Origin of the sequence: Marinifilum sp. RC60d5 (assembly GCF_052400665.1) — a bacterium.
Lineage (GTDB): Bacteria > Bacteroidota > Bacteroidia > Bacteroidales > Marinifilaceae > JBQTGK01.
In genome coordinates, this window is sequence record NZ_JBQTGK010000001.1 from 921,648 (window position 1) to 979,318 (window position 57,671).

The following is a 57,671-nucleotide window of genomic DNA, read 5'->3' on the forward strand; positions in this document are numbered from 1 at the left end:
ATTCCTTCTTAGCTCAGTTGGTTAGAGCATCTGACTGTTAATCAGAGGGTCCTAGGTTCAAGTCCTAGAGAGGGAGCAGAAAGCCATCCATTTTTTTTGGATGGCTTTTTTATTTTTAAGCTATCCTATTCAAAATTTCTTATTTTTGTTGGCAATCTAAATCTGTCAATGTGAAAAAGCTTCAATACCTATTTGTTTTTACGCTAATTCTATCTTTTCAAATAAAAACCTTTAGTCAGAAACAAAATGACTCTATTCCATATTTTAAGAACTCTAGAAATATCCTAAATCCAGGATTAGGAAAAGAAGTATTCTCGAGCAAAAATTTAATTATTTTTGGTGGCCTACTCGGCAGCGCCTTTTTAATTGATGAATGGACTAGTGACAGAATACAGGCAAACCAAAATTCTTCTGTTGATAAATACACGAATTTCTTTAACGAATTTGGGGAGAAAAAAATTATTGCACCATCTATTGTGGCTACATGGGCCATTGGAACTATTATAAAAGATAAACGACTTTCTACAACAGCCCTTAACTCAGGAAAAGCACTCTTAACAGGTGCAATTTTAACCGAAGGAATAAAAATGCTGGCAGGACGATCACGTCCCGATCAAAATTATGGCAACATGCATTTCGATGCATTTGGCGGAACAACAAATAATACCAAATCCTTTCCTTCGGGACATACTTTTGTAGCATGGTCTGTATTCACACCCTTTGCCGAAGAATATAGCAAATGGATTTATGTAATTCCCGTATCGGTAAGTTTAGCAAGAATGTACCGAAACCGCCACTGGCTATCCGATGTTGTTTTAGGCGGAGGAATTGGCTATTTTGCAGGTCTTTATTTTCAGAAACGAAAAAATCAACGCGTTCTTTTTAATGGGAACGGCATTGTTATAAAATTTTAATTAGTAAGCAAATAACACAACAAAAAACCTCTAAACATGAGCATTGCAAGTGTCTTTAAAAAATTCCCAAAAACATTTTGGGTAGCAAACACAATAGAACTTTTTGAGCGATGGGCCTGGTATGGCTTCTTTATGCTATTCGCCAATTACCTTACTGGATCATCAGATGTTGGCGGACTTGAATTTACTCAGGCACAAAAAGGTATGCTAATGGGAATTGGAACAGGTATACTCTATTTTCTTCCCGTCATCACTGGATCAATAGCAGATAGATACGGCTACAAGAAAGTCCTCTTCATTGCTTTCATTATCTACACTTCGGCATTTATTCTGCTTCCTATGTTTGATACATTCACAGGAGTTTTTATTATGTATTTGTATTTGGCATTAGGAGCTGCTCTTTTTAAACCAATTATATCGGCAACCATTGCTAAAACCACTACCGATGAAACTGCTTCAATTGGCTTCGGAATTTTTTATATGATGGTAAACATCGGTGCCTTCTTTGGTCCAATGGTAACTCTTCTTTTTAAGAACTCGTCCTACGATTTGGTTTTCTATATTTCTGCTGGTATAGTGTCTCTTAACTTTATATTGCTTCTTTTTTATAAAGAACCCGATCGCAAACCTAACAACGACTCGCTGGGTACCTCTATATCCAATGTATTTAAAAATATTGCATTAGTAGTTGTCGACTTTAAGTTTATGCTTTTCTTACTAATAATTGCCGGTTTCTGGACCATGTACAATCAGCTTTTTTTCACCCTTCCGGTATTCATAGCCCAATGGGTTGACACATCAGTTGTCTATAACTTCTTCCATTCTTACCTGCCATTCTTTAGCGAAAATTACAGTACTCACAATGGACAAATGGAGGCTGAGTTCATAACAAATTTTGATGCTTTGTTTATTATCATTTTCCAAATTATTGTTTCCACAATTGTAATGAAATGGAAACCACTACAAACTATGATGACAGGATTTCTGGTTTGTGCAATTGGAATGTCTTTAACCCTATTTACACAGAATGTACTTTTTACATTTGCCGCAATTTACATTTTTGCAATTGGTGAAATGGCAGGATCTCCTAAAATTACAGAATATATTGGCCGAATTGCTCCTGCTGATAAAAAAGCCCTTTATATGGGATATTCATTTATTCCTGTATTTCTTGGTAATGTATTTGCTGGAATAATATCGGGTAATGTTTATCAGGAAATGTCGGACAAAACCGTGTTCGTAAAACAGGAAGTTGCTAAACGCGGGCTTGAAATATCGGAAAGTCTTTCTCAAAATGAATACTTTACCCAAGCTGCAAAAGCTATGGATATGAATCCAATGGAATTAACAAACTATCTTTGGACCTCCTACAATCCATCGAAAATATGGTATGTAATTTTAGCTATTGGATTATTTGCTGTTGTTGCTCTGTATTTTTACGACAAATTACTTTTAAACAAAAAAGCTTAAATTATTATATATTAATATTTCTTAATCCCGCAATAGCGGGATTTTTTTTACTTTTTCATCAAAATGTCACTCAAAACCAAGGTTGTCTGCAGGATATTTCATAATTTGCCATCATTATCCTATACTTCGAAACTTACTATTCTGTAATTTATTCGCAGTATACTCAACCACACAACCATTTATGCTACTCAACCAACTAATTAGAAACACGTTAAGGCATATTATATGATTAAACTTTTACACTCAAAATCTCTATTAATTCTTTACGCACTGTTAAGCTTAAGCAGTCTAGCTTTTGCTCAAACAAGTACCGAAGAATATTACCAATCTGCTACAGGAAAAACCGGTAATGAGTTAAAAACAGCTCTTCATAATATTATTAAGGGAAATACTGTTCTTCCGTATACATCAAGTGAATACGATGTTTGGGATGCTTTAAAGGAAACAGATGAAGATCCGAATGATGAAACCAAAATTATCCTTATTTATACAGGACGAAGTGAAGACAAATCGCATCAGGATAATGGAAGTGGAGATAATGACTCCTGGAATCGGGAGCATATTTGGGCCAAATCTCATGGAGATTTTGGTACCGATCCTGGTGCTGGTACCGATATTCATCACTTGCGTGCATGCGATCGTAGCGTAAATAGCTCTCGTAGCAATTTATTTTTTGATAATGGCGGAGAAGCTCACAGTGAAGCCACAGAATGTAATTACGATAGTGATTCCTGGGAACCTCGTGACGCTGTAAAAGGTGATATTGCCCGTATGATTTTCTACATGGCAGTTCGTTATGAAGGTGAAGGTGATGAACCAGAACTAGAAATGACAGATGATATGAGCTACAGTAAAGACAACTACACTGAACCTTTCTTTGGTAAATTATCAACACTTAAAGAGTGGAACCTAGAAGATCCTGTTGATGATGCAGAATTGACCCGTAACGAAAAAGTATATGAAATTCAGGGAAACCGAAATCCTTTTATCAATCATCCGGAATGGATTGAGGAAATTTGGACAACAGTAGTTGATGTCGATAGTCCTGAAATTACAGCAGTTTCTCCTGCAAACGGCGAAGAAAATGTTTCATCCACAACCGACCTTACAATTACGTTTAACGAAGATATAGATGCTGGAACAGGAAATATTACCATCTATAAATATGATGATGAAACCCTTGTTGAAAGCATTTCAACTAATAGTAATCAAATTACATACACTAGTCATATTGTTGATATTGAGTTAAATTCGGAACTTGAAAATGGGGTTAAATATTATGTGTTAATAGATAATGCTGCCATTATTGATGCCTCATCTAATACTTTTGAAGGAATATCGAACAAAGACACTTGGACATTTACAACGTATATCGATTCTGAAAGTCCGGCAATTGCCAATTTATCGCCCGAAAATGGAGAAACCAATATCTCGTTAAGTGCAAATTTAGTTATTACATTTAACGAAAATATTCAAGCAGGGACTGGTAATATAATTATTAAAAATTTCGAGACTGACGAAGTTTTTGAAAATATCAGTGCATCTGATGATCAATTAACATTCTCGAATAAAAAAGTAACTATTGATCCTTTAAATGACTTTGCAGAAGGAACAAGATATTACGTTGTAATAGATAATGGAACAATTACTGACGCTTCCTCTAATACTTTTGAAGGAATATCTGATAAATCAAGCTGGAACTTTACAACGATATATACAGCGCCAAATTTAATTTCTATTAGCCCCGAAGACAATAGTAATAATATCTCAATTGAAACGGATTTAGAATTAACTTTCGACAAAGAGATAGAAGCTGGAAATGGAAATTTAACTATTTACAATATCTATGATGATGAAATTGAAAGTATCGCTGCATCAGAAGCTTTTTATAATGGAGAAAAAGTAAGTTTCGATATTGCTGAAAGTCTTGAAGGAAGTAGCGAGTATTATATTCTAATTGATAATGATGCCTTTGTTAGTACCAATGGAATTGAATTTGCAGGAATATCATCAGATACCGATTGGAATTTTACAACTGAGGTAATTACAGGAATTGATGATTTATATGCCGATGGAGTACCTTCTTTCTACCCTAATCCGGCAACAACCGAAATAAAATTAACCAATATGGATAAGGTTGTTTCAATTCATATTACGAACCTTACAGGGCGTAATATTATGGAAGTAAAATCTCCAGATACAAGAATATCATTAAACAATCTTGCCAAAGGAATGTATTTTATCACTTTTGTTTCTTCTGATGGAAGCAGAATCACCAAAAAACTACTAAAAAGATAAGATTTAAAGCACTATAGCTATAAAGACTGTTTCAACTTCGAAACAGTCTTTTTTATTGCTCTAATTCGAGTTTTAAATGCAATATATTAAGTTGTTTATGATCAACACTAATTACTAGCTAAAACAAGATATTATCAATAATGCTGAAGGGTATAAAACTGTTAACTGATATATTTAGTTATCCTGAGAAAATAAAAAAGCTAATGCAGAATAATACAGATCTGGTAAATACTATTCCAGTTCACAAAGCACATAAAAATTATAAACAACACATGTATACTTCTACGATACATACCAAAAATGACTTAGCTTTTAAATAATACGACAAAAATCAAGAATAAGAATATTCTTACTCAGTATTTAAAAGAATAAAAAAACCCCGAATCATAATGATCCGGGGTTAAATATATAAAGTATTTTATTACTTCAATGTAGGACCTTCTACATACTCAAATGTAGGATTTGGCGCAGACTTAGTACATTTAAATTCAATAGAATATGTGGTGTTTGAACCATCATAAGTATTGAAGGTAATAATGTAATGTACATCAACTCCTTGTACTTGAGCTACAGCTTCTGGATATTTATTTGGCAAATAAGCTGTTTTTATACCTTCTTTAACTGCATCTTGCCATGTAGCAAAACTACTATCAGATTTTCCACTTCTAATATCGAAGTTAGTATACTTAGCTCCTGCTCCATAATAATATTCAGAATCATCATAATCCGAAGTTTTACCGTGTGTAGCAACAGAATAATCTACAATAATTTGATAATCGTCAGATGTCATCGTATGTGAAACTGTTGGATCAAATTTCCATCCCTCTGTACCATAGAATACGAACTGATCCATTTTAACTGGCATTGAGTTCCAAGCACCTTCAGAATAAGTATACTCAGCAGCAATAGTTTTTGTACCTCCTGAATAATATCTATAAGCCATTACCATAACATCACCTTCTTGTGCGTAAGGGTAATTCATGCTTAAGAAAGTTGGTAGATAATCTTCTGCAGGAACAGAGCTTGAGAAGTTACCATATTTACCAGGACCGCTACCCATTTCTGTGTAATCATCTCTTTGTAAATAATAAACATCTGATTTTGCCCAAGCACTTCCGTCATACTCGTAGTATTCTTCTACTTTTTCACCTTCTGCACCTTGACCTAAGCCTGTAATATCAACCTGAGCAATCTCCCAAGTAGGAGCATTTGCGGCAGAACATTTATAAACAAAGGCAATATGTACTTTTTTACCTTCAAAAGCAGATAAATCAATGTCTCCAGACTCAACAAAACTCCAGCTATCACCTTCTGGTGCATTCTCAATTGTTAACTCTGTCCAATCTGCAGCATCTAAATCATTTGCTGCATCATACTTATCGCTTATATAAACAAAAGTTTCCTGAGTATCATCTGCAAAATTTAGCGCCTGATTAATATTTAAAACAGGCTCAGTAACTTCTGATAAATCTATCTCAGGAGTAATCATCCAATCTTCATTTTCGATTGCTGCACCATCTTTAAATGCAGACATTTTTGCATAAGCTTGTCCATTATAACTAGAAGCATACCAATTCTGATCATCACCAGTAACTGAGATAGTGGTGAATTGACTTAAATCTTCTTCGAAGTTTCCAGAGAAAAGTGTTTTCTCTGAATACTCATTAGGATTAGGATCAGTATCTCTGTAATCGTAACGAACCAAACTAACATCACCATCAACAGCATCTGGATATTTACCTGCTAAAATTGATGGTAAAGATTCATTAGCTGGGTAACTTGGAGAAAAATATTGAGCCGAAGCAATCAACTCATTTACCATTGCGTACTCATCTTCACCTAACTTAAAATAAGGAGCTCCAGTATAAGCTGTTAAATAATCTAAATCTCTTGTATCGTAATTGTAATTAACCTTAACAGAAGATGTTTGATCTAAAGTTTGATAAAGAGAATTTAAATAAGCAGGCATGTATGCAGAAGCAGGTCTTTCATCGCTAAAGCTTACTAAAGATGCAATTTGTTTCGCCAAAATAGTATCTGCCTCATTTTGTGCAGTCTTCAATGCTAAATTGCTAATCGCTGAATAATCATCAGCTGTTAAAGTCATTTCAAGCTGAGTTGCATCAAATGTTACTTTATCTAAAGCATCCAGCTCATCATAAGTATCTTCCATTGGATCACAACCTGCAAAAACAATCGCAAGCAATGAAAGCATATATATAAATTTTTTCATCTTAATTAATTTAATGGTGATAATAATGATTAAAACTTAACTTTTAAACCTGTTGACCAAGTTGTTCCATAACCATACCAAACAAGTGCAGAATTTGCATTGTGCTGATTTCCATCATCAGCTTTAGATACGTACTCAACATTGAACAAGTTGTTTACTTTACCATTAAGAGATGCATCAAGGTTGCCGATCTTAAACTTATAATTTAAGCTCATATCTATTAGGTTAACATCAGGCATTTCCCAAGAGTCTACTCTATCTTCAACACCATTTGTTCTGTTAGTAGGATCAAAATCAGCATAATGCTTACCATTGTATAAGTAATCTATACCCACTCTTAATTTAGGAAGTACTTCGTAGTTAATTTCAACAGCACCTGTCAACTGAGCTGAGTTACCAACGTGTACATCAGAAATATATGCATTAAATTCATCAATCAATACATTATTATCATCGTATAAATTAAAGTTTACATCATCTTGATAAGTCCAATCACCGATAGAAATCATACCTCTAACACTAAATTTCTTACTAGGCTTATAATTTGCTTCAATTTCAACACCTTTATGCAACTGATTCAAACCTGAAATGTTAGCAGTTTGTCCCTGCAGACTCATCACTAAACCTTTATCAATCCAATTAGTATAGTATGCTGTTACTTTAGCATCAAAGTTTTTAGTGGTGAAACCATATCCAAGTTCAGCAGTAATAATCTTCTCATATTTCACATCCTCGTTTACCTCATTTGTATAATTCAGGAATACATTTGAAAAATAAGGAGTACGCTCAACGTAACCACCATTTACAAATACATTGTGAATAGAGTTAATCTTGTAGTTGAAACCAGCTTTCACATTCCATGGAAAGAAATCTTCCCAGTCAGATTCCTGGTTTCCTGGAGCATATTGGAAATAATCAATACGCTTGTATGCTTTACGTGATATAGCCGCAGATAAAAATGCACTATAATCATCAGATACATACTCTCCCTGTCCGAATAATCCTGTATATAACACTTTACCATCGTTGTGATAAGAATACTTATCATCTTTTTTCAACTTGGCATTTGCATCTCTATTGTCATTTGAATCATCAAGGAAAAAATTACCTCCTAATAAATCATCAACTTCTTTATAATGTTCTCCTTTATAATAACGACCATCAAAACCTGCAGTAAGTTTTAAATTATCGATATTTTTAGTCATTGTTGACAATATTCCGGCCCAAGTATGATTATTTACTGAGTTACCAATTATAGCTTGTGACCCTTCAGCAACATAAGTTGCATTTCGAGCAGCAGCTCCATCAAAATCCAATAAACCGTCTCCAGTTCTCATTGTCTCATCATAATCAGCTCCAGAATACCTGTCTACACCTAACCAATTTTTTTCATTGCCATCAATACGACGGCCTCCACCTGTACCAATAGAAGCATAAACAGAAGTAGTTAAATTAGTCTGATCATCAATATTCCAATAGTGATTCAACTGAGCCTGAGGCTTGTGATAATAGTTATATCCATAAGCTCCACCATACTCTTTTCCATCACGGATACCATAATCTGAGTTATATTTGAACTCATCTCTATTTTCTCTGTATTGTTGAATCGTGTGCTTATTTCCACGTTGATTGTGCCATTGTGGAGCACCTGTAATCATGAAAGCAAGAGAATGTTTCTCATTAATTTTCTTAGAAATATTTGCATAATAAGCCCAGGCATCAAATTCCGTTCCTTTTGCCCACATGCTACCATAAGTATGAGATCCTAATAAAGTAACTGCCCAACCATTATCCATTAAACCTGTTGAAACAGAAAACAATTGTTTTTTACGACCATCGTTCGCCACACTTGTTTTTACAACTCCTCCTTTTTTAGCATCTGAAGATTTCAAAAGTACGTTAATAGTACCCCCAACAGAAGAAAGACCTAATTTAGATGCACCTAAACCACGCTGAACCTGCATAGTACGAGTAACATCAGAAAGTCCTGCCCAGTTCGACCAGTAAACTTTACCTGATTCCATATCGTTAACAGGAATACCATTGATCAATACTCCAACGTTATTAGAATCGAAACCACGAACATAAACAGTAGCATCTCCAAATCCTCCACCTTCTTTCGAAGTATAGATTGATGGAGTAGATTTTAGAATCTCAGGAAATTCCTGAGTTCCCAATTTATTTTCTATTATATCTGTTGATACAGTAGAAACAGAAACTGGAGTTTGGCGATCAGTAACGATCGAAGCCATAACACTTACTTCATTCAAACCAACAGCATCAGACTCTAATTTAATAGTTCCTAAATCCTGTGCTCCTGAAAGAGCGATTTCTTTGTCAAGAAATCCAACAAAACTTACTATAACTTTCGATGCACCATCTGGTAATTGAAACGCAAATGAACCATCAAAACCTGAAACTGTACCTGCAGTTGTGCCTGGTACAACAATTGAAGCTCCTGGTAAACTTTCACCAGAATCTCCGTCTACGACCACACCTTTTACAGTGGTTTGAGCAATCGCTGCAATAGACAGCGTCATAATTGCTGCCATTGACAGAATACTTCTCATCAATTTTTTCATAAAACGAATTGTTAGGTTAGTAATTATGCGGCAACGTCGCCACAGAATCATCTCACTTTTCCTACGAGAAAAAGGACTACAAAAATGGTTTGTTTAAAACTTATTCCCAAATAATCCATTGTGAATTATTCGCTGTTCATCATTTAATTTTTCTTGTTCATCGAAAAAATATTTTTCCTTACTGAAAAACAGGACAAGTTCTCCGACTTTAGGATATAAAAATGATGTATTTTAAGTTAACTGCATTCAAAATTCAGGAGCGGGAAGTTACTGTTTTTTATTTAAAATACATAATCAAAAACCACCCAAACATATAGTTACAAAGCATTCCTGTTTCATTATTCTACATATATAACCAAACAAAACTTAGCAAATATAAGTAATCACTTATTTCCAGAATTTTTCAACAGTTTACTTATTATTAATCTAAATTATCAATTGTAATTTTTAAAACACGACAAAACTAAAACAATTGTCAATATAAGCTGTTAAGTTAACTTTAAATGAACGCTAAATAATAGGGATCAAATGAATCGTGTAAATTATTCCTTCCAAAAAGATAATTTCCGAAAAATAAACCGTACTTTTGCAGCCGCAATTTTAGCAGCGCAATCGATTCTGTTACAATAAATTCATCTGCATATGATTTTATACATTAATCAGATGGAACTCTCGATGAATTTTAACATACTTATTTAAACAAATAAGCATACCAAAGTTCATATTCGTTTCATATTTCAGAAAACGAAGATTGCCTTTGATGAAACAAGATCGTATTCTATAAGTTTGCGAACTTTAATTAAAGTTGACTTATTTAAAAGGGGTGAAGCCCGAAAAATGTAAATACAAGATGAAGAAATTAAGAAACATTGCCATTATCGCTCACGTTGACCACGGAAAAACAACTTTGGTTGATAAAATGATAATGCACAGTAACATTTTTAGAAAAAATGAAAATCCAGGAGATTTAATTCTGGATAACAACGACCTGGAAAGAGAGCGTGGAATTACCATCTTGTCAAAAAACGTATCTCTTGAATACAATGATGTTAAAATTAACATTATTGACACACCAGGTCACTCCGACTTTGGAGGTGAAGTTGAGCGTGTATTAAACATGGCTGATGGAGTATTACTTTTAGTAGATGCTTTTGAAGGTACAATGCCACAAACACGATTCGTTTTATCTAAAGCTCTTGCATTAGGTCTTAAGCCTGTTGTAGTTGTTAACAAAGTTGACAAACCAAACTGTCGTCCGGAAGAAGTTCAGGAACAGGTTTTTGAGTTAATGTTCAATCTTGAAGCTACCGAAGAGCAATTAGATTTCCCAACCATTTATGGATCGGCAAAAGAAGGCTGGATGTCCAAAGACTGGAAAACTCCAACTAAAGATATCACTGCAATTCTTGATGCTATTATTGAATACATTCCAGAACCAAAAGTATTGGAAGGCACTCCTCAGATGTTAATTACATCTTTAGATTTCTCTAATTACGTTGGTCGTATTGCTGTGGGTAGAGTTCATCGTGGCGAGCTAAAAGAAGGTATGGATGTTAGTCTTGCAAAACGCGATGGCAGTATTAAAAAATCGCGTATTAAAGAGCTACACGTATTTACCGGACTAGGCAAAGAAAAAGTTACAAGTGTTAAATCAGGCGAACTTTGTGCTTTAGTTGGTATCGATGGTTTCGATATTGGAGATTCTATTTGTGATCTTGAAAATCCAGAACCATTAGATCCTATTGCTATTGACGAGCCTACCATGAGTATGCTTTTTACCATTAACAACTCTCCTTTCTACGGACAAGATGGTAAATATGTGACTTCTCGTCACTTAATTGATCGTTTAGAACTTGAACTTGAGAAAAACCTTGCTCTTCGTGTTGTTCCTACCGATTCGGCAGATTCATACAACGTATTTGGTCGTGGTGTTCTTCACTTGTCTGTTTTAATCGAGACAATGAGAAGAGAAGGATATGAACTTCAGGTTGGTCAGCCACAGGTTATCATTAAAGAGATTGCTGGCGAAAAATGCGAACCTATTGAGATTTTATATATCGATCTTCCAGAAGATGTATCAGGAAAAGCAATTGAATTAATCACTCAACGTAAGGGTGAAATGCTTACAATGGAACGTAAAGCAGATCGTATCCACCTTGAGTTTCACATTCCTTCACGAGGAATTATTGGTTTGAGAAATCAGATTCTTACTGCTACAGCAGGTGAAGCTGTTATGTCTCACCGTTTCCACGAATACTTACCTTACAAAGGTGAAATTTCGGGTCGTATTAATGGTTCATTAATTGCAATGGAAACAGGAACTACTTTTGCTTATGCACTAAACAAACTTCAAGATAGAGGTCGTTTTTTCGTAGCTCCACAAACCGAAATTTACAAAGGACAAGTTGTTGGTGAGAATACTCGTGCCGGCGATTTGGACATTAACGTAACCAAAACCAAAAAACTTACTAACATGCGTACTTCAGGTACCGATGATAAAGTGAGATTGGCTCCTCCAGTAATCTTCTCTTTAGAAGAGGCTTTGGAATATATCCAGGGAGATGAATATGTTGAGGTAACACCTAATAATATTCGTTTACGTAAAATCTTACTTTCGGAAATTGATAGAAAAAGAGCTTCAAAATCATAAGCTTTACAAACAAACTTGGGCAAATAAATAATTTTTCTCGAGCTTAAGAATATAAAAGAGCGATTGCATGATGCAGTCGCTCTTTATTTTTATCGAAAATTCTATACAAGCTTTCCCTAGCCTATAGAAACTATTACAAAATTTTTATACACTTAGCTGGACATATCCTGGCAGCTTTTTCATTCATTTCAATCTCATCGGCAAATATCTCTACAACAAATTCTTGTTTTATAAGCTTAGACCCAAGCAAATCACACTTTCCATCTTCCTCATTCATTTTCCAGAACTCGGGAGCCATTTCAATACAATAACTACAGCCAATACATTTCTCTCTTCTGTGAAAAATTTTCTTCATTTTTTATTGAAATTCATGATTTTACTTCAATTAGTTTCTAATCCTCGAATATAACAGAAAAATATTAATTTTTTTATAATACTACTAATCAGTATTTTAGAATGTATTTTATTATTTTTACAGTACTATGTATTGCATATTACCTGTTTTTATATGTATATTTGTATAACAAGCTTGTATGTTACGGCTAGTATTATAATTTTTGAGACCATGAAAAATTCCATTTCAAACAAACTTTTAAGAACCATGTTCTTACTAAGTATCATTACAACATTAACATTTGAAAGCCATGCTCAATTCACAAATATCAATAATAAAACGAGCCAGCTATTAGCTCCCATTGTAGATTTTACACTACAAAAATTCTCTATTCCAGAAAGCTCTCTACATAAGCCGGAAGCAGAAAAAGGATATCTCGACAGAGGAATTTTAATTTTTGAAGAAAACCTTAAAGTCTGCAAAGACATTTTAACCAGTCCGGAAAATGTAAGCACTAAGAAAACACCAAATATTATAATTGATATAAAAGCAAAGTGTACAATTAGTTCGGAGCCTATAAAAACAAAAAGAGATACAAATAAAACAACAAGCGAAAAGAAAAAGCATAAAGCTTTTCTTAATCATCCAGGAAATGTAAAATCAAGAATTTAAACAGCATAAATATTCCAACAATGAAAATAGAAAACACGAAAGCCCAAATGCGAAAAGGAGTGCTGGAATATTGTATTCTTTCCATTCTATCACAAAGCGATGCCTATGCATCCGATATTATTAAAGAATTAAAAGCAGCCAAAATGATAGTTGTGGAAGGAACACTCTACCCACTACTTACCAGACTTAAAAATGCAGGACTACTCAGCTATCGTTGGGAAGAATCAACACAGGGACCTCCACGAAAATACTACACCAGCACCGAAGTAGGTAACGATTTTCTGAAAGAACTGGACCACTCGTGGCAAGAATTGGTGGATGCAGTAACAACCATTAAAAAGTAAGACTCAAAACCTGATACAAATGAAAAAGACATTAACGATAAATATAAGCGGAAGTATTTTCCACATCGATGAAGATGCTTTTGAAAAATTACAGGGATATCTGCGAACCCTTAATGCTCATTATGGGGCTGGCGAAGAAGGACGAGAAATCATATCAGATATTGAATCCAGAATTGCTGAAATTTTTCATGAAAAACTTGGCTCAAAAGATCAGGTCGTAAACCTTGATATGGTTGAGAAAGTTGTTGATATAATGGGTAAACCCGAAGAAATATTCGCTGCAGATACCGAAACCGACGATCAGGAAGATCATACAAATTCGGAAAAAAGCCCTGCCGGCAAAAGAAAAAGAAGACTATTTCGAGATCCTGACCACAGAATATTAGGTGGTGTTTCGAGCGGACTTGCTGCATATTTTGGAATCGATGTAGTATTTATCAGACTACTTTTTGTTCTCTTCTTTATTTTCGGATATGGATTTCCTTTACTTTTATACATCATACTTTGGATTGTAGTGCCTAAAGCCATTACTACCACTCAAAAGTTGGAAATGAGAGGCAAGAAAGTAAATATTTCCAATATCGAAGAATCAATTAAGGATGAATACAAAGATGTAAAAGAGAACTTCGATAAAATGAGAGAAAAAAATGGACCACAAGTAAAAGATGGTTTCGATCGGGCAATTGATTTTCTGGGCTCAGCACTCCGGTTAGTTCTTAAAGTGATAATTATTCTACTGGGAGTCGGATTCATATTTGCAGGCTTTATATCACTAATCAGTTTTATTGGCTCAATGATATTTGCACATAGCTATTTTGGCCCTTTTGCTAATTTTAATTTTCCCGGAGCAATGTTTCCACGACTATTTCTCGATGGTACAAGCATTACCCTATTTACAATTGGCCTGATTATAGTAATTGCAATTCCGTTAATGCTATTAATTTTTGCAGGTATAAAGCTCATTTTTAAGTTTAAAACAAACAATAAAGTAATTGGCTTTTCGGCACTCGCTGTTTGGTTAACAGGTATTATATTATTAATATCCCTAAGCTTTTCGCAGATAAAAGGATACATGCATAGCAGCACTCATAATACAGAAAGCTACGACTTAAAAACAACTACTTGCGACACTCTTTACCTAAAAACAATCAATAATATTGACGATGATTGGTACGAAGGACATTTAGATTTTGATCAGATAAAAGTGTACATGAACGACGAGAAAGAATTGATAGTAGGAGAACCAACACTCGACATTGAAAAAAGCTACTCCGACAATTTTGAAATTAAAATTAGAAAAAAAGCTCGCGGAAGTTCAAGAGAAATAGCAAGTGAAAACGCAAGAGAAATAGATTACAAATGGGCTCAAACAGACTCACTGGTCACTTTTAATCAGTTTTTTACATTAACTAACGAAAGTAAATGGAGAAACCAAAAAATCCAGATTACCATAAAGGTTCCAGAGGGAAAAGTAGTTTATCTTGACGATACAATGGGAAAAATAATTCACGATATTGATAATGTATCAAACACCTGGGATTTTGACATGTTAGACCAAATGTGGATTATGAAAAAAGAAGGCTTAAGCCGAGTTGAATAAATTAACAGATCTATTCATATTTTGCAGCAATACCATTTTTATTTGAACATTAAACTGCTGTGAACTAATTTAATTTTAAAATAAAAAAGATGAGAAAAATTGTAATTCTATTGATAGCTATTGCATTACCAATACTAATGCAAGCCCAAACAAAAGGTGAAAAACTACATGCCAAATATTCTAATATCGATAATTTTAACAGCTTTAGTTTTTCAGGCTCGTTTTTAAAAAATCTCGATTTTGATATTGACGAAGATGAATTGGAAAAGAATGTAACAGGAGACTGTAAAAATGTAAAGTTTTTAACCTACAAACACGACAATGGAGTCGAAACAAAATTCAAGAAAATAGTAATCTCCCAGCTCTCTAAAGGCAACTCTTACAAAGAAGTATTAACCGAAGATCGAGACGAAGATTCCGATGAAGTTCATTTTTACGCAAAAGGAAAAGGTAAAAAGTTTAATGAATTTCACGTTCTTCATCATAACGAGTTCAGAACCTCTCTAGTTTCTTTCTTTGGCGATTTTCATGTAGATGAACTAAGAACATTATCGCACATTAGCATAGACAACAATAATGAGTAACTAAAACCAAAACCATGAAACGCTTATTTCGATCGAAGAATAAAAAAATAGCCGGTGTATGCGGAGGTATATCTCACTACATCAATCCCGAATTAGATCCGGTAATTGTTCGTGCAGGATATCTGGTTTTAACATTATTCAACCCACTAATGCTATTGGTATATTTTATACTAGCTTTAGTAATTCCAGATTCTAATTACGAACCAATATAATAGATAGTTAGAATGTAAAATTTGAATGCAAACCTCTTTCTAATTTGGTAGACTGAGTTTTGTCTTTTTCATCTTTTATTTACCAAAGCATTCAATTACACTAAGGTTTCGTCTTTATTAATGCGAAACCTTTTTTATATTGCTCTTATGGCAGGAATACCTTCTTTGCATAATTCTAACTTCTCCAAAACTCACAATCAATATATCAGATGGTGTATTTTATTAAATAAATCATTCTCGTTTACCTTACATTTTATATTTTTAAGAACTTTTAACCTGAATCAAATCTGAATAATTATACTTTTGCACGCTCCACAAAGAAAATAAAGCATGAAAATAAAACTTACACCCATCCTACTATTTTTAATGATTGCGGCTCAAGTATCTTTTGCGCAAAAATCACCTTTTCAAAATTTCAAGGAATTTAATCCTAAAGATAGTAGCAAATTATTCTTTCGGTTCGATAACTTAAACTTTGTTAAAAACAACGAATACAACGGAGACTACCTGAAAGGAACAACCTGGATTGGATACATGGTAACACCTAAATTAGTCTACTCCCCTACCAGCAACTTTAGAATCGAAGCCGGAGCCAGACTCCAAAAATATTCTGGACGAGAAAATTTTACTGAATCAGAACCTATCTTCTCGGCTATTTACGCAGCATCAAAAAAAGTAAGCTTTATAATGGGTAGCCTAAATCAAGATAAAAACCACAATTTATCAGAGCCATTGTTTGATCCAGAACGCTACTTTATCGAAACTGGTGAAAATGGCTTTCAATTGCTTTACAAATCAAATAAATTAAAATTCGATACCTGGATTAACTGGGAAAAATTTATTCTTGACAATGATCCTTTTCAGGAAAGATTCACTTTTGGACTTACCGGAGACTGGAAGCTTAATTCTGAATCGTCTAAAAACAATATATCTGTTCCGTTTGAAATAATGTTTGCGCACCGAGGTGGCGAAATAGATACCTCAGAAGGATCGGTGCAAACCATAGGCAATTTTGCATCGGGATTAAAATTCGAGCGCACACTAAAAAATTCAAAAATAAAATCGTGGTATTTTAAAGCAATGGGATACTATTTTTCCGATAACTCTTCAGAAAAAGAATTCGTCTACGATAAAGGCCATGCTTTTTACCCTCAAATTGGTATTAGTACAAAAAAATCACAACTAAGCATAGGATATTGGAATGCTTATAAATTTGCTTCATCAAGAGGCTCAGAATTGTTTACCACCCGTGTTATACCAGAAGAAAATTTTTCTGAAACGAGAAAACAACTAGCTACCCTTAACTATTACTACGAACACAAAGTTGCCAAAGGAATTCATTTGGGCGGTAAATTCGATTTATACTATGATTTAAAAAATTCGAAAGAAAACTATGCTGCCGCAATTTACCTAAGAATAAACGGAGATTTCTTTTTAAAGAATATAAAGTGGAACTAAACTACTACTTTATTATATATCTGTATTTTTTATTTTTCCAGATATCACCAGCATAATCAATATTAATACGAGAATGACGTGTAAAACCAAAATTTAAGCCGTCGTCCTCCAACCAGATTCTATCCGACACACTAAGGTCTTCGCCATAGAAACTTTTATCTAAGTGCAATACCTTCCCCACTCGACCCGGACCTGAAATATCCTGTAATCCGCGAATAAGAATCGCTTGAGGATGATCTTTTAATCCTGTCACAATATTTAACAACCAATACATTCCATAAATAAGATACATATAAATCTTACCACCCTGATCGTACATTATTTCGGTTCTGGCGGTTCTTCCTTTTGCAGCATGACAAGCCAAATCTTCCTCTCCAATATACATTTCAATTTCGCTAATGCGATATTTCTTAATTGTCCCATCCTCATATTTACGAACAATTAATTTTCCAAGTAGCTCTTCGGCTACAATTTGTACATCCCGCAAATAAAATTCACTTGCAATCTTTACATTCATTCCAGCTTTTATAATAAAAATAAATAACTACTCTAAATTACAATTTTGAAGGCATCCAAAAACCATTATATCCTTAATAACTGCATATCAAACCATCAGAAATAATTTTATCCTAAAAAATCAACAAAAAATAAAGGTCAAGATAAATTTATTTCATACTTTTGCAGGGAAATTGTGCCGATAGGCTTTCTAGCGAAGTAATTCCACCCCAATCTATTGATTTGACTACCCTTAGCAAGTATCAGTTCAATATTGGGTAATCTATCAATTTTGATTTTTTAAAGAGGCTTAACCGCTCCACATTATCCCGATTATCCACAATAGGTTAAGTTATTCGTCAATAAATCAAGGAAAAAATTGGTGTATTTAGGAGATTCTTGTACTTTTGCAAGCCAAATTGGAATAATTGTATTAAAGTATTAATTATTAAAAGTTTTACAAGTGGATACATTAAGTTACAAAACAGTTTCTGCTAACGCTGCAACCGCTAATAAAGAGTGGGTTGTTATCGATGCAGAAAATCAGGTGTTGGGTAGACTTAGCTCTAAAGTAGCAAAACTACTTAGAGGTAAATACAAGCCTAACTACACTCCTCATGTTGATTGTGGAGACAACGTGATCATTATCAATGCTGAGAAAATTCGTTTAACAGGTAACAAGTTAACCGATCGTCAGTATTTCTCTTACACTGGACACCCAGGTGGACAAAAAATTAAATCTCCAGCGGATCTTTTAGCTAAGCACCCAGAGAGATTAATTGAAAAAGCTGTTAAAGGTATGCTTCCAAAGAATCGTTTAGGAAGAACTCTTTATACTAACCTACATGTTTACGTAGGTGGTGAGCACAAGCACGAAGCTCAACAGCCAAAGAAATTAGATTTAAACACTATTAAATAACAGGTATGGAAGTAATTAATGCTATCGGACGTAGAAAGGCAGCAGTTGCTCGTGTATACGTTAGCGAAGGTAAAGGTCAGATTACCATCAATAAAAAAGAGCTTAAAGAGTACTTTACTACCGGAACTCTTCAGTACATCGTTACTCAGCCATTAAACCTTTTAGAGGTTGCTGATAAATACGATATCAAGGTAAATCTTGATGGTGGTGGAGTAACAGGTCAGGCAGAAGCTCTTCGCTTGGCTATCTCCAGAGCTTTGGTAAAAATTGATGCTGAATCAAAATCTGCTTTAAGAACTGCAGGTTTCATGACTCGTGATCCTCGCGAAGTTGAACGTAAGAAACCAGGACAACCTAAAGCACGTAAAAGATTTCAATTTAGTAAGCGTTAATGTTTTTGTGGCAGGTTTAGTATCTAAATTGTTAAGACTTCGTTTTTCGAACTACTTAGCAATTGCCATAAAATGAATGTAAACGATTTTAAAAAACAAAAAAATGTCAAATACTACATTTGAAGAATTGTTGGATGCCGGATGTCATTTCGGTCACTTAACAAGAAAGTGGAATCCAAAAATGGCTCCTTTTATTTTCATGGAGCGTAATGGAATTCACATTATTGACCTACACAAAACAGCAGTTAAACTTGATGATGCATCTGCAGCATTAAAACAAATTGCAAAATCAGGAAGAAAAATTCTTTTTGTTGCTACTAAGAAACAAGCAAAAGCTATCGTTTCTGAAAAAGTAAGCGCTGTAAACATGCCTTTTGTAACTGAGCGTTGGCCAGGTGGTATGTTAACTAACTTCCCTACTATCAGAAAGGCAGTTAAAAAGATGACATCTATCGACAAGATGGAACAAGATGGAACTTTAAACCACCTTTCTAAAAGAGAAAGACTACAAGTATCTCGTCAAAGAGCTAAGCTTGAAAAAAACTTAGGTAGCATTGCTGATCTGACCAGATTACCAGCTGCTTTATTTGTAGTTGATGTAATGAAAGAATACATCGCAGTAAAAGAAGCTAACCGTTTGGGAATTCCTGTATTTGCTATGGTAGATACAAACTCAAGCCCAGAAGGTATTGATTTCGTAATTCCAGCGAATGATGATGCTTCTAACTCAATTTCTATCATCCTTGATAAAGTTACCGGAGCTATTAAAGATGGTTTGACTGAAAGAAAAGCAGAAAAAGATAAAGTTTCTGAAGACAAGAAGTCTAAACCAAAAAAAGCTCACAAAGCAGAAGCTAAAAAGGCTGAAGCTAAAAAAGTGGAAGCTAAAAAGGAAGAAGCTCCGGCTGCACCAGAAGCTCCTGCTACTGAAGCCGAAAAGAATGATAATGAATAATTAATTCACACACAAAAATTCTATATATCATGTCTATTAAAGCCGCAGACGTAGCCAAATTGCGTAAAGCAACTGGCGCAGGAATGATGGATTGTAAAAAAGCTCTTATCGAATCGGAAGGCGATTTTGATAAAGCTGTTGAGATTATCCGTAAAAAAGGTATGGCTATTGCTAACAAACGTGCCGACAGAGAAGCATCTGAAGGTGTTGTATTAGCAAAAGTTTCAGCAGACAAGAAAAAAGGTGCAATGATTACATTGAACTGTGAAACTGATTTCGTTGCTAAGAACGATGGTTTCGTAGCATTTGCAACTAAAATTCTTGATATTGCTTTAGAAAACATGCCAGCTGACCTTGAAGCTTTGAAAGCTTTGGAAATGGATGGTAGAAAAATTGAAGAGCACGTAACCGAGCAAACTGGTGTTATCGGTGAAAAAATCGATTTAAGTTTCTTCGATAAAATTGAAGCTGAAGCAGCTGTTGCCTATATCCACGCAGGTAACAAATTAGCTACTTTGATTGGTTTCAATAAAGATCTTGAAGAGCAAATGGGTAGAGATGTTGCTATGCAAGCAGCAGCTATGGCTCCTATCGCAATTGACAAGGATGAAGTTCCTGCTGATGTTGTTGCGAAAGAACTTGAAATTGGTAAAGAAAAAGCTCGTCTTGAAGGAAAACCAGAACAAATTCTTGACAAAATTGCTCAAGGTCGTTTAGGTAAATTCTTCAAAGAAGTTACTTTATTGAACCAGGATTTCGTTAAGGACGGAAAGAAAACTGTTAAGCAGTATCTTGCCGAAGCTGACAAAGATCTTACAGTAGTTGCAATGAAGCGCTTCACTTTGAATGCTTAATACAATTATTATTACATATAAAAAGAGTTCCCAAAAGGAACTCTTTTTTTTATGTCTTTTTCAATATTATTTCTCAACTTTAAATGCTTAAAGTAATCAACTTAAAGCATGTAGTTAATAAAATTAAAAAACCAGAGCTTAAAGCTTAAAGCTTGAAGCTTACAGCTTAAAAAAAATGGCAAAATACAAACGTGTACTTTTAAAGTTAAGCGGTGAATCGCTAATGGGAGAACAACAATATGGCATTGATTCGGAACGCTTAAACGATTACGCTGAACAGATTAAGGAAATTACTGATTTGGGCGTACAAGTTGGAATTGTAATTGGTGGAGGTAATATTTTCCGCGGACTAAGTGGTGCTGCCAAAGGTTTTGATCGTGTAAAAGGAGACCAAATGGGTATGATGGCTACAGTTATAAATAGTCTGGCTTTGAACTCTGCATTGGATGCGATTGGATGCAAATCGAGAGTGTTAACTGCAATTAGAATGGAACCAATCGGAGAATTTTATTCGAAACAAAAAGCTGTTGATTTTCTGGAACAAGGATACGTAACTATTTTCTCGGCAGGAACAGGAAATCCTTATTTCACAACCGATACAGGATCATCATTACGTGGAATTGAAATTGAAGCCGATGCCATGTTAAAAGGAACTCGTGTTGATGGTATTTATACTGCCGATCCTGAAAAAGATCCTACAGCTACCAAATTTGAGAGAATAACTTTCGATGAAATCTATAACAAAAATCTTCGCATAATGGACCTTACAGCTACCACAATGTGTAAGGAAAACGATTTGAATATTGTTGTATTCGATATGGATACCAAAGGAAATTTAAAGAAAATTATTGAAGGAGAAAACATTGGAACAGTAGTTCACAATTAAAAGCTATTTGCCTTTAGCTATTGGCTATTAGCTTTAAGAGAAAAATGCTATCTTTATTAGTGATATTCTGAAAGAAAGCTCATAAGTTTTCCAGAAAAATCTCTTTCTTGATAGTAAGAAAGACACAAGCTAAAAGCCAACAGCCAACTGTTAAAAGCTAATTTTTATTATTTTTGTAAGCACACATTGATCAATAATTACAACTAAAATCTTTCTCCTATGAATGAAGAAGTTCAAATGTATCTTGAAGATGCAAAGGAAAAGATGGAATCTGCAGTAGACCATCTTGAAAAAGAATTACTTAAAATACGTGCCGGTAAGGCAAGCCCAAGTATGTTAAATGGCGTTATGGTTGACTACTATGGCAGTATGACACCATTGGCTCAGGTTGCAAACATTAGTGTTCCAGACCCACGAACAATAGCTGTTCAGCCATGGGAAAGAGCAATGATTACTCCTATCGAAAAAGCAATCATGAATTCCAATTTAGGATTTAATCCTGACAATAATGGAGAATTAATTAGAATTAATATTCCTGCTTTAACCGAAGAGCGTCGTGGCGATTTGGTTAAACAATCGAAAGCAGAATGTGAACATGCTAAGGTTAGTGTTCGTAATGCAAGACGAGATACTAATGTTGAATTAAAAAAATTGATTAAAGAGGGTCTTTCTGAAGATTTAGAGAAAGATGCTGAAGCTGAAGTTCAAAATATGACCGATATGTTCGGTAAAAAAATTGACGACCTTCTGGCTGCTAAAGAGAAAGATATAATGACTATATAAAACAAATTATAACTTCATTTAAGTTTTTCAATTTGGTTTATACCAATAGATTCTTAAAAATGTTTGTTGAACAAAGTAGGAACAGACTTTTATTTAATAATCAATCGGTATAAAATGAACAAAGCGACCTTAGGGTCGCTTTGTTTTATGTTCTTCTTCCTTTTTTAATTTATTCTTTATTGCAAAAAATATTAAACAAATAAAAACAATAGAAAATAATACTATACAAATTTCTAACAGGTAAATTTCATATTTGAAATAGTCATTTCGATAGTACACCTTTGCTGATATCTTGAAGAAAAAAAACCATTATAGTACTAATTAGTATTCCGTAAATATTTTTCATAAAGAAACAATATTAAAGTACCAATAACTCCTCCTAATGCAGATATAAACACTAGCACTAAAGAAACTTGTTTTTGTAATAACACAACCTGTATTAATCCAATAACTACTGTTATAAAAATTAAGAAAATTATATATTTTTTCATTTCATATATCTTTAAAAATAAAATGTAAAAAAAAACGAACTCTCTAAATATCTATAAAAATATTTTTATCCTCAATAATACAATTATTAAACACACCAATACATCCTTATTATAAGCATATTATACTCAAACAAGGTAATGTGGTATAAAAAAGAAAAACCCTAAGAATAAAAAAACATCTTAGGGCTATAACTTATAATCGAACACATTTAATTTACATAGTCTTTAACTCTTCTACCTTCTCCATAAAAATTTTCAGTCTTTCTGCAGAAACAGGATTCTTCCAATACCCACCTTCCTTAAAATGCGAACCTACAATAAAGGCGGATGCATAATCCCAATATTCGGCTAAGTTATCGGCGGTGATTCCTGATCCAATTAATACAGGAGTATGCACTTTATCTTTCAAACTTTTTAGTTCGTGCAAATAAACTGCTTTACCGGTTGACGAGCCTGTTACGATTAGTCCATCGCTAAGGAAAAATTCGGCGGCTTTTGCTGTTTCATCAATATCAACATCGGCAGTAATAGCATGCGAACTGTGCTTTTTCTTAATATCTGTATAAATTTCAATGTCATCGGCTCCTATTGCCTTACGATAACGCAACAGTTCTCCTGCACATGATTCCATATAACCCTCGTCGGCCAAGTGTCCGAAAACAAAACCTTCGGCTCTTATAAACTGGAAATTGGCAGCTTGTGCTACTGCTAGTGCTTCTTTATTTGCTCCGGCAAGAATTTGTATGCCCAAATCTAAATCGGTAGCCTCTCGTACCGCTTTTGCAACAGCAGTCATACTTGCCACAATTTCTGGTCCCACACTTCCTTTTAAGTAAGGAATGTCGTGCATATTTTCAATCATGATAGCATCTAAACCAGCTTCAGTGTACATTTTTGCCTCTTCAACAGCCATATCGCAAATTTGAGAAATACTGTATCTGTTTTGTGGTGTTCCCGGCAGGGCCTGTACGTGCACCATACCGATTATGGATTTATTTAAGTTCATATTTTTTAATTTTTAGTGTGAGCTTTCAGCTATCAGCATTCAGCTAAGAGCTAAAAAAAGATATAATTGTTCACCTCAATTTCTTAATTAGGGCTCGCAGCATTTTTTGAATTTCGAGAACAAAGTCAATTGACTTTTGAGTTTCCTTCTCGCTTAATTTAAGTTCTTGTATCAGTAACAACTGAGTTTCCAATTCATAAACCGAACCTAAAGCAATTTCAACAAATCATTTAAATTCTTTGTCAGATTTTCAGCCACATCCTTCAGCTATATTGCTAGGAATTGATATAGCTGCTCTTGTCATTTGACTATATAATCCGAACTTCTCATGATTAGGCAGAGTGTCTTCCAATAAATAAACCTCTTTCACCAAACTCATCCCCTTTTGCCAAATAGTATACTTTTTAAAATCTCTCATAATAATCCAATTTTATACGGCTACATCTATTTTTACTAAATGCTGTATGCTGATAGCTTAATTGCTATCCAGCAACCTGAACAACTCATCCAACTTAGGAGTTAAAATAATCTCAGTTCTTCGGTTTTTACTTCTTCCTATCGAGGTGGAATTTGTTTCGACAGGAATATATTTACTCCGTCCTGCAACAGTTAGGCGTTTTGGAGCGACTCCTTTGTTTCGAATAATAATTCTCACAATTGAAGTAGCGCGCTTCACACTTAAATCCCAATTGTCTTTTAAAGCACCAGAACCACTATAAGGAACATTGTCAGTATGTCCTTCTATCATCACATTTATATCTTTATTTTGCGACAATACTTTTGATAGTTGTCCTAAAGCTTGTACTCCTCGTTGATCTACCTGATAAGATCCGGATTTAAAAAGCAATTTCTCATCCATAGAAACATACACTTTCCCATTTTTTGTTGTTATGGAAAGACCATTTCCTTCGAATCCGGTAAGCGCATTTATGACTTTTTGTTTTAGGGATTTTACGGCAGCATTTTTCTTACTCAATGCTGTTTCTAACTCGTGTAATCGCTGATCTCGCATAGCCAATTCGGACTGTAATGCATCCAATTTCCGTTTTCGAGCATCCATCTCTTTTTCCAGAGCAAGAACCTGATCTTCACGTAAGCGCACATTATCCTGAGCTTTTCTAATTTGTTCCAGCAAGGCTTTAGTTTCCTTCGCATTACCAGCTTGCATTCCCGCGAGTTGATTCATTAAATCCCGATTACTTTTCTCCGATCTGCTTAATCTTTCGCGAGCCGATTGTAATCTTCTTGACAAAGAAATTGTGTCAGCAAGCATATTCTGATATTTATCTTCCAGAACCTTCATTTTTCCGGATAACTCGTTATTACTTTCAGTCAGCTCAAGATTTTTATCCTTTAACATTTCTAATTCTTCGGCACAGTTTGCCTGCTTTTCCTGTAGTTCCTGAAATTGCCTTGTGGGCACACATGAGAACAACACAAACAAAAAACTAACTAAAATAATTATAGGGCTTGATTTTCTAAACATATATTATCGTGTTTTTTATGAATTAAAATTGCTATTATATTTCAATTTCTTATTATTAAATCTAATTCTAAAATATCCGTAGTAATAAATCTTTACAGCTTACATTACCTATCGCGTAAAACTATTCCCTAGATTAAAAACGATCTGCAAAACAGATCATTAACTTACAAAAATAAATTGTCCATTCCATCTTCTTAGTAACAAATATAAGCATACAGCTTTTTATAGGCACAAGCATATCAAAGAATACTTGTTAATTTATTATCTTCGTGCAATATTATAAGGGAATAAGCAATTTAACAGATTGACTTTCATTAGAAAAATCACACTTATTTCATTTAATAATAGAGCATCAATTATCAAACAAATAAGCTTTTAGTTCAATCATTTTCTAAAACCTTATTAATTGAATATTGATCATTTACCAAATAATTAAGACTTGTTATTTGGCTTATAAACGGTATAAAGGGGAATTTCGTACATGGCGAAAGCTGATAAAAAATTATTGGATCAAATCAATTATCCTTCAGATCTTAAAAAAATATCGGAGGATGATCTAATTGAAGTATGCTCTGAACTACGTCAGGAGATCATTGAACAGGTTTCGAATAATCCTGGACATTTTGGAGCTAGCCTGGGGGTGGTAGAACTTACCGTTGCCCTTCATTATGTATTAAATACTCCTTACGATAATCTGATTTGGGATGTTGGCCATCAGGCTTACGGACATAAAATTCTTACCGGAAGAAAAAATGTTTTTCATACCAATCGTAAGTTTAAAGGAATAAGCGGATTTCCAAACCGAAGCGAAAGCGAGTACGATGCTTTTACGGTTGGACACTCCTCAACTTCTATTTCTGCAGCTTTAGGAATGGCTGTTGCTGCACAATTAAAAGGCGAAAAAGAGAGAAAAACAGTGGCCGTTATTGGAGATGGATCAATGACTGCCGGCTTAGCTTTTGAGGGTTTAAATAATGCAGCAGGAAATAAAGCCGATTTGCTGGTTATTTTAAACGACAACAATATGGCTATTGACCCGAGCACCGGGGGTTTAAACGAATACCTTTTAGATATTACCACTTCACAAACTTATAATAAAGTTAAAAATGATGTTTGGCGTATTTTAGGGAAGTTTAATCGAATTAATTCAAACACCCAACAGATATTTCAGAAGGTTGAAAATGGTATTAAAACCATATTACTTAAGCAAAGCAATCTTTTCGAAGCACTAAACTTTAGATATTTTGGCCCCGTTGATGGTCATAATGTTAATCATCTGGTAAAAGTACTGGAAGATTTACACAAAATACCGGGACCCAAAATTTTACATGTAATTACTCAGAAAGGAAAAGGCTTTAAACAAGCCGAAATAGATCAAACCTATTGGCATGCTCCTGGTAAATTCGATTGTAAAACTGGTAAACTTTTAACTCCTGCTTCTACTGGTCCGCAAGCACCAAAATTTCAAGAAGTATTTGGAAATACAATAGTAGAACTAGCCGAAATGAACGATAAAATTGTAGGGATAACTCCTGCCATGCCAACGGGTAGTTCGCTAAATATAATGATGGAAAAAATGCCCGATCGTGCTTTCGATGTGGGAATTGCAGAACAACATGCTGTCACCTTTTCGGGAGGATTAGCCGCTCAGGGAAAATTGCCATTCTGCGCTATTTATTCCTCATTTATGCAACGCGCCTACGATCAGCTAATTCATGATGTTGCCCTGCAAAATGTGAATGTAGTTTTTTGTTTAGACCGAGGTGGACTTGTTGGCGCCGATGGTGCTACGCATCATGGAATTTACGACCTGGCATTTATGCGCTGTGTTCCGAATCTTACCATTGCTTCACCTTTAAACGAAATTGAGCTTCGTAATTTAATGTTTACTGCTCAGCAGGAAAATATGGGTGCTTTCTCTATCCGATATCCACGAGGAAGAGGTCGTATTATTGACTGGAAAAAAGATTTCGAGCTTCTTCCTGTTGGGAAAGGCCAAAAATTAAAAGATGGTAACGATTTAGCAATTCTTTCTATAGGAGCCATTGGTACCGAAGCCATAGATGCGATTGAAGAATTGGAAAAACAGGATTTATCGATTGCTCATTACGATATGAGGTATCTGAAACCCATAGATGAAGAACTATTGCACGAAGTATTCCAGAAATTCGATCATATTATTACATTGGAAGATGGGTGTATTGTGGGTGGATTAGGAACTGCTGTACTCGAATTCATGAGCGATAATTTATACAACAGCAGAGTGTTACGATTGGGTGTTCCTGATAAATGGATTGAACACGGTACTCAGCAAGAGCTATACAAAGAATGTGGCTACGATAAAGAGGGAATAAAAAAAGCAATAGATAAAATGCTTAGCAAATAAATCAATTAAGAATCTTTTCTGTATCCATCCGAAAATGGATCAAGCCCCTCAAAATCACCTGTAAAGGAATCCATTTTATTTTGCATTACCTTATCCATTTTAATGAGATAAATTGCCTTCTCGGTTTTTAATTCTACTACATTAATTGTTTTTCCCTTAGGCATGCTAATGCAAATCAAATCCTCTTCATAAATTCCATCGGGAAATGTTTTTAGTAAAAGCTGTAATAATTCTATTCCAATATTTTTGTAGTCCTTTATTACTCTTTTCATCTCTCTCAGATTAATAATTGGATATCAATCAACAATTTGCTATTCCTCAAATAAGGATAAGAGTTTAAATACAAAGTTCTAATTCCTGTATTCAATTTAAGAAATTTAAAATTAGTGTGAAAAGAATCCTCTGATATAATTCCATAAAACCAATTTTCCTGATACTCAATATTGAATACAATTTTAGTTAAGCAGCCAATATCTAATTTCAGTGTCTATAATTTCATTAAAATCATAAAAATCCGGTTTCAATCTCCATTCTTAATCATCAATTTTTAATTTACAATTGACTTACATCGTTTTCGCTAAAAATATTTACAATTAATTGATATAAAGTGCATGCCAGTCCAAACAAAAAGCCTAGTTTTGCGCCCTTAATCAAAATTTTAGGATTTAGAATATGGTAGATTTTTTCAAGCGAAAAGCGAAGAATTCAAAGAATGATATTTTATCTGGTTTAACCGTAGCTCTTGCTTTGGTTCCCGAAGCAGTAGCTTTTGCTTTTGTGGCAGGCGTAGATCCTTTGGTAGGACTTTATGCAGCATTCATGATTGGATTAATAACCTCTGTGTTTGGCGGTCGTCCGGGAATGATATCCGGAGCAACCGGAGCAATGGCAGTGGTATTGGTTAGCCTTGTAAAAGAAGGAAACGAAATGGGAATGGAAATGGCTTCTCCTATAGAAAATATGGGGTTGAATTACCTTTTTGCAACAATAGTTTTAACTGGTATTATTCAATTTTTAGCCGGAGTATTCCGCTTTGGTAAATTTGTGCGTTTAATTCCTCATCCGGTAATGATGGGATTTGTAAATGGTTTGGCAATAGTAATTTTCTTGTCGCAATTGGGCATGTTTACCGAAAAAATTGCCGGAGAAACTGCCTGGTTACAAGGAATGGAACTTTATACCATGATTGGTTTGGTAATTTTAACCATGGCAATTATGTACTTCTTACCTAAACTAACCTCTAAAATTCCTGCTGCACTAACAGGTATTGTTGTTGTTTCGGCCATTGTAATATTCGGAGGATTAGATGTAAGTACCGTTGGATCATTTATTCGTGATGGTGGAGGTGCCGGACTAAAAGGCGGACTACCCACTTTCCAAACTCAACTATTTACGCTGGTTCCTTTCAATATGGAAACCATAACTTTTGTTCTTCCTTACGCTGCTATTCTTGCTGCTATTGGTTTAATAGAATCGCTAATGACTCTTAACCTTCTTGATGAAATTACAGGAAGCCGAGGAAATGGTAACCGCGAATGTATGGCTCAGGGTGCTGCTAATATCGTGACCGGATTTTTTGGCGGTATGGGCGGATGCGCCATGATTGGACAATCGCTGATTAACGTGAAATCGGGTGGTCGCGGAAGACTTTCAGGTATTATAGCTGCCTTAACTCTGTTGGCATTTATTTTATTTGCCTCTCCGTTTATCGAAATGGTACCCATTGCTGCCTTAGTAGGTGTAATGTTTATGGTTGTTATTGGAACTTTTGCATGGTCGAGTTTCCGTATTCTTCATAAAATACCTAAAGCCGATGCTTTTGTATTAATTTTAGTTTCTGCTTTAACCGTTATCTTCGATTTGGCAATTGCCGTTTTAGTTGGAGTTATTGTTAGCGCATTAGTATTCTCTTGGGAGAATGCTCGTAGAATTCGTGCCCGAAAATCGGAGAAACCCGATGGAACAAAGGTCTATGAAATTTGGGGTCCTTTATTTTTCGGATCTATTACAACATTCATGAATAAATTCGATGTAGAGAATGATCCAAAATCAGTAGAAATTGATTTTAAAGAATCTCGTGTATCTGACCACTCAGGAATCGAAGCCATTAGTAATTTGGTTCAAAAATATGAAAACTCAGGAAAAATTATTAAATTGAAGCATCTTAGTAAGGATTGTATTAAGCTATTACAAACAGCCGATAGTCACTTTAGAACTGTAATTTTACGCGATATAGACGATCCTAATTACTATGTTGTTACCGATAAAGTAAAAATAGAATAAATCTAAAGATACTTGTTTTGGGAACCTGTTTCCCAAAGCTTTTTTTTCACCACCTTCCCACGCGGGAGGTGGTGTTTTTATTTTACACAAAAAAATGCGCCCAAAACGAAGCGCATTCAAAATTTTATCTGATCTCGTAATTTACAATCCCATTTTCTTGGCAATTTCGGCAGGAATAGCATCTTTATGCAACATCAATCCAACGGTTTTATATTGCACAAATGCTCTCGAAGCATAAAAATACCCTTTGTACGAATTCATATCTGTTCCCCACGAATTTTTCACCACATAGTATTTGCTGCCGTTCTGATCTTTAGCCGTTCCCACAATGTGCATTAAATGATCTTCGGTAGATTCATAATTATCGAAAGCTTTCTGGCGCATTTCCTGGCTTATTGTCTTTTCTTTAACTGGATACTCGGTACCATAAGCTGCTTTTTGATCTTTGCTCATGTTCTCCCATTTAGAAATTTCCGAATCGGCCATGTTTTTTGTTTCGGTATCAGGAACAACAGCAACACCTTTACGAAAAGCAAATCCTTTTTCGCTCACATCGCTCCCCCATGCAATGCTATAACCATTAGCTATGGCATTATCCATAATTTGCATCATTTCATCCATCGGCAAATTATACACCTCGCCCATCGACCAGTTATCGGGGCCTTCGAAAATATAAGTTTCGTAAAACGGATGATGAGTATAAGAAGTAATCGTTACATAATCATCCATATTTAAACCCATCTTATTTGCGAACGATTTAGGTGTATATTCTTTTTCTTTGTATGAGAATTTCTCTGGAATTTCTCCCAGATAAGCATCTAAAATTCCATCGAAACCCTTCATCCAAACTGGAGTAATTTTCTTGTTTTTATTCTTTACGATTGCATCAACGTAGGCTTTTAAAACCGCATCCATTTCTCCATGAACAGGCATTGTTTCGTCAAATGTATTACCCGAATAAGCCTGTTCGGGCATTATTCCAAATTTCTTTATCACATTTAGCACATCCCATCCTTCGGCACCAGGCGAGAAACTTTTCTTCCCATGAAAACGAATGTAATCTTTGGCACGCAAATGATAATTTCTATTTACAATAAACATTTCAGACAAATCGATGCTCTCTTTTCCTGTTCTTAACAGCTCCGATTCTAAAAATGAAACTGTTGCAAACGACCAGCAAGTACCCGAACGATACTGATCTTTAACCGAACTTGCCTTAAGTTGTTTCTCGATAGTAAACTGGTATGATTTCTCCTTTTCGTCCTTCTTTTTTGCAATAGCCGGCATTATTATGCCCAGCACTAACAGAACACTTGTTAAAGTTTTTAATCTCATGATTTAGCTTGTTTGTTGTTTAAACAAAATCAAAACTATATGCTTTATAGCCTAAGTCTTGATAATGCGATTCTTTGAATGTATTTTTGATCATGCAAGGTAAAAAATAATCGTAAAAATTTACTCTTATTTTTAAGTACCAAACAACATTTACTAACTAAATATCATTGTAAGATGAAAAAAATTGCATCAATTACTCTATTGCTTGTCATGAGTTTATACTTTGTAGGGTGTAAGGAAAAACCTGCAAAACAAGCCGAAGTATCACCAACTCAAAAATTAGTAAACCAATATGCTGAATTTGAATTAACCACCGATATCAGCAAATTAACGAAAAAGGAAAAGCAAATGCTTCCTATTTTAATGGAAGTTGCTGATATAATGGAAGAATTATTCTGGAAAGATGCCGTAGGCGACAAATCAGAATTTCTTAATCAATTAAGCGACCCTGCAAGCATCGCATATAGCAAAATTAACTATGGCCCATGGGATCGATTAAACAGCAACGAACCTTTTATAGAGGGCTTTAATGCTAAACCTAAAGGAGCTAATTTCTATCCTCAAAATATGACTCAGGAAGAGTTTGATGCGATTGATGATGAAATGAAAAGTGATTGGTACACTATAATTCAGCGCGATGAAAAAGGTGAGTTAAAAGTGGTTCCCTATCATGTTGTTTACAAAGAACAAATTGAAAAGGCTGCCGGTTTATTAGTAGAAGCCTCTAAATTAGCAGAAGATAAAGGCTTAAAAAAATACCTGGAACTGCGTTCACAAGCACTTTTAACCGACGACTATTTAGCTTCCGACTTAGCCTGGATGGATATGAAAACCAACACCCTCGACTTTGTTGTTGGTCCTATCGAAACCTACGAAGATGCTCTATACGGATACAAAGCTTCTCACTCTGGTCAGATTTTAGTGAAAGACAAAGAATGGAGTAAGAAATTATCGAAATTTGCTTCCTTATTACCTCGTTTACAAGAAAATCTTCCGGTTCCTGCTAAGTACAAAGCCGAAAAAGCCAATGCTAATGCTGATATGAATGTTTACGATGTAGTTTACTATGCCGGCGACTGTAATGCAGGAAGTAAAAACATTGCAATTAACTTACCAAACGATCCTCGTGTACACGCACAAAAAGGAAGTAGAAAACTACAGTTGAAAAATGCTATGAAAGCTAAATTCGACAAAATATTAGTTCCTATTTCTGACTTATTGATAGACGAAAGCCAACGTAAAAACATCACCTTTGATGCATTCTTCGAAAATGTAATGTTCCACGAAGTAGCTCACGGTTTGGGTATTAAGTACACTTTAGAAAGTAAAGAAAGTGTTCGTAAAGTTTTAAAAGATACTTATACTTCTATTGAAGAAGGAAAAGCTGATATCTTAGGCCTTTATATGATTACTAAAATGGCCGAATGGGGCGATATGGACGAAAGTAAACTAATGGATAATTACGTTACTTTTATGGCTGGTATTTTCCGCTCGGTTCGTTTTGGCGTTGCAAGTGCTCATGGTAAAGCTAACATGATTCGTTTCTACTTTTTCGAAGAGCAAGGTGCTTTTACAAGAAATCCTGAAACAGGAACTTATAGTGTTAATATTGAAAAAATGAAAGCTGCAATGATTGAATTAGGAAAACAAATTCTAATTATTCAAGGTGATGGAAACTATGAACTTGCTCAAAAAATGATTACCGAAAAAGGTTTTATTCGTGAAAATCTGCAGAAAGATTTAGATCGTGTAAACTCTGCAGGAATTCCTAAAGATGTTGTATTTAAACAGGGAGCTAAAGTATTGGGAATATAAATTCTCAGAACTAAACTATTTAAAAGCCACAGAATCTATTAAACTGCACCCCAAAAAGTTGAACACAATATTTGGGGTGCTGTTCATGTTATTTTGTGGCTTTTTTAGTGTATTCATCTATTTTAAAACATACTTACTTCTATTTTAGCTTTGTATCTTTCCAAACATTCAACTAAATTAATGTGCAACTAAAGTTGAAATTGAAAATGAAACCCTTAACTAAACTATTCTATTGTTTTTTACTGATATCTCTTTCAATAGTAATTTGCAGCTATTCAACATCTGCAAGAAAAAAAAGAGTATTGGTTTTACACTCCTATCATCAGGGTTTAAATTGGACCGATAATGTAAGCTCGGGAATACAATCGGTATTTGAAAATGAGGATAATGTTGAGCTAATGTTTGAGTATATGGATACCAAACGCCATTCTGAACAGGAATATCTTACCGAATTTGCAAAACTCTACAATCTTAAGCACCAAAAAAACAGGTTCGATGCAATTATTGTATCCGATAACAATGCTTTAGATTTTGTAAGATGCTATTACACCGATTTCTTTCAGGATACTCCTATTATTTTCTGCTCTATCGATCAATTTAGTGATAAATTAATTGAAGGAATAAGTCATATCACCGGAGTTACGGAAGAAATAGATTCACAAAAAACCATTGAAGTAGCCTTACAATTGCATCCCGAAGCAAAGCAATTAGTTGTTATTAATGATAACCAAACGCAATCGGCCATACTAAACCGCAACAATATAAAATCGTTTTGGCCAAAACTAAATACTGATGTTGATTTAATATTTCTGGAGGATCTATCAATCGATGAACTAGTATCCGAAGTAAAAAAACTTGAAGATAACAGTATTATTTACCTCATTAATTTTAGCAGAGATAAGGAGGGTAATTTTATTTCCTATCAGGAAAATATAGAAATTATTCGCGAAGCAACCGATCTTCCTATCTACAGTAGCTGGGAATTTTATTTTAATGAAGGTATTGTGGGTGGTATGCTAACCAGTGGATTTAAACAGGGCGAACTGGCTGCGAAATCAACACTAAAAGTTCTTAAAGGAAAAGATATTAACAAAATTCCTATTATCCGCAAAGGTTACAATCAGTTTAAATTCGACTTTGAGCAGATGAAACATTTTCGAATTCTTCCCAAACAACTTCCTGAAAATAGTTTTATAAGCAATCAGCCTCCATCTATTATTCATCAGTACCGGACTTCGCTAATGGTAATGATTGCATTCGTAATAATTATTGCATTTATTATTCGTTACTCAGAAATTAAACGACTTCGCAACGAACGAAAATTAATCGAAATAAATGAAGAATTAGACCGCAGGGTTGCCGAACGAACCAAAGAAATAATTTTTGCAAACGAAAAACTAGAACTACAAACCAATCAAATATTAAAACAAAACAAAGAACTGGAACTGCACCGCCACAACTTGCTGGAACTGGTAAAAGAAAGAACCAAAAATTTAGAGCTGGCAAATATCGAATTAAAAAGTAGCCGAGACCGATTATTAAGAATGCTCGATGCCAATTCCGATGGTGTTTGGGAACACAATTTCCTAACTAAACAAGTATACATCAGTAAAATTATTTGGGATAAATTAGGCTATAAAAATATAACTGCCGCTAACACAATCGATTTATTGTGCAAACTCATACATCCCGAAGATTTAATTATTATAAAACAAAAAGACAAGCAAAACCGCCTAGGTCTTAGCAATCTTTTCGTTATCGAATTTCGAATTTGTGCCAACGATAAAAGCTGGATGTGGTTTAAAGCCAAAGGTAAAATTCTAGATTACAATAAAGAAGGCAAACCTCTTAATATGGTGGGGACTCTTATTAATATTACCCAACGAAAAGTAGCCGAAGAAAAAATAAAACAGGAAGAAAAAAAGCTAAGAGCATCGGAAAAAAGATGGCGCTCTTTAATTGAACAAGCATCCGACGAAATATTAATTTACAATACCGACGGTGCTATTCTCGACGCCAACTCGGCCGCATGTAACTGGCTGGAGTACTCGCAGGAAGAACTGTTGAACCTTAACTACAGCGAAATAGATTTTTCACATAGCAGCTCTAAACTACATACTTATCGCAAAAAACTAAATTCTTCAAATCCATCAATCTCTTTTGAATCGATACAAAAAAGAAAAAATGGAAGCACTTTTCCTGTTGAAATTCACCTTAGCTTAATCGAATTAAAAGATAGTAAGTTAATTTTATCGGTTGCTAATAACATTAGTAAAAGACAGGAAACAGAACGTAAAATCTTAAATGCAGTTATTAACACCGAAGAAATTGAAAGAAAACGATTTGCCACAGATCTTCATGATTCAATTGGCCCTTTACTATCGAGTATTAACCTATATCTTTCATCTTTAAGCAAAATAAAATCAAAATCAGATAAGGAAAATATTATTCGAGCTTCGGTTGATGCAGTAAACGAAGCTTTAATAAGTATTAAAGAGATCTCAAACAATTTGAGTCCGCATATATTAAACGATTTTGGTCTGGAAAAAGCGATTCGATCTTTTACCAATAAAATTAATGTTTCACAAGCCATTAATATTAGCTTTATTGCCGAAAATATGGATGAAAGATTAAACCATCAAGTAGAAGTCGTTATTTTTAGAGTAATTACCGAATTAATAAACAACACCATAAAACACGCAAAAGCTTCAAACATTGAAATTAATCTGGCTCGAGAAGACAAACTGCTTTCCTTAATTTACATTGATGATGGAATTGGTTTTGACTCAAAAGAAATAAATGCCGGAACATCGAACGGAATGGGACTGTATAATATATTTAGTAGAATTAGATCGTTAAACGGAACCCATAAAATAAAAAGTAACCCCGAACGTGGCGGTATGATGACAATGATTGAAGTAAACTTATAAAATGTTAAGCATGAAAGAATACAATCTAATAATAGTTGATGATCATAAAATGTTTAGAAGCGGATTGCAATTTCTATTAAGCAATGTGCCTAATATTAAAGTAATTGGTGAAGCTTCGAACGGACTCGAATTTATGGAAATAGCCAAAAATGAGCATATCGACATTGCCTTAATGGACATTAACATGCCAAAAATGAATGGTATTGAAGCCACTAAATTGGCAATAGAGAAATATCCAGACATGAAAGTAATTGTTCTTTCAATGCACGGAGAAGAAGAATATTACGACCAAATGCTCGATGCAGGAGTTAAGGGATTTCTGCTTAAAAACTCGGATGCCGATGAATTAATTGCAGCATTAGAAGCAATAATTGCCGGAAAATCGTACTTCTCACAGGAACTTTTGGTAGATATTCTGGATCAGAAACGCCTGCAAAAACTTAGAACCGATGTGGTAAAACTTTCACAAAGAGAACTAGAAGTTTTAAAACTGATTTGCGATGGCTATAGTAACGCCGAAATTGCCGAACAATTATTTATTAGCCACAGAACTGTAGACCGACACAGAGCCAATTTGTTAAGTAAAACCGGATGTAAAAATTCCACTTCGCTGGTAATGTATGCCGTTAAAAATAAAATTATAGAGATTGATTAACAACATAAACATAGAGTAAATACTCCAAACATTTTGTATTTTTATAGTTCTTACTGATTTGTACAAAATGGAAAGCAATGAACAACTCGAACTGGCTCATAAGTTTGTTCGGAACACCAACACAACAATATTCTTAACCGGAAAAGCCGGAACAGGGAAAACAACATTTTTACGACAGTTAAAAGAAGAACTGCCTAAACGAATGGTAGTTGTTGCTCCAACAGGAGTGGCTGCCATTAATGCCGGAGGTGTTACCATACATTCCTTTTTTCAATTGCCCTTCGGTCCAATATTACCAGGTCAGATTCTAAACGAAAGGCCTGGTTCCACAAATTCCCCAGGACGAAAGTACCGCAAAGAAAAAATCAATCTTATAAAATCATTAGATCTACTAATTATTGATGAAATTAGTATGGTTCGTGCCGATTTATTAGATGGTATTGATGAAGTATTGCGTAAATTTAAAAATAGAAACCTACCCTTTGGAGGAGCACAGGTTCTTATGATTGGAGATTTACAACAATTGCCTCCTGTGGTGAAAAATGAGGAATGGAACTTACTGCGACAACATTACGAAACCGCATTTTTCTTTAGTAGCAAAGCATTTTTATCTTCTCAGCACATTAGTATTGAGCTAAAACATGTGTACCGACAAAAAGATGAGAGCTTTATTCAAATCTTAAACGAAATAAGAAATAATCAACTTTCACATTCTTCTTTTCAGAAACTGGAAGAAAGATATCTGCCCAATTTTAATACAGATAAACATGATGGTTACATTACGCTTACCACTCACAATGCTCGAGCTCAAAAAATAAACGATGAAAAGCTAAAGCAAATAAAAACCAAATCGGAAAGTTTTTCGGCCGTTGTCGATGGTCAGTTTCCCGAATACTCCTTCCCTACCGATGAAAATCTAAATTTGAAAATAGGTGCTCAGGTAATGTTTGTAAAAAACGACAGTTCGCCCGAAAAACAATACTTTAATGGAAAAATAGGTGTTGTAACCGGATTTAAGGAAGAATCTATTCTGGTTAAATGTAAAGATGATGATACCGAAATTGAAGTTCATCCCGAAGAGTGGAGCAGTATTAAATACTCTATAAATCCTGAATCGAAAGAAATTGAGGAAAGTGTGGTTGGACAATTCACCCAATTTCCTTTAAAGCTAGCCTGGGCAATTACAATTCATAAAAGCCAGGGACTTACTTTTGAAAAAGCTATTATAGATGCTAATGCCGCCTTTGCACACGGACAGGTTTATGTTGCACTTAGCCGATGTAAATCGCTGGAAGGTTTAGTTTTAAAATCACGCCTAAGCGAAAGTGGAATTATTTGCGATAGTTCTGTTTCACAATTCACTAAACACATAGAAAAACACCCACCAAAAGAAGAACAATTGGAAATTGCAAAAAGAAACTTTCAATTTCAGTTATTAGAAGAGCTATTTTCTTTTTTTGATATATTGCGGCCTTTAAAATATTGTAACAAGCAATTACAGGATAATGCAAGTGCAATTCAAGGAAATTTACCCGAGCAAATTAAAGCCGCTTTTCCCGCTTTCGAAACAAATATTTTAAATGTAGGTTCAAAATTTACTCCTACATTAAAACGCTTTTGTTTTGGTGATATGAAACTAGAAAATAGCAGAGAAGCTCAGGATAGAATTAAAAACGCATGTAAATATTTTTGCGATAAACTCGATGAATATATTACTTCCATTCTTAACAACTTTAGTTTCGAAACCGATAATCAGGGAGTTCAAAAACTAGTTAACGACTACCTTAAACAAATTCACGAAAATACATTTGTAAAATTAACCTGCCTTAAATCCTGTGCCGATGGTTTTAATATCGATAAATTTTTAATTGCCCGAGCAAAAGCACATCTCGAAAAATCAAAATTTAAAACAAAACGGAAACGAGAAGTTGTAAATGAAAATGTTGAACATCCGGCCTTACTGCAAAAATTAAAAACCTGGAGAAAAGAACTTTCGGAAGAGCTAAATGCTCCTGCTTATGTAGTTGCAACCCAACGAAGTTTGGTAGATATTGCTAACCAATTGCCATATACTTCCGATCAGCTTAAGGCAGTAAACGGATTTGGAGCAAAAAAAATTGAACGCTACGGACAAGATGTTATCAGATTAGTATCGGAGTACCGACAAGAAAAAGGTTTGGGTTTGTTAAATTTTACACCTGAGCCAAAAGCTAAACCCAAGAAAATAAATACAAAAGAAGTAAGTTACGACATGCATAAAGAAGGCAGAAGTGTTAGAGAAATTGCTGCCCTTCGCAATTTGGCACAAACTACAATAGAGTCTCATCTGGCTCACTATGTTGGCTTGGGAATGCTCGACCTAAAAGATTTTGTTGACAATAAAAAGATCAAAAAAATAAAAGAACAACTTAATATTGAGAATGCCAACGGCATAAATTCGGTAAAAGAAGCTTTGGGAAAGAATTACAGCTATTCCGAAATTAGATTTGTGCAGGCTTTTATGAAGAATACTAAAAAATAAAATCACTTTTAAGTTTCATTAACTTTTGTTTAATCCATTTAGCACTATCATACGCTACATTTGTTACATACAAAAACAGAGATAGTTTTTTCATAGATTAGATTTAGCTTAGTAAATAGTGGTTAGAGAAAATCCCGAGCTTAAGGTAGTTCGGGATTTTTCTTTTAAACCTTCTTCTATTTTGTAATCTAAACTAATTTTGCGTTATTTGTAATCATTATAAATAATAGAATTATGGAAGATATTAAATCACCTTGTATTAAAATATGCCGTCAGGATAGTAATGGCGTATGTTTTGGTTGTAGAAGAACTACCGAAGAAATTGGAAACTGGTCTTTATATACCAATAAAGAGAAGAAGGAAATCTTAAAAAAGATAAGTAACAGAACCAATGCCCCTGATACCGCAACAGGAACTTTCTTTAGATAATTTAGGGTTTACAACTACATTTTATTCATTTTACCTTATCTTTATTGCCCTTTCAAAAATTTAAACAAATGAAAAATAATTATTTTTATTTCCTCTTAGTTTTTGTGTTGGTACTTTTTTCGTGCACACCTGAAAAAACAGAACATATTAAATTGAAAATAATGGCTACCAGCGATGTTCATGGTGCTCTTTTTCCTTACGATTTAGTAAACGACAAAGAAACTAAAACATCTCTTGCCCAAGTATACAATTATGTTGATCAAGAGCGAAATAAAAAAGAATCAGAAATTATTCTTCTCGATAATGGAGACATTCTTCAGGGAGATCCTTTGGTTTACTATTCGAATTTTGAAAAAACAGAAACCAAGCATATTTGTGCAGATGTAATGAATTATATGGGCTATGATGCAGGAACTGTTGGAAATCACGACATTGAACCTGGACATAGTGTTTATGACAAAGTAAATGAAGAATTTTCATTTCCATGGCTTGCTGCCAATGCAGTTCGAAATTCTGACGGAAAACCATATTTTAAACCTTATACAATCATTACTAAAAAAGGAGCTAAAATTGCTGTTTTAGGTTTATTAACTCCTGCAATTCCAAAATGGTTACCAGAAAAAATATGGTCGGGAATGCATTTTGAACCCATGCTTGAATCTGCTAAGAAATGGATTAAAATTATTGAAGAAAAGGAACATCCCGATTTTGTGATTGGTCTGTTTCACTCTGGAGCTGGAGAAAAACAAAGCGAAGAAATAAATCCCGAAAATGCATCTATATTAATTGCCAAAAAGATTTCTGGTTTCGATATGATTATTTGTGGTCACGATCATCATGAACAAACCTCCTGGTTCGAAAATCCGGATAAAGAGAAAGTTTTATTAATTAATCCTAAAAGTAAAGCTCAATTTATTGCCGAAGCAAGTGTTGACTTAAATTGGAATGCAGAAAACAAGAAATATGAGAAAGAAATAAAAGCAAAATTAGTTAAGGTTGCAGATCTTGAAAAATCAGAAAAATATGTTGAGCATTTTCAACCCTTATTTGCAGAGGTAGAGGCGTACGTTTCGAGACAAGTTGGAACTTTTAAAAGTACTATTTCTACCAAAGATGCTATGTTTGGAGATTCGCCCTTTATTGATCTAATTCAGCACATACAAATGGATTTGGCTGATGCCGATGTATCATTTACAGCTCCGCTGTCCTTTAATGCAACAATCGATTCGGGCGATTTACAGGTTCGAGATCTTTTTAAATTGTATCGCTTCGAAAATTTATTGTACACCATGAATCTTACTGGTCAAGAAATTAAAGATTTTTTGGAATTCAGTTATAAAGATTGGTTTCAGCAAATGAAATCGGCCAAAGATCCTTTGTTATACATTTCAACAAGCGATAAAGGAAGCCGATTAAACACAATGTTCTTTAACTACGATGCTGCCGAAGGAATTGATTATACGGTTGATGTTTCTAAACCATACGGTACTAGAATTAAAATCTCACAAATGAGTTCGGGAGAAAAATTTGATCCCAATAAAACATATCGTGTTGCTTTAAATTCTTACCGTGGAAATGGTGGTGGAAATCACCTAACCGAAGGAGCCGGACTAAGCAAAGAAGAACTTACAAGCCGACTTATTAACTCTACAACAAAAGATTTACGTTACTATCTGATGAAGTGGATTGAAAAAAAAGGAACTGTTGATATTAAATGCGACCAGAACTGGAAAGTAATACCAGAAAACTGGCACGATGCAGCACAAAAAAGAGAATCTGAATTACTCTACGGAAAAAATTAAAGTGTAAAAACTAAGGCATAAAAAAATCCCGCATCAGATTATAAAATCTTTTGTGGGATTTTTTTGCACTATCTTTTTAAATTAACACTCATAAATAAGCCTGAAAATTTCCCGCAAGCATTCTTGTCGTTGCTCTATAAATCCCATGTGCCCTGATGTTTGTAATACAAAAGGTGTAAGATCATTTGCTCGTGCAATTTCTTTGGCTACATCAAAAGGAATAAAATTATCTTCTTTACCCATAATACTTACCTTAGGAATATCGAGAGATTTTAGCACACGATTCCTATCTGGGCGATTCATCATTGCTTCCAACGCTGCAATAATTCCTTTAGTAGAGGTTTTACAAGCAATTTCAGTAATCCGCTCTATTTCGTGATCAAATTTCTTGAGATTCCGATTCGAAAAAGTATTGGGAATATTAGATTTACATATTAATTCTTTCTTTCCTTGCTTCACTAGGTCTATTTCGCGCTGACGATTGGCTCTTTTCTCATCGGTATCGGCATTGGGTGAAGAATGAAACAAACACAATGCTGAAAGTTTTTCCGGATACATATCGGCATAAGCCAAAGCCACATAACCTCCCATCGAATGACCAATAAGGTTAATTTTATTAATTCCAAGATGCGATATCAGTTCATGTAGCGCACAAGCCATTTCTTCAATACTACACGAATCACTTTTTAGTTCCGATAATCCATGGCCTGGCAAATCGATTGTTATAACTCGTGCCAAACGCGATAAATCATTGGCAAAAGTCTCGAAGGTATCAATAGATTCAAGATATCCATGTAAAAGTACCACGGTGTTTCCTTTTCCTTTATCGCGATAACGCAATTGGCAATTAGCAAGTTTATAGAATTGATCCATACATTTTTAACGGTTACAAGTTTAACTTTTTAGCTAAACTTTTTTAAATTAATCGGTTATTTATTTTAAATCTGCAAAGTACTTAGTTTTTATTTTAATAATAAATATATTTGCTTTAACTAAAACTATATATTTAATAATTAGAATATTACATCAACTATATTTTTTTAGTTATTATATAAGACCAACATACAAAACATTAAAATTTTAATTCTAAATTAAAATAATATATTAAAACCTTGTTCTATAACATACAAATATTTAATAAATTGCATCGCGTGACAAAAAAGTAATAAGGAATTATTTCTGTAATTGATTTATACTTAGATTCATACCTTAACTTTAAATTCTAAATTTCTAATAATCTGAAAAAGAGGTTTGTTATAGAATCAATCTAAATAAATTATATATGTTCCTAAATATCGTTTCATGTCGCAGGAGAATTTACTTTTGCATCTTAATTATAGTAAAGTTTATAAAAAACAGTCTAATTAAATCTTTAAACTTATGAGCAGTTTTTTAAGTTCATCTATTGGGAAGAAGTTGATAATGAGTTTATCAGGACTTTTTCTTGTACTATTTATCTTGGTACACCTGATATTGAACTCCTTTTTAATGTTTGACAGCACCGGAGAGTTGTTTAACGCCGGAGCACATTTTATGGCAATGCCAGTAATTCGTTTTGGATTGCAGCCAGTATTGTTTGGTGGTTTTATTATCCATATTATTTATGCGATAATTTTAACTCTACAAAACATGAAAGCTCGTCCACAAAAGTACTCATCTCAAAATTTGGGAAATAGCAGTACTTGGTCGTCTCGAAACATGTTTGTTTTGGGTGGTTTAGTTTTGGTTTTTATTGCAATGCACTTGATGCATTTCTTTGTGCCAATTCAAATTACAGGATTAGGTGATGCTAAGAGTGATTATGATCTAGTTGTTGATTTATTTACCAATGGCTCTATGGGATTAGTTTATACTGGTTTATATGTTGCTGGTGCTATCCTATTAGGATTACACCTGGCTCACGGTTTCTGGTCATCTTTCCAGTCAATTGGCTTCAGCAACACGCTTTGGAGATCAAGATTGGAAAAAGTTGGTTACATCTACGCAATTTTCGTTGCTGCCGGATTCACAATCATTCCTCTGTACTTACACTTTTTTGCTAAATAATTAAAAAACGGTTATGACAGTATTAAATTCAAAAATTCCAGCCGGGCCATTAGCTGAAAAGTGGTCGAAACACAAAGCTGCTATTAAAGTAGTTAGCCCTGCGAATAAGAGAAAATTAGATGTTATCGTTGTAGGAACCGGTTTAGCCGGTGGAGCTGCTGCCGCTTCAATGGCAGAAATGGGTTACAACGTAAAAGCATTTTGCTACCAGGATTCAGGTCGTAGAGCTCACTCTATTGCTGCACAAGGTGGTATTAACGCTGCTAAAAATTATCAAAACGATAACGATTCAGTTTTTCGTTTATTTTATGATACAATTAAAGGTGGTGATTACCGTGCTCGCGAAGCAAACGTTCATCGTTTGTCTGAGGTAAGTGGTGACATCATCGATCAATGTGTTGCTCAAGGTGTACCTTTTGCACGTGAGTATGGTGGAACCTTATCTAACCGTTCATTCGGTGGTGTATTGGTAAGTCGTACTTTCTATGCTCGTGGTCAAACCGGACAACAGTTATTGTTAGGTTGTTACGCTTCTATGAATCGTATGATCGGACAAGGACAAATTGAGATGCACGAACGTAACGAGTTATTAGATATCGTTATTATCGAAGGAAAAGCTCGTGGTATTATTACTCGTAACCTTGTTACAGGTGAAATCGAACGTCATGGTGCTCATGCTGTAGTTCTTGCAACAGGTGGATATGGTAACGTATTCTTCCTATCTACAAATGCTATGGGATGTAATGGTGGTGCTGCTTGGCAAGCCTATAAAAATGGTGCTTGTTTTGCAAATCCTTGCTATGTACAGATTCACCCAACTTGTATTCCTATTCACGGAGAACAACAATCAAAATTGACATTGATGTCGGAATCGTTACGTAACGATGGTCGTGTTTGGGTTCCTAAGAAAAAGGATGATGCAATTAAATTGCAAAAAGGTGAAATTACTGCTAACGACATTGCTGAAGAGGATCGTGATTTCTACTTGGAAAGAAGATACCCATCATATGGTAACCTGGTTCCTCGTGATGTTGCATCTCGTGCAGCAAAAGAAAGATGTGATGAAGGTTTCGGTGTAAACGAGACTGGTAAAGCCGTTTATCTTGACTTTAAATATTCTATTGAAAGATTAGGTAAGGATGTAATTGAAGCTCGTTATGGTAACTTGTTTCAGATGTATGAGAAGATTACTGATCAGAACCCTTACGAATTGCCAATGCAAATTTATCCAGCTATTCACTACACAATGGGTGGTATTTGGGTAGATTATAACCTAATGACTAACGTTCCTGGTTTATACGCTATTGGAGAGGCTAACTTCTCTGATCACGGTGCGAACCGTTTAGGAGCATCTGCTTTGATGCAAGGTTTGGCTGATGGATACTTTGTATTGCCATATACAATTGGTGATTATCTTGCTGATGAAATTCAAGTTCCTCGTATCGATGTAAATCACCAAGAGTTCGTAAAGAAAGAGAAAGCTGTTTCAGATCGTATGTCTCGTTTGTACAACATCAAAGGAAACAAATCTGTTGACTCTTTCCACAAGCGTTTAGGACACATTATGTGGGAATACGTTGGTATGGCTCGTAATGAAGAAGGTCTGAAACTAGCTATTAAAGAGATTCAGAAAGTTCGCGAAGATTTCTATAAAGATCTTCGTATTCCTGGCGATTATGATGCTATGAATATTGAATTGGAAAAAGCTGGTCGTGTTGAAGATTTCCTAGATTTAGGTGAATTAATGGCTCGTGATGCTTTGGATCGTAAAGAATCTTGTGGTGGTCACTATCGTGAAGAATCAACAACTGAAGATGGTGAAGCGAAACGTGACGATGAGAACTTTGCATATGTTTCAGCTTGGGAGTACCAAGGTGAAGGCAAAGATCCTATTCTACACAAAGAAGATTTAGTATTCGAGAATGTGAAGTTAACTCAACGCTCATATAAATAGATATGAGATGTGAGATATGAAAAATGTGGAAATCTGAAATGATTCATTATCTAGTATCTCAAATCTAGTATCTCAAATCTAAAAAAAATGGCAGATAAGATATTAAAAGAATTAACATTAAAGATTTGGCGTCAGAAGAATGCTAAGTCTCAAGGTAAGTTTGAAACTTACAAAATCAATAATATTTCAACAGGTACATCATTTTTAGAAATGCTTGATATTCTTAACGAGCAGTTGATTAATGATGGTCAGGAACCTGTAGCATTTGATCATGACTGTAGAGAAGGAATCTGCGGAATGTGTAGCTTGTTCATCGATGGACGTGCTCACGGACCAGATGATGATATTACTACCTGTCAGTTACACATGCGTAAATTCGAAGATGGTGCAACCATTACAATCGAACCTTGGAGAGCTGGTGCATTTCCAGTAATCAAAGATTTAATTGTAGATCGTACTGCATTCGAAAAAATCCTTCAAGCAGGAGGTTATATTTCTGTTAACACTGGTGGTGTACCTGATGGTAATGCTATTCCTATTGCTCAGGATGATGCTGAGGAAGCTATGGATGCAGCTGCTTGTATTGGCTGTGGTGCTTGTGTTGCGACTTGTAAAAACTCATCGGCTATGTTATTTGTTTCAGCTAAGGTATCTCACCTTGCGAAACTTCCTCAGGGTCGTGTTGAGGCTGCTCGCCGTGCGAAAAACATGGTTGCAAAAATGGATGAAATGGGATTTGGTAACTGTACCAATACCGGAGCTTGTGAGGTAGAATGTCCTAAAGGAATTTCTATTGCTAACATTGCTCGTTTGAACCGTGAGTTCTTAGCAGCTAAAATTAAGGATTAATTTAGACTGAAATCCAAATATCGAGAGCGTTGCCTTAGGGTAACGCTCTTTTTTATGCGTATTTACAGATTCTTTCCAATTACTAATAATTTGAAATTCTAAGTGTCAGATTTGAATTCTTCTTTATGGTAATATAACTGGTATCTTTCTTATACACCTGAACCAAAACGCTAAAAACCCCTTTGTTAATATTTCCCAGTTGCTTTGCTGCTGATTTAGATAAATCGATAATACGTGCATTAACAAATGGACCACGATCGTTAATACGGACGATTACAGACTTTTTATTAGTTAAATTAAGCACTTTTACCCAAGTGCCAAAAGAAAGGCTTGGATGAGCTGCAGTAAACTTGTTTTGATGAAATATTTCTCCCGATGCTGTTTTATGCCCTTCCAAATAATTTGAGTAGTAACTGGCTTTTCCAAACTCATAAAAACACTTTTTTTCTTGAGATTTTTCCTGAAGATTTAGCAAAAGAACGCAGACACATAAATAAATCGATTTCATAGTAGTACTTAAATGGATAAGAACAAAAAAATCCGACCCAAAGGCCGGATTTTATGACATTTTTATAGCTTCGATTATTCTTCCGAATTATCCTCATTCTCCGAATTATCTGCCATATTCATTTGGTAAGCTTCATTAGCAACGACATCAACCAAATTCTTAACAAAATACATATCATGCATTGAACTATAGATTTTATCCAATTGTGCTAGCGTCTCCTCTCCAATTAAATCAGACAGAATAACACTTGTTTCATCATCAAATGTAATTTTAATGTCGAATGCTCGTCTGCAAAATGCTCCATCGGCTTCTTCTTCACCTTCTGTTTCGCCTTCAGAAACAGTTGTATCATCCAATATTTCAATTATAGCATCTTCTTGCTGTTCACCATTGAGATAAACCATATAATCATTGCTATCAGAGTTTTTAACAATTTTAATATCTCCAATGCTTAAAGCATACTCATATTCAGCTCCAGCTTCATTAGTAGCACGGATGTATTCAACTTCCTCCATGTATAAAACCTCATCGCCCATTTTTAAGCTGTATGCAAACTCGGTAGTATCGCCAAACATAAATTCATGTCCCACAGAATATCCATTGGCAAAACCAAATTCAGAGACATAATTAAATTTCCTGTCTGGTGACATATTCATATTCCAATCAACAAAAATTTCACCAGCGGCCTCTTCTTCAATCTTAATATCAGCATCTAATAAATAGTCAAACATAAATCCATCACTATTCATTACTGTTGATGAATGATATTGCGAAGTACTAACTTCAAAATCATTATCTAATTCAGCATCTCCTTCTTCTTCCATATACAATTTCCATGGACTTGTTGCTTTTTCCTGAGGCAAATGAATAATAAATAGTTCACTATCTCCTGTTCTTTCAAAAACATGTTTTTTATACATTTTTGTTTCTGTAGTCTCTTCTTCTGCCTGAGTAAACTCATAAATTCCCTGAATATCTGCTAAAGTAATTTCACGGTTAATTGAAAATCTATCATCCGACTCCTCCTCTGTACCATCTTTAGTGTTCGCACTCATAGTAATTAACTCAAACCCTGGCGATGCTGTAATTTCTCCTACTGCTTCGCTTAATGTTTTTGATTTAAGCTCTAATGATTGTTCTAAGTTCTGATCCTGATCTTGTGATTTTGAGCTGTCCGAATCGGAACAACTCCAAATTGTTGCTGAAACAAACAACAACATACCAACAACAACAATGTTTCTTTTCATATTCCTAAATTTTAGTTGATAATAATCTAAATTGTAAATTACTACTGATCATATATCAATAGCTTTAGACTTAGTACTTAATTTTTAATCGACATTTTGTATTGGTACAATAAGAATACCGTACTAAAAATTTATGCTATGAATTTTATCACACCGCACTTAATCAACTACAATACTGGCAATTAACTAGTCGGCTTTAAAATATTTTGGAATATTAAAATTTTAGAATTAGACAAATTTGTAGAAAAGAATGGACAAATGTGTAGAATTGTTCTACATAAGAAAAGCAACTATTCCCTGAATATATTAATAGAAGTTATCCAAAAAATTTACTGATATTATCATTCTAATCATATCGAATCATTTCCAAGAATGAAATATTTTACTTTGTTTACTGTATCACTATATTTAAGATACCCTCTAACTATCAAAGTATTACGCTATCTTAATTTAAAATTAATTGGAACAATTGTATAGAGCTTTACAGGTAATCCATTCTTAATTGCAGGTTTCCAAGCTGTACATTGTTGCACTGCAACAGCTGCAGCTTTATTTAATTCTGGCTGTACTCCTCTAAAAATATGAATATCGCAAGGTTCACCTTGTTCTGAGATTGCAAAAAGAATGAGAACGCACCCACCAATTCCTTTTCTTGCACAAGATTCGGGATAGTTTACAAACCTTGCAATATCTTTTTGTAAATCTAGAGGGTGTTCCTTATATTGGGCTAAAGTATCTGCATTGGCATAAGTATTATTAGGCCAATAATGCTTTTTATTATCGGTAAGAAAGGATTTAACCAAAACACCTTTCTTATATGTATTAACTTCTGTGATAATATTATCGGTATAACGCATCCATTGGCCGTGTTTAATTAAAGGAAACAAATTAGTAGCGATTCCTTTCATCCAAAGTTCTCCCTTGTAATTGTAGTCTTCTACCAAATATCCCCCAGTAATTTTATTAAATTTTCGAGTAAAAGATTTATTCTCATATTTAACAAGATATGAATTATCATCCTTTGATTTAATGGTACGATTAACTAGATTTTTCCACTCTCCATTACTATATATATCTTCGACCATAATCGAAGTTTTATTATTTTTTTTCTTAACAGTAACACGGAAGTCTGCACCTTCTTTCGTTGGTAATGGATTATGATTTTTAAAATAAACTATTGTATCATTTTGAGCTAAGCAAACAATTGGAAACAATATAACTATGAGGGCAAATAATATCTTACGCATAATTTTTATGTATTATAAATACAAATATAGCATAATTTTTAGGTTGTTAGTAAAATTATTTGAGGCTGTGCTAAATCTTATGCGAACGGTAAAATAGAATGCCTTAAATTTATTATCTTCGTACTTCGCTAAAATAAATATTACTAATTTTTTTTTAATGCCTTACCGCCGATTACCAAATACAGATGCAGCACGTTTGCGTGCCTTAAAAGCCGCTTTAAGCATAAGCATGAGAGTAAATCGTTTCGATCTTGCTTATTCCTATTCTTTGTATCAAAGAATTGAGACTTTTGTTCCCCATTACGAACTGGCAATAAGAAATTATAAACAGGCATTAAGTCAGCAGTCGAAAAAAAGTAAAGACTATAACGAAAAGCTTAGAAAAGCCAAACTATACATTTCACACTTTATTCAAGTATTAAATTTTACGATTATAAGAGGTGAACTTAAGCCAGAAGTAAGAGAATTTTATGGCCTTAAGAAAACATCAAAAGCAACTCCATCACTGCTAAAAGATAAAAAAGTAATTGAATGGGGAGAAAAATTAATTAAAGGGGAACAGGAACGCACCAGGATGGGTGGTAATCCTATATACAGCCCTTCTATTGCTTTGGTAAGAGTGAATACCGAAAATTTTAAAGAGGCTTTTGATTGCCAAAAAACACTACAAAATAACACCCATCGATTTTCAGAAAAGGTTGCGGAATTTCGCGAAAATGCTGATAAACTTGTTTTGGAACTTTGGAACGAAGTAGAACAGAAATTTGAAGATTTCCCTGATGAAATTAAACGCGAGAAATGTAGCGAGTATGGTATAATTTATATTTGGAGAAAAGGAGAACGCGAAAGACTAGAACAACTTAAGAAAGCTGAAGAAGACAGTTTAATTTTGCCTTTTACAAGTTCTAAAGAAATAAGTCATAAGAATTAAAACAAAAATAATAGATAGGATTCCAGGTACAAAAAAGTTATCGTTCGCTCCTACTGTTTCTATTTCTTTGGGCAAATTGCCTTTACTTATAAAGTATTTTGCGAAAACTGCCAGTCCGTTATTCACTAAATGAGCAATAATTGGCACCCACAAACTTTTAGACCAAATTAAAAGATATCCGAAAAGAATACCCATTACCATTCGCGGCAACAGACCAAAAAATTGCATGTGCAAAGCGGCAAACAAAAAGGCTGTAATTACAATTCCCCAATGAACATTTTTAGTAATTTTAGAAAAGAGCCCCTGAATAACACCTCTAAATAAAAGTTCCTCTCCTAATGCAGGAATAATAGCAATTACCAAAAGATTAACCATTAAATCGGGTACAGATTTCATTTCCAAAAACTTCTCAATAACAACTTTAGCTTGTTCCTCACTGGATTTCATCCAGTTCTCTATGGATGACATAAAATCGGGTAAATGTAAATAAGAATTAATTTCGGCTAAAAAATTAATCATTGGTAGCGACACAACTATAATAATTGTAGCCAAAATAATATTTCTTAATTTAACTTTTTGCTGCAAATACAAGTACTCTTTAACCTTATGATGAACCAGATAGGCAAAAATAAATGGGGGTATAATAAACATACCTATGGAATATACCGATTGATAAAATTTAAGAACAGAAATATTTACCATATCGCTATAAATATCGACCGATTGAGTGGCTGTTAAAATATTTATACCATAAATAAAATAAGCCAATACACTACCTGCAAACATGGTAAGCAGGAAAGACCCAAACACGATAATTAAACTCAGAAATAATTGAGAAATCGGCGAATATTGATTAAAAGATCCTTTTAACATCTGTAATTATATTGATTGAATAACAAAAGTAAGAATACATTTGTGATAAGTAATAAGTAAAAATGATCTAATTTCTACAATAGCTAAAAATGAATACTTTTTTACAAATTTGATCATGAATGATAGCTTTAAAAAGCTAAACTTGTAATAAAAAAAACATCCATACAAGATAGCATGGATGTGTGAATGTGAAGTATAAATATTTATTAGAAAGCTTTAAATAGTGACAAGCATATTTTTCTACCTTGAGATCTGTCAACAGCTCCGAATTCAAACTGACTTCTAAGTTCCAAATTTAATTTAGCTTTAGGAAACATACAGGTTACCTCTGGACCAACTGCAAATATCTTATCTTTTACGCTAGCATCATAAAAAACATCGTTTCCTTTATCTTCAGACAATTGCCAATGCGAATAACCCGAAACCCCAACATTCCAAATTTGCTTAGAAACAATGGTTTTTCCAATTCCCCATTCAAACGTAAAATCATCACCCGGGGTCACATCATAATCTTTTTTCTCTCCATGCATTTCATATCTATTTAAAATAGATGCATGCCATGATTTCTTTGAATCAAAATAATAGGTTCCTCCGAAAGTAAACATTCCTGTCCAAAAGCTTTTCCCTGGCGAAGCTGCTTCGGTAATATCGTAACTACCCACTGGTGCTATGGTAGCCAAAGCAACAGATATATCATATTTTGGCTTGTTCCAGGACAATAAAATTGGTTCTATTACAATATCTCCAATTCCATATTTACTATCGTTTACACCAAAGGCACCAATGCTTATGTCTGTATTTGTTGTGGGAACCAACACATGCATTCCATAATTAGCGCCAAATATTACATCTTCCCATACATAAAGAAAACGATGAACGTTGGCAAATACATTTACATCAAAATCAATTTCGGATTTATTACCGTCTCCATCGTAATACGAATCGGCCGAATAAAATACATTGTGCATTATATAATAAAAACCTGGAGGAGGAAGTGTTCCAACTTTTATTCCCTGCACTCCGGGTGAATAATGTCCTGTTTCCTGACTAAACAATTTCGCAGATACTAAACTTAGTAATAGCGAGAATAAGATTACTAATGATACTTGTGTTTTCATAGGTTTTAGGTTTAATTACTTAATGTGAGTAAAAATAATTATGAACTATACATCGTATTAAAAATTTAGCAGATTTTGAATATTTGTTTTTAATAATGAAATAATTAGCAGCATACATATTAGTACAACCGCTATGGTCATTATTTCGCTTATGCTTTTATTTTTTTGCTCTTCCATTTGTTAAGTATCAATCGTCTAATATTTGTAAAATGATCGGTTACAGGCCCTAAGGGACATAAGTAGTTACACCAGGGTCTCTTTATAAATACAGAAGAAACCAAAACAACTCCAAGTATTGCAAATTGTAAACTGCTACCTGTAAGTTTAAAAAGTGTACCAAATATTTCGTAACTGGTAACGCCAGGATTTCTTAACAATAATGCAGTAACAATAGCAAATAGTGTGAGTGCTCTTAATGCCCATTTAAATACATTCTTAAATTTCCCTACTGAACGGTTTTTTGCACCCCCAACTAAACCCATGCACTCTTGTGCTGCACCAAAAGGACAAAACCAAGAACAGTATGCATTTTTATTATCGATAGTGAAAACAAAGAAAACCCCACCCAAAAGTAAATACCAATACAAATGAGAATGTAAGGGAGGAAAATAGCCTAAAAGCAACTGGTTAATCATAGAAAGTGTAAACGGTTGATTGAATGAAAATCCAATTACAAACAAACCAGCAAGCATTGTTCCCCAACGAGCAATTTTTGTGTACTTAAATGATTTTTTATGAGCAATATAACCCACTAAAAAAAGCAAGAGTAATGCAATTTCAGGAATTCCAAATTTTATAGATGGCCTTATCTCTTTAGGAACATGTAAACCAAGCACTTTGGCTGCTACAAAACGATTCCCTTTTTTTGAAGCTTCGACTATAGCACGCGACGAATAGGTGGCACTGGAAATACCATCTATGCCTTTTCCTAGCGAATATTCCTCATCATAAGTTTTACCAATAATTTTATCGAGAAATTTTTTATCCAATACCTTCTCAAGATAAGAAGGTGTTTCTTTTGAATTAATAACTGCCAAATTAGATATACATCCTGTTGAATCGACAACCACAGCCATTTGTAAAGGACCACCATAGCCCATTGACGACTCTATTGTTAGGTAAGCAAAATTCTCGCCTTCTTCATTATATAATTTGTAAGTTGAATTGTCAATTTCTTCCAACTTTATAATCTCAGGCATTTTTTCCTTAATACTTAAAAGAATATCTGAATTCTCAAGTTGTCTACCTGCAAACCAGGCAATTACTATTATAATCATGGCAATGATAGCCATTGCTGTTTCTAATTTCTTTTTTTTTGTTTTATTCTTACACATTGTAGTTAATTCTAATAGATGCTATCACAAAAATTATTATTGTTTCCTAGCGATTATACAAAGCGCATTATTTCATCAATCCTTTCCCCTGTAGCGGATTTAGCATTCTAAAATTTCTTCTCTAAATTTCTAAACTGATTAATTATTACTTTCCTATAATTCCAAAGGTGAATAACAAAAATAAGTAGGAGTAACAATCCGAGTTTGTTGTGGATTCCACCTAATATTTTAGCCATATCAGTATCAGGAAAAATAAATGCTGCACTAAATGCAGTTAACATACATAACGAGAATGTAATAAATAAGAGTAAGTTCGAGATTTTATATTTATCCTTAAGCTTTAATGTAAAAAGCTTCTTTACCCAATCTGTTTTTACAAACAGATGAAGTAGTAGCAAGGGAGTAGATAGTATTGCCAGTATCTTATGAAATGGAAACCAGAAATGTGCGTCAAATCCCATTAATGTAGAATCTAGAGGTGATCCCGTATGATATTTTAGCAAAATAACACCTGTAGCCAATAAAATAATAAAAGGCAGTAGGGCAATTGCATAAATGTAAAAACGTGTTTTATTAACTGATATATTCATACTTAATTAATTTCAACTTTATGAATAGCAAATTCGTGACATTCTTTCATACACAATCCGCAAGCGATACATAAATCAGAATATAAGAAAGCCTTTTTCTTTCCCTTTATTTTAACTTTTAAGCGTCCTTTAAAGGGTAACTTTTTAATTTGATCATCGCTTAACGTAATCATCTTAATTGCTGTTTGCGGACAAACATCAATACATTTTCCACAGCCATCACAGGATATCTCGTCAATACGAATTACTCCATTTTTAATACTTAACTCCTGCTCAATTTTACGGGCAATAATTCTCTGTTTACAATTCATTATTACGTTTTAGCGTTTATCAAAAACAATATTTTTACTGGCAATATTTTTTTCAAGTAAATAGTCTCCAATAGATTTATTAAACTCCTTTGAACCAACTACATAATAAACATTTTCACAATTATTAATATGCTGATTAATAGATTCATATAAATTATCTCTATTGCAAACCAGTACATTTTTTATCTTTTCTGCAGAAAAACTCTCCAACTCATTTTTATATACAAAATTTCCCGAACGATCGATATTAATATTAGTGATAGGAAAAACTTGTGATGAATTTTTGAAAATAGTTAGAATTAGAGGCCTAAAAGTGGCTATTCCAACTCCCATACTTATTAACACAATGGGTTTATCGAACTTTTGCTTTTTAAAATGATTCCCTATTTTAAACATCCTAATCTGATCTCCAATTTTGAGCTTTAGTAGGGCTTGCTTAAACTTTGATGGATTCTGACGAATTCGAGTTGTAAAGCCAATCAGTTTTTCATCTGGATGGCTCATAATTGATAATTCCCGTAAGCTTTCTTTATTTACTTTTTCTCCATTCTGCAAATCTGAACTTAAAAAATGGGCATAAGCTCCGGGCTCCCATTTAATCTTTTCGGGAACCGAAAATTTAAACGTATAAGTATCCGAAGATTCCATTTCAATTTTAATTAATGTAATCGCTGTTGAAATACGTTTAACAATTGTTGTAATCATACTAATAATTTAAAATTCCCAATACACTATAAATGTTTATAATGATTTAAAAAGTTTCATCTTAAAAATAAACCTGAGTCTAATATTTTTAATAGCTTATCAAACTCAGGTTACGACTCTAACTGTATACTAATTATTTAACACTTTATTTTTAACAATCCTCTTACTTAAGGATCTGTATAGCAATACTACCATTATTAAAATTGGTATACCCATAAATACAAGGGTAAGCCAAGCAGCACGAGGTTCATGCTCTTGGAAGGATGCAATAAAAGTTTGCCCCAGAAACATGAATGTTACAAAAGACAGGATTAATAAAATCCACTCAAACCATTTTAGTTTTAAAGAAATTTTTTTGAGATAATGCCATATCAATACAGCACCTCCACCCATTAAAAAACCAACTAAAATATACCAGAACCAAATCCAAGTAATTAATCTCATTTTTTTTAGATTTTTAGATTTGATATATGAGATTTAAGATGATATACACCTATTTCTTCTATCCTATAAATCAAATCTCTATTTGTATATTAATTAATGCCAATCGAGCCAATAGCTCGGTAGAGAGATACAAAATTATAAATCTCACATCTGATAAATTAAACCTTTTTAAGACCGTGATTTATCAAGACCTAATAAAGGAATATCCATTGGATCAAGATCCCATGGTGTTTTACTTAAATCGGGCTCTGCACCATAACCAAATACATCATCCATTTTTCTGATTGCGGCATTTAACTGAGGTGCTGATCCTATTGATAAACGAATGAGATCGTGCAATACGGCTTCGTCGAATTTTGTAAATGGACAAACTGACTGACAGCGGCTGCAATCGGGCTCTCCACCCAACATATAGGTATAACATTTTTTACTGTCCATATACCACCCTTTTATCCCTTCGGCCTGACATGCAGCCTGTCCACCCCAGAATGGTTCATCTTCCATACTAATGGCTCCTGAAGGACACATTTCGGCACATTTTTTACATGCAACACAAAATTTTGAAATTCCGGCATCAATTGGTTTTGTTACCGCCAATGGCATATCGGTAATGGTGACCATCACTGTTCTGATATTGGTTCCCCACTGAGGACTAACCAGGATTCCAGCTCTTCCGTACTCTCCCATTCCCGACATCACACCAAAACCTACCAAACGACCTATAGATTCGGTATCTCCACCATAAGCCTGGTATCCTAAGCCTCTTAAAAAGACACTTAATCTATTACCAAAGATATTTGCTCTTGAATAACTCATGGTATTACTTGATGCCCAACTCATACGCTCGGTATATTGCTGCATCCACAATGATTGTGGTATTACAGAACAAACAGCCCATAAATCTTTATCTGGTAACACGTATTTATTTTTTTCCGGATCTGCGTATCCTTTTTCAACGTTTTCAAATTTGATTTTGCCCCAAAGTAATTTCTTTGTTCTTTCATCAAGTTTAACAAAACCCATATCAGCAGCTCCCATAATTCTTCCTGCAGTTCTTAGCATTCTGGAATTTTCTTCGGGTGTACCTTTATGCTTGGGAACTCCATAATCTTCAGGAGTATAAAACATAGTTGGATGTTCCCATTGAGGATTGGCTTTTACATCTGCTCCCGTCCATGGCGGAGCCAAATCAGCTCCTGAGCGTCCGCCCCATCCCCAACAATTGGCATCGGCCAAAGCTCTGTCTTTTAAAGAAAGACCCGGAACATTGTCCTGGACATTTTTTTTGGTTGATGCAATATTTCTTTTATAAATTTCGAAGTACTCCTTTGGGTTTTCCCAGGAAGCAGGGTTAAATAATGTTTTTTCCGGCCCCTCAAAAATTTCCATATTATCCCAATCGATTTTTACGGTTGGTTCATCTACTTCTTTAACCCAGAAGGGTAATTTTCGCTCGGCTAAAGGAGAAGCCATCATTTCATCCAGATCTTTAAAGCCTGCTGCACTAACTCCAGCCGCACCTAACCCAACTGCACCAGCTCCTAAACCTAACATTTTCATGAAATCTCTTCTGCCTACCGTTGAATGATATTTTTTCTTTGCCATTTTGTAACTGTTTTTATTCAACACCTAATTCATTTGTCTGAGAAACTTCCTCATGTACACAAAACTAAGTGCCTTAGTCAATATTAATAAGATGCTAAAAGCGGATTATATGGTACTTTTCAACGGGATACAAAG

General features: G+C 34.3%; 48 protein-coding genes, 1 tRNA gene and 1 pseudogene. 29 read left to right on the top strand and 21 right to left on the bottom strand.

The genetic code is table 11. From position 1 onward, the window contains the following. Nucleotides 1–2 precede the first annotated feature (2 nt). The 4 genes from ACT3CE_RS03950 (at nt 3) to ACT3CE_RS03965 (ending at nt 4,682) form a co-directional block, all read left to right on the top strand. Nucleotides 3–76 (top strand) — tRNA-Asn (locus ACT3CE_RS03950). A gap of 94 nt (nt 77–170) precedes the next feature. Further along, complete coding sequence (locus ACT3CE_RS03955; protein ID WP_444708455.1) at nt 171–914, top strand: phosphatase PAP2 family protein; 744 nt, start codon at nt 171–173, stop codon at nt 912–914. A 36-nt stretch (nt 915–950) separates the two neighbouring features. Beyond that, nucleotides 951–2,384 (top strand): MFS transporter, encoded by a 1,434-nt coding sequence (locus tag ACT3CE_RS03960; protein WP_444708456.1) that lies wholly within the window; start codon nt 951–953, stop codon nt 2,382–2,384. A 225-nt stretch (nt 2,385–2,609) separates the two neighbouring features. Continuing rightward, the gene (locus tag ACT3CE_RS03965) at nt 2,610–4,682 is read left to right on the top strand and encodes an Ig-like domain-containing protein (protein WP_444708457.1); all 2,073 of its coding nucleotides are present in this window, start codon (nt 2,610–2,612) and stop codon (nt 4,680–4,682) included. A 421-nt stretch (nt 4,683–5,103) separates the two neighbouring features. On the opposite strand, the gene ACT3CE_RS03970 is transcribed toward ACT3CE_RS03965, so the two are convergent. Both ACT3CE_RS03970 and ACT3CE_RS03975 read right to left on the bottom strand, forming a co-directional pair. After that, the gene (locus tag ACT3CE_RS03970) at nt 5,104–6,915 is read right to left on the bottom strand and encodes a choice-of-anchor J domain-containing protein (RefSeq protein WP_444708458.1); all 1,812 of its coding nucleotides are present in this window, start codon (nt 6,913–6,915) and stop codon (nt 5,104–5,106) included. A gap of 29 nt (nt 6,916–6,944) precedes the next feature. Then, entirely contained in the window at nt 6,945–9,497 is a 2,553-nt protein-coding gene (locus ACT3CE_RS03975) for a TonB-dependent receptor (protein ID WP_444708459.1), read from the bottom strand. 850 nt (nt 9,498–10,347) lie between these two features. Between ACT3CE_RS03975 and typA the strand changes: the two genes are divergently transcribed. Continuing rightward, entirely contained in the window at nt 10,348–12,147 is a 1,800-nt protein-coding gene (gene typA, locus ACT3CE_RS03980) for a translational GTPase TypA (protein WP_444708460.1), read from the top strand. 133 nt (nt 12,148–12,280) lie between these two features. Here the strand turns inward: typA and ACT3CE_RS03985 are convergent, their stop codons facing one another. Then, nucleotides 12,281–12,502 carry a ferredoxin gene (locus ACT3CE_RS03985; protein ID WP_444708461.1) on the bottom strand — a complete coding sequence of 74 codons (222 nt, stop codon included), beginning with the start codon at nt 12,500–12,502 and terminating at the stop codon, nt 12,281–12,283. A gap of 210 nt (nt 12,503–12,712) precedes the next feature. Here ACT3CE_RS03985 and ACT3CE_RS03990 point away from each other — a divergent pair, with 210 nt between their 5' ends. The 6 genes from ACT3CE_RS03990 (at nt 12,713) to ACT3CE_RS04015 (ending at nt 17,351) form a co-directional block, all read left to right on the top strand. Then, nucleotides 12,713–13,153 (top strand): hypothetical protein, encoded by a 441-nt coding sequence (locus ACT3CE_RS03990; RefSeq protein WP_444708462.1) that lies wholly within the window; start codon nt 12,713–12,715, stop codon nt 13,151–13,153. Nucleotides 13,154–13,173: 20 nt separating this feature from the next. Next, on the top strand, nt 13,174–13,497 hold the full coding sequence (locus ACT3CE_RS03995) for a PadR family transcriptional regulator (RefSeq protein ID WP_444708463.1): 324 nt from the start codon (nt 13,174–13,176) through the stop codon (nt 13,495–13,497). Between the two features lie 19 nt (nt 13,498–13,516). Next, the gene (locus ACT3CE_RS04000; protein WP_444708464.1) at nt 13,517–15,097 is read left to right on the top strand and encodes a PspC domain-containing protein; all 1,581 of its coding nucleotides are present in this window, start codon (nt 13,517–13,519) and stop codon (nt 15,095–15,097) included. A gap of 89 nt (nt 15,098–15,186) precedes the next feature. Then, the gene (locus tag ACT3CE_RS04005; protein WP_444708465.1) at nt 15,187–15,681 is read left to right on the top strand and encodes a DUF4252 domain-containing protein; all 495 of its coding nucleotides are present in this window, start codon (nt 15,187–15,189) and stop codon (nt 15,679–15,681) included. Nucleotides 15,682–15,695: 14 nt separating this feature from the next. Further along, entirely contained in the window at nt 15,696–15,893 is a 198-nt protein-coding gene (locus ACT3CE_RS04010) for a PspC domain-containing protein (RefSeq protein WP_444708466.1), read from the top strand. Between the two features lie 330 nt (nt 15,894–16,223). Next, entirely contained in the window at nt 16,224–17,351 is a 1,128-nt protein-coding gene (locus tag ACT3CE_RS04015; RefSeq protein ID WP_444708467.1) for a hypothetical protein, read from the top strand. Nucleotides 17,352–17,355: 4 nt separating this feature from the next. Here ACT3CE_RS04015 and ACT3CE_RS04020 read toward each other — a convergent pair whose 3' ends face one another. After that, complete coding sequence (locus tag ACT3CE_RS04020; protein WP_444708468.1) at nt 17,356–17,868, bottom strand: DNA-3-methyladenine glycosylase; 513 nt, start codon at nt 17,866–17,868, stop codon at nt 17,356–17,358. 441 nt (nt 17,869–18,309) lie between these two features. Between ACT3CE_RS04020 and rplM the strand changes: the two genes are divergently transcribed. The 6 genes from rplM to frr all read left to right on the top strand — a co-directional run bounded on the left by rplM (nt 18,310) and on the right by frr (nt 22,635). Then, the gene (rplM, locus tag ACT3CE_RS04025) at nt 18,310–18,765 is read left to right on the top strand and encodes a 50S ribosomal protein L13 (protein ID WP_444708469.1); all 456 of its coding nucleotides are present in this window, start codon (nt 18,310–18,312) and stop codon (nt 18,763–18,765) included. 5 nt (nt 18,766–18,770) lie between these two features. Next, nucleotides 18,771–19,157: a 30S ribosomal protein S9 gene (gene rpsI / locus ACT3CE_RS04030; RefSeq protein ID WP_320117975.1), complete on the top strand. Its 387-nt coding sequence runs from the start codon at nt 18,771–18,773 to the stop codon at nt 19,155–19,157. A gap of 103 nt (nt 19,158–19,260) precedes the next feature. Continuing rightward, a complete protein-coding gene (gene rpsB / locus ACT3CE_RS04035; protein ID WP_444708470.1) occupies nt 19,261–20,112 on the top strand; it encodes a 30S ribosomal protein S2 in 852 nt (283 codons plus the stop codon). Nucleotides 20,113–20,141: 29 nt separating this feature from the next. Further along, entirely contained in the window at nt 20,142–20,966 is an 825-nt protein-coding gene (gene tsf, locus ACT3CE_RS04040; protein WP_444708471.1) for a translation elongation factor Ts, read from the top strand. Nucleotides 20,967–21,141: 175 nt separating this feature from the next. Next, complete coding sequence (gene pyrH, locus ACT3CE_RS04045; RefSeq protein WP_444708472.1) at nt 21,142–21,852, top strand: UMP kinase; 711 nt, start codon at nt 21,142–21,144, stop codon at nt 21,850–21,852. A 219-nt stretch (nt 21,853–22,071) separates the two neighbouring features. After that, a complete protein-coding gene (gene frr / locus ACT3CE_RS04050; RefSeq protein ID WP_444708473.1) occupies nt 22,072–22,635 on the top strand; it encodes a ribosome recycling factor in 564 nt (187 codons plus the stop codon). Between the two features lie 705 nt (nt 22,636–23,340). On the opposite strand, the gene ACT3CE_RS04055 is transcribed toward frr, so the two are convergent. The 3 genes and pseudogenes from ACT3CE_RS04055 to ACT3CE_RS04065 all read right to left on the bottom strand — a co-directional run bounded on the left by ACT3CE_RS04055 (nt 23,341) and on the right by ACT3CE_RS04065 (nt 25,618). Continuing rightward, the gene (locus ACT3CE_RS04055; protein ID WP_444708474.1) at nt 23,341–24,132 is read right to left on the bottom strand and encodes a BtpA/SgcQ family protein; all 792 of its coding nucleotides are present in this window, start codon (nt 24,130–24,132) and stop codon (nt 23,341–23,343) included. Nucleotides 24,133–24,202: 70 nt separating this feature from the next. Then, nucleotides 24,203–24,550 (bottom strand): annotated as a pseudogene (locus ACT3CE_RS04060) (four helix bundle protein). A gap of 57 nt (nt 24,551–24,607) precedes the next feature. Continuing rightward, entirely contained in the window at nt 24,608–25,618 is a 1,011-nt protein-coding gene (locus tag ACT3CE_RS04065; RefSeq protein WP_444708475.1) for an OmpA family protein, read from the bottom strand. A 481-nt stretch (nt 25,619–26,099) separates the two neighbouring features. Between ACT3CE_RS04065 and dxs the strand changes: the two genes are divergently transcribed. After that, nucleotides 26,100–28,004, top strand: coding sequence for a 1-deoxy-D-xylulose-5-phosphate synthase (dxs, locus tag ACT3CE_RS04070; RefSeq protein ID WP_444708476.1), 1,905 nt, complete (start codon nt 26,100–26,102; stop codon nt 28,002–28,004). 5 nt (nt 28,005–28,009) lie between these two features. On the opposite strand, the gene ACT3CE_RS04075 is transcribed toward dxs, so the two are convergent. Continuing rightward, nucleotides 28,010–28,276 carry a hypothetical protein gene (locus tag ACT3CE_RS04075; protein ID WP_444708477.1) on the bottom strand — a complete coding sequence of 89 codons (267 nt, stop codon included), beginning with the start codon at nt 28,274–28,276 and terminating at the stop codon, nt 28,010–28,012. A gap of 400 nt (nt 28,277–28,676) precedes the next feature. On the opposite strand from ACT3CE_RS04075, the gene ACT3CE_RS04080 reads away from it, so the two are divergent. Beyond that, nucleotides 28,677–30,287 carry a SulP family inorganic anion transporter gene (locus tag ACT3CE_RS04080; protein WP_444708478.1) on the top strand — a complete coding sequence of 537 codons (1,611 nt, stop codon included), beginning with the start codon at nt 28,677–28,679 and terminating at the stop codon, nt 30,285–30,287. 141 nt (nt 30,288–30,428) lie between these two features. Here ACT3CE_RS04080 and ACT3CE_RS04085 read toward each other — a convergent pair whose 3' ends face one another. Next, nucleotides 30,429–31,622: an aminopeptidase C gene (locus ACT3CE_RS04085; RefSeq protein WP_444708479.1), complete on the bottom strand. Its 1,194-nt coding sequence runs from the start codon at nt 31,620–31,622 to the stop codon at nt 30,429–30,431. 174 nt (nt 31,623–31,796) lie between these two features. On the opposite strand from ACT3CE_RS04085, the gene ACT3CE_RS04090 reads away from it, so the two are divergent. The 6 genes from ACT3CE_RS04090 to ACT3CE_RS04115 all read left to right on the top strand — a co-directional run bounded on the left by ACT3CE_RS04090 (nt 31,797) and on the right by ACT3CE_RS04115 (nt 41,774). Further along, on the top strand, nt 31,797–33,437 hold the full coding sequence (locus ACT3CE_RS04090; protein ID WP_444708480.1) for a dipeptidyl-peptidase 3 family protein: 1,641 nt from the start codon (nt 31,797–31,799) through the stop codon (nt 33,435–33,437). Between the two features lie 206 nt (nt 33,438–33,643). Then, entirely contained in the window at nt 33,644–36,367 is a 2,724-nt protein-coding gene (locus ACT3CE_RS04095) for a sensor histidine kinase (RefSeq protein ID WP_444708481.1), read from the top strand. Between the two features lie 10 nt (nt 36,368–36,377). After that, nucleotides 36,378–37,022: a response regulator gene (locus tag ACT3CE_RS04100; protein WP_444708482.1), complete on the top strand. Its 645-nt coding sequence runs from the start codon at nt 36,378–36,380 to the stop codon at nt 37,020–37,022. Nucleotides 37,023–37,089: 67 nt separating this feature from the next. After that, complete coding sequence (locus ACT3CE_RS04105) at nt 37,090–39,543, top strand: helix-turn-helix domain-containing protein (protein WP_444708483.1); 2,454 nt, start codon at nt 37,090–37,092, stop codon at nt 39,541–39,543. A 234-nt stretch (nt 39,544–39,777) separates the two neighbouring features. Next, on the top strand, nt 39,778–39,972 hold the full coding sequence (locus ACT3CE_RS04110) for a DUF1289 domain-containing protein (RefSeq protein WP_444708484.1): 195 nt from the start codon (nt 39,778–39,780) through the stop codon (nt 39,970–39,972). Nucleotides 39,973–40,040: 68 nt separating this feature from the next. Next, nucleotides 40,041–41,774, top strand: coding sequence for a bifunctional metallophosphatase/5'-nucleotidase (locus ACT3CE_RS04115; protein ID WP_444708485.1), 1,734 nt, complete (start codon nt 40,041–40,043; stop codon nt 41,772–41,774). Nucleotides 41,775–41,855: 81 nt separating this feature from the next. On the opposite strand, the gene ACT3CE_RS04120 is transcribed toward ACT3CE_RS04115, so the two are convergent. Beyond that, nucleotides 41,856–42,647: an alpha/beta fold hydrolase gene (locus tag ACT3CE_RS04120; RefSeq protein WP_444708486.1), complete on the bottom strand. Its 792-nt coding sequence runs from the start codon at nt 42,645–42,647 to the stop codon at nt 41,856–41,858. Between the two features lie 507 nt (nt 42,648–43,154). Here ACT3CE_RS04120 and ACT3CE_RS04125 point away from each other — a divergent pair. From ACT3CE_RS04125 to ACT3CE_RS04135, 3 genes are all read left to right on the top strand, one after another. Beyond that, nucleotides 43,155–43,820, top strand: a complete 666-nt coding sequence (locus tag ACT3CE_RS04125; protein WP_444708487.1) for a succinate dehydrogenase cytochrome b subunit — start codon at nt 43,155–43,157, stop codon at nt 43,818–43,820. Between the two features lie 13 nt (nt 43,821–43,833). Continuing rightward, the gene (locus ACT3CE_RS04130) at nt 43,834–45,774 is read left to right on the top strand and encodes a fumarate reductase/succinate dehydrogenase flavoprotein subunit (RefSeq protein ID WP_444708488.1); all 1,941 of its coding nucleotides are present in this window, start codon (nt 43,834–43,836) and stop codon (nt 45,772–45,774) included. 87 nt (nt 45,775–45,861) lie between these two features. Further along, nucleotides 45,862–46,623 carry a succinate dehydrogenase/fumarate reductase iron-sulfur subunit gene (locus ACT3CE_RS04135; RefSeq protein ID WP_444708489.1) on the top strand — a complete coding sequence of 254 codons (762 nt, stop codon included), beginning with the start codon at nt 45,862–45,864 and terminating at the stop codon, nt 46,621–46,623. A gap of 82 nt (nt 46,624–46,705) precedes the next feature. Here the strand turns inward: ACT3CE_RS04135 and ACT3CE_RS04140 are convergent, their stop codons facing one another. The 3 genes from ACT3CE_RS04140 to ACT3CE_RS04150 form a co-directional block, all read right to left on the bottom strand. Then, nucleotides 46,706–47,131, bottom strand: a complete 426-nt coding sequence (locus ACT3CE_RS04140) for a septal ring lytic transglycosylase RlpA family protein (protein WP_444708490.1) — start codon at nt 47,129–47,131, stop codon at nt 46,706–46,708. 74 nt (nt 47,132–47,205) lie between these two features. Beyond that, nucleotides 47,206–48,378, bottom strand: coding sequence for a hypothetical protein (locus tag ACT3CE_RS04145; protein WP_444708491.1), 1,173 nt, complete (start codon nt 48,376–48,378; stop codon nt 47,206–47,208). 440 nt (nt 48,379–48,818) lie between these two features. Further along, a complete protein-coding gene (locus ACT3CE_RS04150; RefSeq protein WP_444708492.1) occupies nt 48,819–49,625 on the bottom strand; it encodes an energy transducer TonB in 807 nt (268 codons plus the stop codon). 157 nt (nt 49,626–49,782) lie between these two features. Here ACT3CE_RS04150 and ACT3CE_RS04155 point away from each other — a divergent pair, with 157 nt between their 5' ends. After that, the gene (locus ACT3CE_RS04155) at nt 49,783–50,556 is read left to right on the top strand and encodes a hypothetical protein (RefSeq protein ID WP_444708493.1); all 774 of its coding nucleotides are present in this window, start codon (nt 49,783–49,785) and stop codon (nt 50,554–50,556) included. On the opposite strand, the gene ACT3CE_RS04160 is transcribed toward ACT3CE_RS04155, so the two are convergent. The 8 genes from ACT3CE_RS04160 to ACT3CE_RS04195 all read right to left on the bottom strand — a co-directional run bounded on the left by ACT3CE_RS04160 (nt 50,509) and on the right by ACT3CE_RS04195 (nt 57,536). After that, a complete protein-coding gene (locus ACT3CE_RS04160; protein WP_444708494.1) occupies nt 50,509–51,429 on the bottom strand; it encodes a lysostaphin resistance A-like protein in 921 nt (306 codons plus the stop codon). The two genes, ACT3CE_RS04155 and ACT3CE_RS04160, sit on opposite strands and share 48 nt — an antisense overlap. A gap of 206 nt (nt 51,430–51,635) precedes the next feature. Beyond that, nucleotides 51,636–52,547: a SphA family protein gene (locus tag ACT3CE_RS04165; RefSeq protein ID WP_444708495.1), complete on the bottom strand. Its 912-nt coding sequence runs from the start codon at nt 52,545–52,547 to the stop codon at nt 51,636–51,638. Nucleotides 52,548–52,696: 149 nt separating this feature from the next. Then, entirely contained in the window at nt 52,697–53,881 is a 1,185-nt protein-coding gene (locus ACT3CE_RS04170; protein WP_444708496.1) for a 4Fe-4S binding protein, read from the bottom strand. Between the two features lie 107 nt (nt 53,882–53,988). After that, nucleotides 53,989–54,471, bottom strand: coding sequence for a hypothetical protein (locus ACT3CE_RS04175; RefSeq protein ID WP_444708497.1), 483 nt, complete (start codon nt 54,469–54,471; stop codon nt 53,989–53,991). 2 nt (nt 54,472–54,473) lie between these two features. Beyond that, complete coding sequence (locus ACT3CE_RS04180) at nt 54,474–54,782, bottom strand: 4Fe-4S dicluster domain-containing protein (protein WP_444708498.1); 309 nt, start codon at nt 54,780–54,782, stop codon at nt 54,474–54,476. A gap of 9 nt (nt 54,783–54,791) precedes the next feature. Further along, the gene (locus tag ACT3CE_RS04185) at nt 54,792–55,487 is read right to left on the bottom strand and encodes an FAD-dependent oxidoreductase (RefSeq protein ID WP_444708499.1); all 696 of its coding nucleotides are present in this window, start codon (nt 55,485–55,487) and stop codon (nt 54,792–54,794) included. A gap of 129 nt (nt 55,488–55,616) precedes the next feature. Then, a complete protein-coding gene (locus ACT3CE_RS04190) occupies nt 55,617–55,931 on the bottom strand; it encodes a hypothetical protein (protein ID WP_444708500.1) in 315 nt (104 codons plus the stop codon). A 168-nt stretch (nt 55,932–56,099) separates the two neighbouring features. Beyond that, nucleotides 56,100–57,536 (bottom strand): reductive dehalogenase, encoded by a 1,437-nt coding sequence (locus ACT3CE_RS04195; protein WP_444708501.1) that lies wholly within the window; start codon nt 57,534–57,536, stop codon nt 56,100–56,102. Between the last annotated feature and the right edge of the window lie 135 nt (nt 57,537–57,671).

Excerpts from the sequence above, each read along its gene's own strand:
- ACT3CE_RS03985 (WP_444708461.1), bottom strand. The coding sequence starts at position 12,502 with ATGAAGAAAATTTTTCACAGAAGAGAGAAATGTATTGGCTGTAGTTAT.
- ACT3CE_RS04155 (WP_444708493.1), top strand. The coding sequence starts at position 49,783 with ATGCCTTACCGCCGATTACCAAATACAGATGCAGCACGTTTGCGTGCC.
- ACT3CE_RS04090 (WP_444708480.1), top strand. The coding sequence starts at position 31,797 with ATGAAAAAAATTGCATCAATTACTCTATTGCTTGTCATGAGTTTATAC.
- ACT3CE_RS04100 (WP_444708482.1), top strand. The coding sequence starts at position 36,378 with ATGAAAGAATACAATCTAATAATAGTTGATGATCATAAAATGTTTAGA.
- ACT3CE_RS04020 (WP_444708468.1), bottom strand. The coding sequence starts at position 17,868 with ATGAATGTAAAGATTGCAAGTGAATTTTATTTGCGGGATGTACAAATT.
- ACT3CE_RS03975 (WP_444708459.1), bottom strand. The coding sequence starts at position 9,497 with ATGAAAAAATTGATGAGAAGTATTCTGTCAATGGCAGCAATTATGACG.
- ACT3CE_RS04160 (WP_444708494.1), bottom strand. The coding sequence starts at position 51,429 with ATGTTAAAAGGATCTTTTAATCAATATTCGCCGATTTCTCAATTATTT.
- ACT3CE_RS04180 (WP_444708498.1), bottom strand. The coding sequence starts at position 54,782 with ATGAATTGTAAACAGAGAATTATTGCCCGTAAAATTGAGCAGGAGTTA.
- ACT3CE_RS03970 (WP_444708458.1), bottom strand. The coding sequence starts at position 6,915 with ATGAAAAAATTTATATATATGCTTTCATTGCTTGCGATTGTTTTTGCA.
- dxs (WP_444708476.1), top strand. The coding sequence starts at position 26,100 with ATGGCGAAAGCTGATAAAAAATTATTGGATCAAATCAATTATCCTTCA.
- rpsB (WP_444708470.1), top strand. The coding sequence starts at position 19,261 with ATGTCAAATACTACATTTGAAGAATTGTTGGATGCCGGATGTCATTTC.
- ACT3CE_RS04055 (WP_444708474.1), bottom strand. The coding sequence starts at position 24,132 with ATGAACTTAAATAAATCCATAATCGGTATGGTGCACGTACAGGCCCTG.
- ACT3CE_RS04165 (WP_444708495.1), bottom strand. The coding sequence starts at position 52,547 with ATGAAAACACAAGTATCATTAGTAATCTTATTCTCGCTATTACTAAGT.
- ACT3CE_RS04005 (WP_444708465.1), top strand. The coding sequence starts at position 15,187 with ATGAGAAAAATTGTAATTCTATTGATAGCTATTGCATTACCAATACTA.
- ACT3CE_RS04175 (WP_444708497.1), bottom strand. The coding sequence starts at position 54,471 with ATGAATATATCAGTTAATAAAACACGTTTTTACATTTATGCAATTGCC.
- tsf (WP_444708471.1), top strand. The coding sequence starts at position 20,142 with ATGTCTATTAAAGCCGCAGACGTAGCCAAATTGCGTAAAGCAACTGGC.
- ACT3CE_RS04115 (WP_444708485.1), top strand. The coding sequence starts at position 40,041 with ATGAAAAATAATTATTTTTATTTCCTCTTAGTTTTTGTGTTGGTACTT.
- ACT3CE_RS04125 (WP_444708487.1), top strand. The coding sequence starts at position 43,155 with ATGAGCAGTTTTTTAAGTTCATCTATTGGGAAGAAGTTGATAATGAGT.
- ACT3CE_RS04105 (WP_444708483.1), top strand. The coding sequence starts at position 37,090 with ATGGAAAGCAATGAACAACTCGAACTGGCTCATAAGTTTGTTCGGAAC.
- ACT3CE_RS04195 (WP_444708501.1), bottom strand. The coding sequence starts at position 57,536 with ATGGCAAAGAAAAAATATCATTCAACGGTAGGCAGAAGAGATTTCATG.
- ACT3CE_RS04015 (WP_444708467.1), top strand. The coding sequence starts at position 16,224 with ATGAAAATAAAACTTACACCCATCCTACTATTTTTAATGATTGCGGCT.
- ACT3CE_RS04075 (WP_444708477.1), bottom strand. The coding sequence starts at position 28,276 with ATGAAAAGAGTAATAAAGGACTACAAAAATATTGGAATAGAATTATTA.
- ACT3CE_RS04140 (WP_444708490.1), bottom strand. The coding sequence starts at position 47,131 with ATGAAATCGATTTATTTATGTGTCTGCGTTCTTTTGCTAAATCTTCAG.
- ACT3CE_RS04190 (WP_444708500.1), bottom strand. The coding sequence starts at position 55,931 with ATGAGATTAATTACTTGGATTTGGTTCTGGTATATTTTAGTTGGTTTT.
- ACT3CE_RS04110 (WP_444708484.1), top strand. The coding sequence starts at position 39,778 with ATGGAAGATATTAAATCACCTTGTATTAAAATATGCCGTCAGGATAGT.
- ACT3CE_RS03990 (WP_444708462.1), top strand. The coding sequence starts at position 12,713 with ATGAAAAATTCCATTTCAAACAAACTTTTAAGAACCATGTTCTTACTA.
- frr (WP_444708473.1), top strand. The coding sequence starts at position 22,072 with ATGAATGAAGAAGTTCAAATGTATCTTGAAGATGCAAAGGAAAAGATG.
- ACT3CE_RS04150 (WP_444708492.1), bottom strand. The coding sequence starts at position 49,625 with ATGCGTAAGATATTATTTGCCCTCATAGTTATATTGTTTCCAATTGTT.
- ACT3CE_RS03995 (WP_444708463.1), top strand. The coding sequence starts at position 13,174 with ATGAAAATAGAAAACACGAAAGCCCAAATGCGAAAAGGAGTGCTGGAA.
- ACT3CE_RS04135 (WP_444708489.1), top strand. The coding sequence starts at position 45,862 with ATGGCAGATAAGATATTAAAAGAATTAACATTAAAGATTTGGCGTCAG.
- ACT3CE_RS04010 (WP_444708466.1), top strand. The coding sequence starts at position 15,696 with ATGAAACGCTTATTTCGATCGAAGAATAAAAAAATAGCCGGTGTATGC.
- ACT3CE_RS04085 (WP_444708479.1), bottom strand. The coding sequence starts at position 31,622 with ATGAGATTAAAAACTTTAACAAGTGTTCTGTTAGTGCTGGGCATAATA.
- rpsI (WP_320117975.1), top strand. The coding sequence starts at position 18,771 with ATGGAAGTAATTAATGCTATCGGACGTAGAAAGGCAGCAGTTGCTCGT.
- ACT3CE_RS04185 (WP_444708499.1), bottom strand. The coding sequence starts at position 55,487 with ATGATTACAACAATTGTTAAACGTATTTCAACAGCGATTACATTAATT.
- pyrH (WP_444708472.1), top strand. The coding sequence starts at position 21,142 with ATGGCAAAATACAAACGTGTACTTTTAAAGTTAAGCGGTGAATCGCTA.
- typA (WP_444708460.1), top strand. The coding sequence starts at position 10,348 with ATGAAGAAATTAAGAAACATTGCCATTATCGCTCACGTTGACCACGGA.
- ACT3CE_RS03965 (WP_444708457.1), top strand. The coding sequence starts at position 2,610 with ATGATTAAACTTTTACACTCAAAATCTCTATTAATTCTTTACGCACTG.
- ACT3CE_RS04170 (WP_444708496.1), bottom strand. The coding sequence starts at position 53,881 with ATGTGTAAGAATAAAACAAAAAAAAAGAAATTAGAAACAGCAATGGCT.
- ACT3CE_RS04095 (WP_444708481.1), top strand. The coding sequence starts at position 33,644 with ATGAAACCCTTAACTAAACTATTCTATTGTTTTTTACTGATATCTCTT.
- ACT3CE_RS04065 (WP_444708475.1), bottom strand. The coding sequence starts at position 25,618 with ATGTTTAGAAAATCAAGCCCTATAATTATTTTAGTTAGTTTTTTGTTT.
- ACT3CE_RS04000 (WP_444708464.1), top strand. The coding sequence starts at position 13,517 with ATGAAAAAGACATTAACGATAAATATAAGCGGAAGTATTTTCCACATC.
- ACT3CE_RS04145 (WP_444708491.1), bottom strand. The coding sequence starts at position 48,378 with ATGAAAAGAAACATTGTTGTTGTTGGTATGTTGTTGTTTGTTTCAGCA.
- ACT3CE_RS04120 (WP_444708486.1), bottom strand. The coding sequence starts at position 42,647 with ATGGATCAATTCTATAAACTTGCTAATTGCCAATTGCGTTATCGCGAT.
- ACT3CE_RS04080 (WP_444708478.1), top strand. The coding sequence starts at position 28,677 with ATGGTAGATTTTTTCAAGCGAAAAGCGAAGAATTCAAAGAATGATATT.
- ACT3CE_RS04130 (WP_444708488.1), top strand. The coding sequence starts at position 43,834 with ATGACAGTATTAAATTCAAAAATTCCAGCCGGGCCATTAGCTGAAAAG.
- ACT3CE_RS03960 (WP_444708456.1), top strand. The coding sequence starts at position 951 with ATGAGCATTGCAAGTGTCTTTAAAAAATTCCCAAAAACATTTTGGGTA.